We start from the raw sequence: 55559 nt of genomic DNA on the forward strand, positions 1-55559 counted from the left end.
ACCGCCCGCGCCGCGCCGTCCCACGCCACCAGCACGGCCGTGCGGCCCTGCGCCTCGGCGTCCCGCCCGGCCCGCGCCAGGTCCTCGCCCGGGTGCACGCCCCACTCGGCGAGCAGGCGTTCCCGGCCGACGACCACCGCGTGCCCGTCGACCACGCCCTGCACGCCCAGCCCGGCGACGTTCCGGAAGTCCTCGACGGCGGGCAGCTCGCCGACCCGCTCCCGCGCGCCGACCGCGACCGCCTTCGCGATCGGGTGCTCCGAGGCGTTCTCCAGCGCTCCCGCCAGCCTCAGCACCTCCTCCTCGCCGACCGCGCCGGCCTCCGGCAGGTGGATCGCGAGCAGGCTCATCCGACCGGTGGTGACGGTGCCGGTCTTGTCCAGCACGACGGTGTCCACCCGGCGGGTCGACTCCAGCACCTCCGGCCCCTTGATCAGGATGCCGAGCTGCGCGCCCCGGCCCGTGCCGACCAGCAGCGCGGTCGGCGTGGCCAGGCCCAGCGCGCACGGGCAGGCGATGATCAGCACCGCGACCCCGGCGGTGAACGCCGCCGCGACCCCTTCGCCGGTGCCCAGCCAGAACGCGAGCGTCCCGAGCGCCAGCGCGATCACGATCGGCACGAACACCGCCGACACCCGGTCGGCCAGCCGCTGCGCCCGCGCCTTGCCGTTCTGCGCGTCCTCCACCAGCTTCGCCATCCGCGCGAGCTGGGTGTCCCCGCCGACCCGGGTGGCCCGCACCACGAGCCGGCCGCCGACGTTGACCGTCGCACCGATGACCGCGTCGCCGGGGCCGACCTCGACCGGCACCGACTCGCCGGTCACCGTGCTCGCGTCGACCGCCGAGCCGCCGTCCTCGACCACGCCGTCCGTCGCGACCTTCTCCCCCGGCCGCACCACGAACCGGTCGCCCACCACGAGGTCCGCGATCGGGACGCGGACCTCCCGGCCGTCCCGCAGCACCGCCACGTCCTTCGCGCCCAGCTCCAGCAGCGCCGTGAGCGCCGCGCCGGCCCGGCGCTTGGACCGCGCCTCGAAGTACCGGCCCGCCAGGATGAACGTGGTCACCCCGGCCGCGACCTCCAGGTAGATCGAGCCCGCGCCGTCCGTCGGCGAGACGGTCAGCTCGAACGGGTGCGTCATCCCGGGCTCGCCCGCCGTGCCGAACAGCAGCGCGTAGAGCGACCACGCGAACGCGGCCAGCGTGCCCATCGAGACGAGCGTGTCCATGGTGGCCGCGCCGTGCCGGAGGTTCGCCCACGCCGCCCGGTGGAAGGGCAGCGCGCCCCACACCAGCACCGGGGCGGCGAGCGCCAGCGAGATCCACTGCCAGTAGGTGAACTGGAGCGCGGGCACCATCGCCAGGGCGATCACCGGCACCGACAGCACCGCCGACACGACCAGCCGCTGCCGCAGCGCCGCCGTCGGGTCCTCCGTCGCGGTGGTGGTCCGCGCACCGGGCAGCGTCGCCCCGTACCCGGCGGCCTCCACCCGACCGACCAGCTCGGCCGGGTCGAGCCCCTCGGGGAAGGTGACCTTCGCCTTCTCGGTGGCGTAGTTGACCGTCGCGGTCACGCCGTCGAGCCCGTTGAGCTTGCGCTCGACCCGCGCCGCGCACGACGCGCAGGTCATGCCCGTGATCGTCAGTTCGAGGTCAGTGGCCACGACCCGCCTCCACGGTGAACTCGGCGGTGCGCACCGCGCCCGCGTGCCGGAAGTCCAGGAACAGCCGGTAGGTCCCGGCGGTGGGCACCTCGGCGACGAACGCGATGCCCGGTCCCGGCGCGGTCTTCCCGTCGTCGGGCGACCCCTCCGGGTGCACGTGCAGGTAGGCGAGATCACCGGAGCGCAACGCCACCAGGTGGCCGTAGGCCGCGAGGTGGGGCTGGAGGTCGGTGACCGGCGAGCCGTCCCGGGTCACGGTCAGCGTGAGCGGCGAGGCCCGGCCGGGCACCAGGTCGCCGTCCAGGCGGACCCGGTAGCCGTCGACCTCGGCGACCCGCGACGGCGCGTACGCGCGGGGGTCGAACGACCCGGCCACGAACACGTCCGCGCCGAGCGTGACGGCCTCGCCGCCGGTCGGGGTGAAGTCGGCGAACACCCGGTAGGTGCCCGCCTCGGGCAGGTCGAGCGGCACCGACCAGGTGCCGTCCGCCGCCATCTCCGGGTGCACGTGCCGGAAGCCGGCGGTGTCCCGGCGGACCGTGATCAGGTGCATCCGCCGGTCGTGCCGCACGTCGTACGCGGTGACCGCGCGGCCCTCCCGATCGGTGACGCGGAAGGTGAAGGGGGTTCCCGCGGCGGGCGTCGCATCGGTGGGCGTGAGGGTGTAGCCGCCCCTGGACGACGCCAACCCGGCGGGCTGGTCCTGCTCGGCTTCCGCGACGGTGTCGCCGTGGTCGTCCCCGCGCCCGGCGTCCTCGCCGCCGTGCGCGTCGCCGTGGCCGCTCTCGGCGGAATCGGCGCGAAGGGGACCGACAGCGCTCCCGACCGCCCAGGCCGCACCCGCGACCAGGACGAGCGCCACACCGTAGGCGGAGAGCTTCGCTGCTGTGCTCATGGTTGGTGTTCCTCGGTGAAACCGGGGAGCCCGCCCCGCACGGGCGGGCTCCGGTGGGTCCTGCGCTCCGCCGGATCTGCGCCCGGCGGATTCCGTACTCCGGTCGACCCCGGTCAGGGGGCGAGCGCGTAGCCCGCTTCTTCGACCGCCACGCGCACGTCCGCCTCGGCGACCGGCTCGGCGCTGGTCACCTTGACCGCGCCCGTGGGGACGTCGACGGCCACGGCCGTGACGCCGGCGATCCGGGTGACCTCCTCGGTCACCGACGCCGCGCAGTGCCCGCAGGTCATGCCGGTGACGGTGAAAGTGTTCTCTGCCATGGGAAGGTTCCTCCTCGTGGGTGACCGGACCGTTCAGGAGCGGACCAGGCGGGCAATCGCTTCGCTGGCCTCGCGGACCTTCTCCTCCGCACCGTCGCCGCCCCGCGCGAGCGCGTCGGCCACGCAGTGCCCGAGGTGCTGGTCGAGCAGTCCGAGCGAGACCGCCTGGAGCGCCTTGGTCGCGGCGGCGATCTGGGTGAGCACGTCGATGCAGTACTCGTCGTTCTCGACCATCCGCTGCAACCCGCGGACCTGCCCCTCCACCCGGCGCAGCCGGGCCAGGTAGTCGTCCTTGCCGGCGCTGTAGCCCCGCATGTCCCGCTCCTCTCGACCACTCCTTTATACCCCCATGGGGTATCCGGATGTCAACGCGGGTGAGCATACACACACCTATGCGGGGTAGGGGTATGCACAGGAGGTGTGGAGACGCGCCGCCCCGGCCCGGAGTCCGCCCTCGGAGACCCGTCCACCAGGGACTTCCGACTCTGCGACCCGCCGCACCCGTGGTGCGACAGTGGAGCCGAAGCCGCCGCGCCGACCTGGTCGAGCGCCGGCGAGGACCCCGGCTCCGGAGTGGTGCCGCCGCTTCGCCACTCCCACCCCGGCGACCGGAGCGGGGCGACACCCCCGACCCGTGCCCCCCTCCCTGCGCCCCCTCCCCCACCACCGGACCGTGCCGCGAGCCGGAGCGGGGTGTCAGAGTGGGTGCATGACCTACGACGTCGAGGCCGTCCGCGCCTGTTTCCCGTCCCTGTCGTCCGGAACCGCGCACTTCGACGGACCGGGCGGGTCCCAGGTGCCCGCCGTGGTCGCGGACGCCGTGCGGGACGTGATGACGTCCTCGATCTCCAACCGGGGCACGGTCACCGCCGCCGAGCGCGTCGCCGACGACGTGGTGGTCGGCGCGCGGCGGGCGATGGCCGACCTGCTGGCCGCCGACCCGGCCGGGATCGTGTTCGGGCGCAGCGCGACCCAGTTGACCTACGAGTTCGCCCGCACGCTGGCCAAGACGTGGCGGCCGGGCGACGAGGTCGTGGTGAGCAGGCTGGACCACGACGCCAACATCCGCCCGTGGGTGCAGGTCGCGGCGCAGGTGGGCGCGGAGGTGCGGTGGGCCGGGTTCGACCGGGCGACCGGGGAGCTGACGCCCGACGACGTGGCCGCCGTGCTGTCCCCGCGCACCCGGCTGGTGGCGGTGACCGGGGCGTCCAACCTGATCGGCACCCGGCCGCCGCTGGCCGAGATCGCCCGTGCGGTGCACGAGCGCGGCGCGCTGTTCTTCGTCGACGGCGTGCACCTGACCGCGCACCACGCGGTCGACGTGACGGCGTTCGGCGCGGACTTCTTCGCGTGCTCGCCGTACAAGTTCTTCGGGCCGCACTGCGGCGTCCTGGCGGCCGATCCCGACCTGCTGGCCACGCTGGACCCGGACAAGCTGCTGCCGTCCTCCGCAGCGGTGCCGGAGCGCTTCGAGCTCGGCACGCTGCCCTACGAGTTGCTCGCGGGCACCACGGCGGCCGTCGACTTCATCGCCGGGATCGCACCGGGCGGGGGCGACCGGCGGACGCGGCTCGTGGCGTCGTGGGACGCCGTGGGAGGGCACGAAGACCGACTGCGGGGCGTGGTGGAGGCGGGGTTGCGGGAACTGCCGGGCGTGACCGTGTGGTCGAGGGCGGGCTCGCGGACCCCGACGTTGCTGGCGACGTTCGCCGACCGCGACCCGGTCGAGGCGTACCGGTACCTGGCCGAACTGGACGTGAACGCGCCGGCGAGCTCGTTCTACGCGCTCGAAGCCTCGCGGTGGCTGGGCCTGGGCGACGCCGGCGGTCTCCGGGTCGGGCTGGCCCCGTACTCGACGGACGCCGAAGTCGACCGCCTGCTCACCGGCTTGCGGCGCTTCCTGAAGTCCTGACCACGCGCCCGACTGCCACGGGGGCACCCTGCCCGGCGGGATCTCCCGCCCACCGATCGAGCCGACGTCCTCCAGCGGCCGGGCAGGGGTCCTCCATCGGCCGGACAGGGTCCTCCGGCGGCCGGGCAGGGTGCGGCGACCGCGTGAAACTCGGATTGTCGGTGGTCGGTGGGATGATGGTGTCGGGGGCCGGAGGCCACGCCGGTCAGCGGCGGTCGCGAAAGGTTCGGCGCAGGTCGTCCACCCACAGGTCCGGGATCTCCCACGGGATGAAGTGGCCGCCGCGCTCGTGCACGGTGAGGTTGACGTGGTTGTACCAACCGGCCCGTTCACCGTCGAGGAAGCTCCGCACCCGCTGGTCGGTGGTGACACCGGGCGGGTTCTCGTAGGCCACGAACGTGATGCCGGTCGGCGCTTCGACCACCGGCCGCCGGTCGTGCGACGGCTGCCACGGGTACCGGTTGTTGTTGGCGTAGGTCCGGATCGACGTGGCGATCGCGCTGTTCACCCAGTAGATCATCGCGTGGGTGAGCAGGTCGTCCTTCGAGAAGACCGACTCCACGTCACCGCCGTTGTCGCTCCAGGTGATCCACCGTTCGAGAATCCACGCCAGCATGCCCGCCGGCGAGTCCGACAGCCCGAAGGCGAGCGTGCTGGGCGCGAGCACGTGCGCCGCGAGGTGCCCGGCGAAACGGCGCTCCAGCGTGATCAGCCGCTCCCGGGCCTCCGGGGACAGGCCGTCCGGGATGGGCCGCCCGCCGGTCAGGTCCCACGCGCGCTCCCCGGTGAACAGGGTCAGCGCCAGGCCGGACCCGATGTGGATCGCGTGCAGCGAGTCGGCGTACTTGTGCCCGAGCTGGCCGGTGATCAGCGCACCGACGTCGCAGCCGGCGGCGGCGTAGCGGGCGTGGCCGAGGGTGTCGGTCATCAGCCGGTGCCAGACGTCCGCGATCTTCCAGAAGTTCATGTCCGGGTGGTCCGGCAGCGGCGTGGAGAACCCGAAACCCGGGAGCGAGGGCACGATCACGTCGAACGCCTCGGCCGGGTCGCCGCCGTGCGCACCGGGGTCGGCGAGCGGGTCCACCACCTTCGCCCAGTGCCAGAACGTCCACGGCCAGCCGTGCGTGAGGATCAGCGGAACCGGCGCGGGTCCCACGCCGGGCTTGCGCATGAAGTGCACGGGCACGCCGTCCACGGTCACCTGGTAGTGCTCGTAGGCGTTGATCGCGGTCTCGGCGGCGCGCCAGTCGTACTCGGTGAGCCAGTAGTCGACCAGCTCGCGCAGGTATTCCCGGTTCACCCCGTAGTACGAATCTTCGTTGCCCACGTCGTCGGGCCACCGGGTCAGTTCGAGCCGTGTCCTCAGGTCGGCCAACACGTCGTCGGACACGTGGATCGGCGTTGGTGTCAGCGGAAACGTGCCGCGCGGGGTGTGCGGGGATTCGGTAACCACGCGGACAGTCTTCCACCGCCGCCGTGGGCGTCTTACGTCACCGAAGAGGGGGACGTGCGTACGCAACGGTTGAGCGTTGCGTACGCGCAACTAGTATGTCGGTGTGAGCGCAGAGCAGAACCTCCCGCCGTCGCCCCTGTGGACCTACATCGAGACCAACCTGGAGAACCGTGGCCTGCACACGGGTGATCTGGCGCGCGCCACCGGCGTGCACCGCAGCCGGTTCACCGACTGGCGGCGCGGCAAGTCGATCAGCATCGAGACCTCGCGGGCCATCGCGAAGCTGTTCGAGGTGAGCCCGCTGGAGGTGCTGGTCGCCGCCGAGCTGCTGACCCCTGAGGAGGCGCAGTTGCGGCACACCCGGCCCAACCCGGCCGAGTTGAGCGATGAGGAGCTGGTCGCCGAGCTCAAGCGCCGGCTCAAGCGCTCGTAGCGCGTCCGGGCGTCTCCCGGGGTCCCGATCAGGGGCGTTCGACGGCCCGCGCGCGGCGGACCGGTGTGACTTCCACGTCGCGCCGGCCCTCCCGCGCCGGTCGCGGACGCCCACAGTCGGGAGCCCACGGTCGGGAGCCCGTGGCCGGCAGTCCGTGGCTGGGAGCCCGTGGACCAGCGGCGCGCCCCAGGTCCACCGACAGGTGAGGACCACCACCGGCCCCACCCGGGCCCGTGGGGTTGACCGACCCGGCCTGCCCTCGTATGTTCGTATGGAGAACTTTTGTTCGGCATACGAACACGTGAGGGTGCCCGTGGCGGAGATCGGAACGTTGGCGGACGCGATCGGCGAGCTCGTCGCCGACGGGGACGTGGTGGCCCTGGAGGGCTTCACCCACCTGATCCCCACGGCGGCGGGGCAGGAGATCATCCGGCAGGGACGGCGCGAGCTGACCCTGGTGCGGATGACCCCCGACATCGTCTACGACCAGCTCATCGGCGCGGGCTGCGCGCGCAAGCTGGTGTTCTCGTGGGGCGGCAACCCCGGGGTCGGGTCACTGCACCGGTTCCGGGACGCGGTCCAGAACTCGTGGCCGGTGCCGCTGGAGATCGAGGAGCACAGCCACGCCGGCATGGCCAACCGGTACGTCGCCGGCGCGTCCGGCCTGCCGTTCGCGGTGCTGCGCGGGTACGTCGGCACCGACCTGCCGGCCGTTACCACCAGCATCAAGTCCATCACCTGCCCGTTCACCGGGGAGGAGCTGACCGCCGTGCCCGCGTTGAACCCGGACGTCACGGTCGTGCACGCCCAGCGCGCAGACCGGAACGGCAACGTGCAGCTCTGGGGCCTGCTCGGGGTGCAGAAGGAAGCGGTGCTGGCGGCGCGGCGGAGCCTCGTGACCGTCGAAGAGGTCGTGGACGAGCTCACCCCCGTGCCGGGGGCGATCGTGCTGCCGTCCTGGGCGGTCACCCGGGTCGCGGTGGTGCCCGGCGGCGCGCACCCCTCCTACGCGCAGGGGTACTCCGAGCGGGACAACGCCTACTACGCGGCGTGGGACCCGATCAGCCGGGACCGCGACGAGTTCGGCCGGTGGCTGGAACAGATCAGGGAGGCGGCATGAGCACCACGTCGGACGCGGTCACGAGCCACACCTCGGACGAGATGATGGCGGTCGCCGCCGCCCGCGCGCTGTCCGGGCGGCAGCGGGTGTTCGTCGGCATCGGCCTGCCCTCCACCGCCGCCAACCTGGCCCGGCGCACGCACGCGCCCGACCTGGTGCTGATCTACGAGTCCGGTGCGCTCGGCTCCAAACCGGACCGGCTGCCCGCGTCCATCGGCGACGGCGTGCTCGCCGAGACCGCCGACGCGGTGATCAGCGTCCCGGAGGTCTTCAACTACTGGTTGCAGCCCGGCCGGATCGACGTGGGCTTCCTGGGCGCGGCCCAGCTCGACCGGTTCGGCAACATCAACACCACCGTCATCGGCGGCGACTACCACCACCCGAAGGTGCGGCTGCCCGGCGCGGGCGGCGCGCCGGAGATCGCGGCGTCGTGCCGGGAGGTGTACGTCGTGGTGCGGCAGAGCAGCCGGTCGTTCGTGGAGCGGGTGGACTTCGTCACCTCGTTCGGGCACGGCCGGGGCAAGGGCGACCGCGAACGCCTGGGCCTGCGCGGCGCGGGCCCGACCCTGGTGATCACCGACCTCGGCGTGTTCCGCCCCGACCCGGAGACCTCGGAGCTGGTGCTCACCGACGTGCACGAGGGCGTGGCGGTGGACGACGTCCGCGCCGCGACCGGGTGGGACCTGGCGGTCGCGCCCGACCTGGGCCGCACTCCCCCGCCCACCGACCAGGAGCTGACCGCGCTGCGGGCGCTCAAGGAGGCTTCGAAGTGACCGACGTGTTCGTGCTCGACGGCGTCCGCACCCCGTTCGGCCGCTACGGCGGCGCGCTCTCCGGCGTGCGCCCGGACAACCTCGCCGCGCACGTCGTGCGGACCCTCGGCGAGCGCACCGGGATCGACCCGGCGACCGTGGGCGAGGTGGTGCTCGGCGACGCCAACCAGGCGGGCGAGGACAACCGCAACGTGGCCCGGATGGCGACGCTGCTCGCGGGCTGGCCCACGTCCGTGCCGGGCACCACGGTCAACCGCCTGTGCGGCTCCGGGATGGACGCCGTCATGCAGGCGTCGCGGACCATCGCGGTCGGTGACGCCTCCCTCGTCGTGGCGGGCGGCGTGGAGTCGATGAGCCGCGCCCCGTGGGTGCTGCTCAAGCCCGGCAGGGGTTTCCCGACGGGGCACGAGACGCTGCACTCCACCACGATCGGGTGGCGGATGATCAACCCCGACATGCCGGGGCAGTGGACCGCGTCGCTCGGCGAGGCCACCGAGCAGCTCGCCGAGCGGTACGGCGTCCCGCGCGAGCGGCAGGACGAGTTCGCCCTGCGCAGCCACCGGCTCGCCGCGCGGGCGTGGGACAACGGCTTCTACGACAACCACGTCGTGCCCCTGCCCGGCGTGGAGTCGGTGCGCGACGAGGGCATCCGGGCGGACACGAGCCTGGAGAAGCTCGGCGGGCTCAAGCCGGCGTTCCGCCCGGACGGGACGGTCACCGCGGGCAACGCCTCGCCGCTCAACGACGGCGCGGCGGCCCTGCTGCTCGGCTCGACGCGGGCGGCCGGCGACCTGGGCCGCACCCCGCTGGCCCGCATCGCCGGCCGGGGCGCGGCGGGCGTCGACCCCCGGGCGTTCGGGCTCGGACCGGTGCAGGCGGCGGAGATCGCGTTGCGGCGGGCCGGGATCGGGTGGGGCGACCTGGCGGCGGTCGAGCTGAACGAGGCGTTCGCCGCGCAGTCGCTGGCGTGCCTGACGGACTGGCCGGAACTGGACCCGGAGATCGTCAACGTCAACGGCGGTGCCATCGCCATCGGCCACCCGCTGGGCGCGTCCGGCGCGCGGGTGGTGCTGCAACTGGCGCACGAGCTGAGGCGGCGCGGCGGCGGCTGGGGCCTGGCCGCGCTGTGCATCGGCGTGGGGCAGGGGTTGGCGGTCGTGCTGGAGGCGTAGCGGCGGTCGTCGCGGGCGGGGTGGGGACGGACCGGCGGATAGGGTGGACGCCACCATGACCGAGCAGGGGACAGCGCCGGAGCGCGGGGCGCACTACGTGCAGTCGCTGGAACGCGGCTTGGCGGTGATCCGCGCGTTCACCGCCGACAGCCCCGCGCTGACGCTGACGGAGGTCGCCAAGCGGACCGGCCTGACCCGGGCCGGTGCGCGGCGGTTCCTGCTGACGTTGGTCGACCTGGGGTACGTGCGGGCGCACGGCAAGCTCTTCTCGCTGACGGCCCGGGTGCTGGACCTCGGGTACGCGTTCCTGTCCGGTGCGGCGTTGCCGGAGGTGGCGCGGCCCCACCTGGAACGGCTGTCGGCGGCGGTGCGGGAGTCCACCTCGGCCTCGGTGCTGGACGGCGCGGACGTGGTCTACGTGGCCAGGTTCGCGGTGTCCCGGATCATGGCGGTGTCGATCACCGTCGGCACCCGGTTCCCGGCCTACGCCACGTCCATGGGGCACGTGCTGCTGGCCGGGCTGCCGGCGGGCGAGTTGACGGCGTACCTGGGCGGTGTGCGGTTGGCGGCGTTCACCTCGCACACCACCACCTCGCCGGACCGGCTGCGGACCGAGCTGGAGCAGGTGCGCGACCGGGGGTGGGCGCTGGTCGACCAGGAGCTGGAGGAGGGCCTCCGCTCGATCGCCGCCCCGGTGCGGGACCGGGCGGGGCGGGTGGTGGCGGCGGTGAACGTGTCCACCCACGCCAGCCGGACGACGGTGGAGCGCCTGCGGCACGAGATGCTGCCGCCCCTGCTGGCCGCGTGCACGGCGATCGAGGAGGACTTGGCGGGCTGAGTCCCCCGGCCGGCGGGTCAGGGACGGGCGGTGGACCGGCGGGCGGCGAGCATCCGGGCCAGCCGGACGCCCTGGCGGATGTTCATCCCGGGCAGGTAGGCGCGGCCCACCGCGTTCGCGATCCGGGGCAGGGCGGCCGGGTCCGGGTAGGCCATGAACATCGGCCGGTAGACCGGCTGGAACTTCGCCTTGAACGCGAACAGCGACCGGAAGCCGTAGACCGGTTCCAGCACCTGCCCGGCGAAGTCCAGCACCCGCTGCACCCCGCACGCCCGCACGCCCCGGTCCAGGCGGGCCAGGGGCGCGCCGGACAGGCTGAGGAACCCCGCGCCCTCCTCCTTCAACGCCATGGCCGCCGACGCGATCAGGAACTCCATGGAGCCGGTGAACGCGGTGGTCCGCCGCCGCATGAAGTCCAGCGTCCAGCCCACGACCCGCCCGTCCACGTACACCGGCAGCCAGCTCGTCACCCCGTGCACAGTCCGGTCGGCGTCGACCGCGATCAGGCACCGCACGCCGTCGCCGGACAGCTCCTCCAGCCCGCCCAGCGTGAAACCCATCTCCGGCAGCCCCTTGTCGGCCACCCACTCGGCCGAGATGGACCGGATCTGGTCGGTCAGCGCGGGCGGCGCGTCGGCGTAGCGCACCCACTCGGCGGTCACGCCCTGCTTCGCCGCCTTGTTCAGCGCCGTGCGCACGTCCTGCCACTTCTTGCCGGTGAACCTGAGTTCGGGCAACGGGATGACGGTGTCCTCGGCGACCTGCACGGCGTGCCAGCCCAACGGGGCGACTTCGTCGCGCAGCTCCTCGCTGATGCTGTACAGGCACGGCGTCCAGCCCTCGTGCGCGCAGAACGTCGCGAACCCGCGCACGGCTTCACGGCACGCGTCCGGCGGTCCGATGGGGTCACCGACCGTGAGGGCGATCGTGGCGACCACGCGGTACGCGACGACCGCGCGCCCGTCAGGGGTGAACCAGTACCGGTTGCCGCGCCACGTGGTCATGTAGGACAGCGACGTCCCGCCGTGCGCCACCATCAACTCCCGCGCACGCGCGGCGGCGTCCGCGTCCTCCACGCGGCGCGCGTTCCACGAGGCCCGGAGCAGGGCACCGAGCACGATCAGCCAGAACACCGCGCCGGTGTACTCGAACAGCACGGCGGCGAGGAAGTCCTCCGGCCGGAACGGCGTGGACACCAGCCCGAGGTAGCCCGGCGGCAGGAACCGCGCGGGCAGGTCGGCGAGCAGGTCGAGGAAGTCGGGGCGCGGCGTGAACTGCTCGCGCGCCAGCCACCCGCCGAGCAGGTAGGCGGCGCTGAGCCCGGCGAGCCCGCCGCCGGTGATCTTCCAGAACCGCCGCACGGGCGTGGCCAACGGGAAGTGCGGTCGGGTCAGCAGCAGCACGACCACGATCCCCAGCGGCAGCAGGAACGGGATGCAGTACTCCACCAGCACGCTCGGCGTCACGGTGGTGCCCGTGAGCAGCACGGCTTCCCACAGGTACCACCCGATCAGCCCGGTCATCGCCACGTTCACCACGAGTGCGGCCCACCACGCGAACCGCCGGCCGCGCCGCAGTCCCTCGGCGAGCGCGAGCAGCAGCAACGCGGGCATCACGGACATGAGCAACGCGGGCAGCCTGTCGTACACGGCCTGCGTGGACAGCGTGTGGCACAGGTCGACCAGGTCGGGTTCGGCGCAGTAGGACGCCAGCGTCTCCGCGTCGGGCTGCGGCACGGCGAGCACGTCCGCGAACCACGACAACGGCCCGTTGGAGTACGGCGACAGCAGCACCACCACGGGTCCCAACGCCGACGCGGCGATCACCAGCGCGACCAGCAACCGGGTCTCTTCCCGCGACGGCGGCGCGGGCGCGGGACGTCCGCGCACGGCGAGCGCGCCGAACACCAGGCCGGTGATCCCGCCGCACAGCCGCAACACGTCCTGGAGGTACCCCGAGTACAGGGCCAGCACCAGCGACGCGAGCACGAGCAGCAGCCGCACCCGCCGACGCCACAGCGGCGGCAGCCGGAAGCTCAGCGCGAGCGCCAGGCCGACGACGCCGGGCGACGGGCCGACCGCGAGGTCGTAGCCCAGGTAGTCCAGCCAGCTCCAGCCGGCCGCCGCGCCGACCCGCACCAGGCCGCTGCCGGCGAGCACACCGACCACGTGGGTCGACACGAGGAGCCCGGCCGCGCGCGGCGACCCGAACTCGCGTTCGGCGGCGGGTCCGAACACCAGCAGCAACGCGGTGGTCGCCAGGTAGCAGGCGAGGTTCGCGCACCACAGCGCCGCCGTGAGGGAGGTCCACAGCGGGGAGGTCGCCCCGAACCCGATGTGCTCCACCAGGTCGTCGGACGGTCCGGACCACAGGCTGCCCGTGGCCGCGCCGACCGCCCACAGCACCGCCAGGGCGATCGCGGTGACCGGCGCGCGGCGGGCGAACGAGCCGAGCCCGGCGGCCAGGCGGGCCACGGCGGCCAACCGCACCGCCCCGGCCGCCACCCGTTCCAGCCGGGTCCACCGGGCGAACCCGCCCGGCGCACGTCCACCCACGCCCGTCACCACCCCTCGAACACCTTCCCGTACTCGTCGCGGTGCTCCGCGATCGGTGCGAGGTCGTGCGGTCCGGTCATCTGCTCCCCGTCACGTGGCCGCGATGTGACAAGTTGACCGCGTCGGGGCGGTCCGGCACATCGGTCCAACGGATGCGGGCGGTCCGCCCGAGGTGTGAACGGGTATCAGACCGAGGTAGTACGACCCGGGGTCACCGCCGCCCCCGGCGGGGCACGTTCCCGCCTCCTCGGGGTGGTGCCCGCCGGGCGGGGCGGCCGGGTTACCGACCCCTCCGACCCCTCCGGGCCGTCCAGCCGGTCGAGCGGGCCCCGGGTCTTGAAGGCTTCCTCACGACCAGTCCCAGCCGATGCCGACCACGCCCGGCTGCACGTCTTTCGCCAGCACGTGCAGCACCCGGCCCGGAGTGAGCGCCAATTCGTCGTCGTGCACGAGCGCCGCGTCCACGCCGGGTTGGGCAAGCGCGTAGCAGCGGACCGGCAGGAGCGGTTCGGTGAACTGCACGCTCAGCACGTACGTGCCCACGGGATAGCGGAACGCACGGCGGTAATCGCGGGCCTGTGCGCCCTTGTCCCCGATGGTGAAGCGGTACTCCAGCAGGTGCGTCCGGCCCGCCCGCAGGGCGTGGTCGAACAGCAGCTCTGCCGCGATCACCGGCGCGCCGGGGTGCCGCCGCACGCGCCCCAGTCGGCAGTTCCCCCTCGCCTCCACGTCCAGCGCACCCGGTGGCGTGCCGGGGTCCGCGCAGTACACCGCCAGGTAGCGGTCGGGGTGGCCGGCGACCGCGCGCAACACCTGCCTGGTGTGGACCGAGCGGATCACCCCGTCCGCGTCCACCGTGGCCGCGTCGTCCTGCGACCACAGGCGCAGGTCGCCGTCGGACGGCCCGACCAGCGCCGCCACGGTTTCCGCCAACGACTGGGCGGGCTCCAGCATCCGCCCGTAGTGCCGGGGCGGCTGTGGGCGGGACACCCACCGGCCACGCGGGCGCGGTGGGCCGAGCAGCGCCTCCAGCGAGTGCCGGGGCAGGCCGAGGATGGTCTCGATGGCCTGCACGGCGCGCAGCGAGTCCGCGCGTTCGGGGCGGCTGCGGCCGAGCCGCCAGTAACTCAGCGTGGACAGGCTGACGTGGATGCCGCGCCGGTCCAACCGGTCGCGCAGGCGTTCCAGCGTGAGGCCGCTGCGCTCGACGGCGGCCCGGAGGGCGGCGTGGAACGGGCCGGTGCGCAACAGCACCTCGACCTCCAGCCCGGCATCGGGCGGAACGGCCACCGCGCACCCCCTCCACTGTGGAAGAAAACAGTTTAGAAGCCGGACAACGCCCGATATGACCGACGAAGGTGGGTATCCCTCCACAGTTTTGCAGCCCGGCTCCACAGTCGTGGGTCACCCGGCGCGGACGACCTTGACCACGTCCGGCCCCCGGTATGTCATCGGCGCGGCGGCCCCTGCGAGAGCCGCCGGAATCCCTGCCCTGTGCCGATTTCCCCCTGGAGGGCACATGTCCCGTCCGTTGTCCGCGCGGCGGTTCGCCGCGCTGTTCTCCGCGCTCGCGGCCGGTGTCGTCGTGCTGGTCGCGCCGTCCGCCACGGCCGCCGCACCCGGGCCCGACCTCGCCACGACCGTCCGCGCCACCATGCTCCAGCAACACGGCGAGGCGCTGAAGCGGCAGTGGGACACGCAGACGTTGCGCGAACCGCTGTTCGAGCCGACCCGCACGTCCGGTGCGTGGGTGTTCGGCAGCACCACCATCCCGATGGCCTACGGCCAGGAGCACGGCGCGCCGCACATGGCGTTGTTCCTGGCCCGCAAGGAGCGGTCCGCGTGGCGGGTCGAGCTCGACGGCACCGCCGGGTTCGCCGCCCTCGCCGCGCAGGCACCGTCCGCCGTGCTCGGCGACGGCGAGAAGCGGACGTTCGCGGCGAACCAGAACAGCCGTGCGCAAGCGCTCGCGCCCACCGGCCTGGGCCTGCCGTGGCCGGTGAACGTGGCGTGGTGGATGGGCGGCGGTCCGCACGGCAACAGCGGCACCAGCCGGCCGTTCAGCTCGATCGACTTCAACGGCGGTGACGGCCGGGTCCTGTCGGCCGGCAACGGGCGCGTCTACAAGAGTTGCGTCGTGGGCCGCAGCGCGCTGGTGAAGGTCGTGCACGACAACGGTTACAGCACCACCTACTACCACATGTACAACCTGACGACGCTCGCCGACGGCAGCGCCGTGCGCACGGGCACCTACCTCGGCAACATCGGCAACGAACTGCCGTGCGGCGGCTCCAGCACCGGTGCGCACGTGCACTTCTCGTTGCTGCGCGGCAACTCCCACATCAGCGTCAACGGGATGACCATCGGCGGCTGGACGTTCTACGAGGGCTCGCAGGCGTACGGCGGTTACGCGCAGCGCGGCAGCACGCGCGTGTCCGTCGGCGGTCGGGTCACGAACTACGGCGGTGGCGGCACGACGCTGCCCACCGGCACGGTCGACGCGGGGGCGAACAGCACGGTGAACCTGCGTTCCGGCCCCGGCCTGACCCACTCCGCCGTGGGCACGGTCGCGGACGGCGCGGTGGTGTCCATCGCGTGCACCAGCCGCGGCGAGGCCGTCGACGGTGTCTGGGGCCGGACGGACCTGTGGAACCGGCTCGACGACGGCAAGTGGATCAGCGACGGCTTCGTGGACACCGGCTCGGACGGACCGGTGGCGGCGGCCTGCTGAACCGGATGACGCCGATCCCGCCCGCCGCCGGGGCGGGATCGGTACCGTCCGTGCGATGACGTTCTGGAAGTCCCGTCGGACCCCGGAGCCACTCGGCGATCCGGGCCAGGCACGGCTCGCCTTCCTGCTGACCGAGTACACCGCGATCCGCGCCGAGCTGGTCGCGGCCGTCGCCACCCAGCAGACGGTGATGAACTACGGGCTGGCCGCGATCGCGGTCATCTACACCGGGGTCCTGGCGACCTGGGCGAACGTGCCGCTGCGCACCGGGATTCTGGCCCTGGCCCCGGCGTTGCTGATGTTCGTGTGGTTCGTCTGGTACGGCGAGGTGAAGCGACTGGGCCGGACCCGCTGGTTCCTGTGGGAGCTGGAGAAGAAGGTCAACGCCCTGCTGCGCTCCCCCGCGCCCGCCGGGACCGGGTCCGACCTGCCCCCGGGCGACGTGCTGCACTGGGAGAGCTGGGTCCGGGGCCGCAACCGGTGGCGGGTGAACCTGCACTCGCGGCCCGCCTACCACCTGTCCACGGGGTTGTTGTGCGGCACCGGGTTGGGCACCACGGCGTTGTCGGTCGCGCTCGGTGTGACCGGCGGGCTGCCCATGCCGTGGCCGGTGCTGGTCTACGGCGGCGCGGCGGCGTTCCTGGCGTTATTGGGATACGCGGTGCGCGTGGTGCGGGGCAACCCCCTGCTGGCGGGCGCGGGCAAGCCGATCACCTGACCGGCCTGGGGAAGCCCCGGCTGGTCAGCACCACGGCGAGCACCGGCACCAGCAGCACGAGCATGGCCCACGGGAACGACCTGGCCCCCGCCGCGTCGAGCAGCAGCCCGCCGAGGGCACCGCCGCCGGCCATCGCCACGTTCCACAGGGTCACCAGCATGGCCTGCGCGCTGTCCGCCTCGTCGCCGGCCGCGTCCGCGACGGCCGTCTGGAGCAGGGCCGGGATACCACCCCACCCCAGGCCCCACAACGTGATCGCGGCGTAGACCAGGACGTGGCTGTCGGTGGGCACGGCCAGCGCCGCCGCCGCGACGGCGACCAGGACGGTCCCCGCGACGGTGAGCCCCCGCAGCCGGCGGTCGACGTGCGCGCCGACGTACCAGATGCCGACGAGGGACGCGACGCCGTAGACCAGCAGCACGACGTCGACGGAATCGCCGAGGCCGACCTCCCCGAGGTACGTGGCCACGTAGGTGTAGAAGACGGTCTGCGCCAGCACGAACACCAGCGTCGTGACCAGCACCGCCGGCACCCCGGGACGGCGCAGCGCGGCGCGGGGCTCCAGCCGTCCGGCGGGCGCGCCGGGCTGATCGGGCACGAACACCACGATCGCCGCGACCAGGAGCACGGCCAGCGCGGTCACCGCCCAGAACGCCGCCCGCCACCCGGCCAGGTGACCGAGGAACGTGCCCGCCGGGATGCCCGTCGACAGCGCGACCGGCAGGCCGGCCATCACGACCGCGACGGCCCGGCCGGCCAGGTGCGCGGGCACCAGGCGGCGCGCGTAGCCCGCCAGCAGCGCCCACACCACGCCCGCCGCGATGCCGGCGACGAACCGGGCCACGAGGGTCAGCGGGTAGGCGGCGGACACGGCGGTGATCGTGTTGGCCACCGCGAAGCCCGCCATCGACGTGAGCAGCAGGCGTTTGCGCCGCCACGCGGCGGTGGCCGTGACGAGCGGGATCGCCGACACGGCCGTGCCGACGGCGTAGACGGTGACGAGCTGCCCGGTGGCGGACTCGCCCACGCCGAGACCGGCGCTCATCGCGGGCAGCACGCCGGCCGGCAGCGCTTCGGTCAGGACGGTGACGAACGCGGCCAGGGCGAGCGGCAGCAGGGCGCGCAGCGGGAGCCGGGGAGGAGCGGCAGTGCGGTTCGACATGCCCGTATGCTCGAACCCTCACACAGGTGTGAAGGTCCACTCCCGCGACCGTGAGGTGGAGCACATGCGCATCGGGGAATTGGCCGAGCGGACCGGCACGTCCCGCCGGCTGCTGCGCTACTACGAGGAACGCGGGCTGGTCGTGTCCACCCGTTCCGCCAACGGCTACCGCGACTACGACGCGAACCTGGTGGACCGGGTGGTCCAGATCCGCGGGCTGCTCGACGCCGGGCTGCCGACCCGCATCATCAAGCAGATCCTGCCCTGCCTGGACAAGCCCCGCGCGATCCACTTCCCGGACGCCACCCCGGAGATGCTCGCGACCTTGGAGCGGGAGCGCGACCGGATGACCGAACGGGTCCGGTTCCTGACCCGGAACCGGGACGCCATCTCCGAGTACCTGGACGCGGTCCGCACCTACGTGCCCTGAGCCGGGTTCCCCGGAAGCGAGCCCGGAAGCGAGTCCGGAGCGCGGACGCGGGCCGAGTCGGCGCGCCACCGGAACTGGATGTCGGGCTCGTCCCGGCGTTCCAGCACGCCGGCATCGACCAACCGCATCAGCACGTCATGCAGCGCCACGCCCAGCGCGTTGTCCGACCAGAAGAGGTGCTTGACCCGGTGGAACTCCCCGGTCGGCGGGAAGATCCCCAGCGCCAGGCCCAGCCCGTACGCCGCGAAGTCCCAGTCGGTCCAGTCCGCCAGGTCTTCACGAAGCTCCACCCCCCGATCGCCCCGGTGACCGGGTGCACCGGGCGAGCGGGACAACCCGGTCCCCACAGCGCCTTCACCCACTTCGTCCGGGGCGCGGACCGGCAGCGGGTGCGGTCACCGCTCGCCGTCAACGTCGTGTCGCGTAGTGCTCGGCGATCACCGCGAACGCCTCCTTCGGTTCGCGCGTCCCGTCCGGGTGCAGCCGGACGACGCCGAAGCTCGCCAGGTCGAGATCCGGGTCACCGCCGTGCGGCAGGTGGAAGCTCGCGTAGGTGTTGACGAACGCGGTGTCGACGCCGGTCTTCTCGAAGACCCGCAACAACTCCCGCACGTACCCGGCCTGCCCCGCCTCGTCGCGCACGAGGCCGCCGGCCAGGCCCGACGGCCGACCGCCCTCGTACTCGACGACCAGCATCCCGCGCGCGCCCAGGTCCGCCGCGCCCCGGTAGGTGGCCGCGCCGAACTCCGTGATCGCGACGGGCTTCCCCTGCGCCACGAGCGCGCGGATCGAGTCCTCGTAGTGGTCGGCGATCTCGACGGACCGGTAGGCGTCGACCGACACGATGTCGAACGGCGTCCAGTCCACCCCTTCGAACGGGATGGCCGCGTAGGTCACCGGCCCGCCGAACCGCTCGCGCACCACGCGCACCGCCTCGGCCAGGAACTCGTTGATCCGCCGGGGCACGTCCGCCAGCAACGCGGCGGTTTGGTCGCGCGTGCCGTTCAGCAACGCGGCCGTGCGCTCCAGACCACCGTCGCCGGGCAGGAAACCCCGGGTGAACAAGCTCAACTCGGCCCCGGTCACCACGACCACGCGCGCCCCGGCCAGCCGCAGGCGCTCGGCGCGGTGCGCGCAGTCGGCCAGGACGGCCGTCAGCTCCCCGGTGGTGAGCTCGCAGGTGAAGGGGGAGAGCCACACCTCCAGCCCGAGTTCGGCGGCGAGCCGGCCGGCGGTTTCCAGCCGCTCCGGGTCGCCGCCGGTCAGCCGGACCGCCGTGCAGCCCAGGTCGTCGCGGATGGACCGCAGATCGCGCGCCACGGCTTCCGGATTCCACCGCTCGTGCGTGCTGACGCCGAGGTCGTTGATGAACCCGGTGTCGTACCCGATACCTCTGCCGCGCATGTCGACCCCTCACATTTACGGTACTCGATGTACCCTAACCGGGAAGTTAGCACAGCTCTGAGGCCCGGTGTTAAGGTACGCCGCGTACCAGGAGGTGAGCGCGTGACGGAGACCCGGCGACGTGGGGCGGAGCTGGAGCGGGCGATCCTGAGCGCCGCCGCCGAGGAGTTGGCCGAGTCCGGCTACGAGGGCCTGACCATGGACCGGGTCGCGAAACGGGCCGGCACCAACAAGAACGCCATCTACCGCCGCTGGCCCAACCGCGCCGCGCTCGGCGTCGCCGCGTACCGCTACCTGGTCACGGCGGCGGCCGACCTGCCCGACACCGGAGACCTCCGCGCCGACGTCCTGGAACTGCTGCGCCGCGCGAACCGGCACTGGTCCTCGCCGCAGGGCGCGATCCTGCGCGGTCTGCTGGCCGGGATCGGCGTGCCCGAGCTGCTCGCGCAGATGCGGGACGAGGTGAGCGACGCGGGCAGCGCGCTCTGGCTGACCGTGCTGGGTCGCGCGGTGGCTCGCGGCGAGGCACGTCCGGAAGCGCTGCACCCCAGGGTCGCCACGGTCGCGGTCGCCTTGCTGCGCAACGAGTTCCTCACCAGCGGGGTGCCGAACGTGCCGGACGCCGTGCTGGTCGAGATCGTGGACGAGATCTACCTGCCGCTGGTGCGCGCGCGGTGAGCTAGCTCGCCGGGCGCAGTTCGCGCCCGGACGCGGCGAGGTGCTCCCACGTGCGTCCGCGCTGGCTGGGCGGTTCGGAACCGTCCGCCGCGCGCAACGGGTACACCAGGCCGAACGGAACGGGCTGGTCGAACTCGTCACCGCTGCGGACGTCGACCAGGTCTCGTACGTGCGCCATGACGTCCTCCTCGCCGGAGAGGCGGAACGGCTCTTCGCCACGAGGCCGTTCCGGTTGTGCGAGCTGGATACCCTTTACCGCACAACGACACGCTGCGACATCAGGGTGAAATCGCTCCGCCGTGATCTCCGGTCCCGCGACCGGCGCACGGTGCCGTCGACGACAGTCCACAGTGGACCGAACCGTGCGGGGCGACGTCAGGGTCGGACGTCCACCCGCAGGATGCCGCACACCTCGGTCAGCGCCCGGCCGAGCGGCAGGTCGACCCGTGCGGTGGCGTGCTGGTCGCCCCTGGTCTCGCCCTGGTTCACGATCACCACCGGCTTGCCCGCGCCGGCCGCCCGCCGGACGAACCGCAGCCCCGACATGACCGTCAGCGAGGAGCCCAGGACCAGCACCGACCGGGCTTCGTCCACCATCCGCGCGCACTGGTCGACCCGGGTGCGAGGCACGTTCTCCCCGAAGAAGACCACGTCCGGCTTGAGCACGCCCGCGCAGTCCGCGCAGGGCACCACCCGGAAGCCGCGCACGTCCTCGTCCGCCAGGTCCGCGTCGCCGTCCGGGTTGATCCGCGCGACGTCGGCGGTGAAGTCCGGGTTCGCCGCGCGCAACCGCCGGTCCAGCTCCTCGCGCGGGCTCGACCGGCGGCAGTCCAGGCACACCACCCGGTCGAGGTTGCCGTGCAGCTCCACGGCGTCCGCCGTGCCCGCCGCGTGGTGCAGGCCGTCCACGTTCTGGGTGATCACGCCGGACACGAGGCCGGCGGTGCGCAGCGCCGCCACCGCGCGGTGGCCCGCGTTCGGGTCGGCGCGGGCGATCGTGCGCCACCCGAGGTGGCTGCGCGCCCAGTAGCGGCGGCGGCCGGCCTCGCCGCCGGTGAACTCGTCGAAGGTCATCGGGGTGTGCCGGCGCAGGCTGCCCGCGACGCCCCGGTAGTCCGGGATGCCCGACTCGGTGGACAGGCCCGCACCGCTCAGCACGAGCACGCCGCGCGCGGAGACGGCGCGCACCACCTCGTCCAGGCTGCCGGTGCGCGGGAGCGGCGCACCCGTGGCGGTCCAGCTCAGCGTCGGGCGTGTGCGCATAACACCAGCTTACGTGCGGTCCCCGGGGCGGGCCGCCGTGCTGACCCGGACCAGGTGGCCGGCTCGCGGAAGAGGACCGCGCACTCGACGCGGCAATTGGTTCCACGAGAGCGCGAATACCGTGAATGAGAGAATTCTTCACGACTGGTCGGCGTCCTGCGGTCGGCGTCATGTCGGCATGACGGGCGGGGCCGGCTGCCCCGCCCGTCCGCGAGGTCAGAACTTGACGGTCGCGCAGCCCAGGCGCGGCCCCGCCGTGCCCGCCTTGCCGGGTTCGGTGGCGGTCTTCTCGGCGTGGATCACGACCGAGCCGGCCCGCCGGTCGTCGAACCGCCACGGCACGACGGACGTCACCACGGCCCGACCGCGCGAGTCCGTGGTGAAGTCGAGCCAGATCTCGTTCTTCGGGTTGGCGTACTCGGGGTCGACCGACGGCTGGGCCGGGTCGACTTCGTGCTGGTGGTGCGCGCCCGAGTCGGCCGGCAAGAGGCCGCAGGGCTTCTGGTGGGCGTGCGAGCCGTACGTGCGGTTGGGGATCAGGCCCCACACGCTGAGCTGCACCTTGGTCGAACGCCGCGTCGGCGTGGCCACGACCATCACCTTCGAACCCGGCTCGATGAGCGCGGAGTCGTAGGTGAAGGCGTTGGTGGCCTTGTCGGGCGGGGCGAACCGCCCGACCGTCACCGCGTTGCCGCCGTGCCCGTGCCCGTGGCCGTGGCCGTCAGGGGTGTGCGCGGAAGCTACGCCGGCGGCGGCCACGAGAGCCGTGGCAGCGCCGAGCAGGGGGAGAAGACGTTTCACACCGCGTGCCTTTCCGAATAGTCGGCGGCCGTTTTGTCCGTACTTCCCGAACGCTAGCACAATGATCATGAACGGATTGGACGGCGGAATCCGGGGTGCGACTCCCTCGAACCCCGGTCGAACACCCGGAACCTGCGAATTCACCACTCACTCAGGAGTGCTGATACCACCATCGGGTGGTGTCGGGAATGTCCCCGGTGTGCCGGCCCGGCCGATCCGGTCCGAGCGGTGCCTCCCCGGGTCGGAGTACCGGCCGAGGTGGCGCAGAGGGCAGGTCCGACCGGCGGCGCGGTCGGTGGTGATCAATCGGAGTGGAGGAACCGGCGGGCCGCCGCCACCGTCGCCGCGCGGTGCTCCGGGTCGTGCCGGGGGCCGTCCTCGTCGCAGAACCCGGGCCCCGCGTCGACCACGTCCACCGCCACGGTGGGCCCGGTGATCCGCCCGGCCACCGCGCGGACGTCGAAGCCCGACCGGCGCTCGGCGAAGATCGCCAGGCACGGGATGCGCGGCAGGTGCCCGGTGTGGTCGCGAATCCGCGCGCCGTGCACGCACACGATCGAGTCGAACGCGTCGGAGGCCAGCCACGCGGCCGTCGCGCCGACGCCGAGTCCCAGGCAGACCACGCGTTCGTGCGCCGCGCGCAGTTCCGCCGCGTGCGCGGCCAGCGCCCGCGCCATCGCGACCGGGCCGAGCTCCTCGGCGAACCGCCGGCCGGCCAGGTCCTCCTGCCCGTCCGGGCGGACCACGCCGGCCGGGCGGAAGTCCGGCGTGACGACCGTCCACCCCGGACGGCGCACGGCCTCCGCCATCGCCCGCACGTGCCGGTCGGGACCGTCGGTGCCGTGCGCCACGACCAGTGCCGTGCTCATGCGGGGTACGTCCGGATCTCGGTGGCCTTGAGCGCCGCCCACAGCGCGTCGCCGGGGTGCACCCGCAGGTCGGCCAGCGTCGCTGTGGTGATGTCGGCCAGCACCGGCGGCGCGCCGTCCAGCCGGACGCGGGTGGTGTGGGCGTGCTGCTCGACGCCGGTGACGATCACCCGCCAGGTGTTGCGCGGGCTGCCCCCCGGCGGCTCGGGGTGCAGGCTGACCGCGCTGGGCGGGAACGCCACGTGCACCGCCCCGGAGGCCGGTTCCGCGATGGTGAGGGTGCTCCCGTCGGCCAGCGTCACGGCGGTGCCCGCAGCCCGTCCCCGGTACAGGTTGAGGCCGACCAGGTCGGCCACGTAGGCGGTGCGCGGGCGGCGGGCCACCTCGGCGGGCGTCCCCTCCTGCACGGCCCGGCCGTCCTCCACGACGACCAGGCGGTCGGCCAGCACCATCGCGTCCAGCGGGTCGTGGGTGACCAGCAGGGTGTGGCCGGGGAAGTCGGCCAGGTGCCGGCCGAGCCCGGCGCGCACGGTCAGCCGGGTGCTCGCGTCCAGGGCGGCCAGCGGTTCGTCCAGCAGCAGCAGGCGCGGGTCGGTGACGAGGGCGCGGGCCAGCGCGACGCGCTGCGCCTGGCCGCCGGACAGCGCGCGCGGCTTGCTCCGGGCGAGGCCGGCGAGGCCGACGCGGTCGAGCCACTCGTGGGCACGGGCCCGCGCGTCGGCCCGGGGCGTGCCACGGGCGCGCAGCCCGAACGCCACGTTCTCCAGCGCGGTCAGGTGACCGAACAGCAGGTAGTCCTGGAACACCACGCCGACGGGGCGGCGCTCGGCGGGCACGAACACCTCCGGCGGCACGTCCCACGGCTCGGCGTCGAGCCGCACGTGCCCGCCGGTGAGCGGCAGCAGACCGGCCAGCGCGCGCAGCGCCGTCGTCTTGCCCGCCCCGTTGGGCCCGAGCAGGGCCACCACCTCGCCGGGCGCGACGGTCAGCGGCAGCTCCAGCCGGAACCGGTCGCGGGTGACCCGCAGGTCCGCGTGCACGGTCACGTCGCGCCCCTGATCCACCGGTCGCGCAGACCCGCCAGCACGCCCACCGACACCACCAGCAGGACGATGCTGAGCACGACGGCGGCCTCCGGTTCGGTCTCCAGGGCGAGGTAGACGGCCAGCGGCATGGTGGTGGTCTCGCCCGGGAAGTTGCCCGCGAAGGTGATGGTGGCCCCGAACTCGCCGAGCGCCCGCGCCCAGCACAGCACCGCGCCCGCCACCACGCCCGGCGTGATCGACGGCAGCGTCACCCGCCGGAACGCGAACCACCGGGACGCGCCCAGCGTCGCCGCCGCCTCCTCGAACCGGGGGTCGGCGGCCCGCAACGCGCCCTCGACCGAGATCACCAGGAACGGCATCGCGACGAACGCCTCCGCCACCACGACCCCGGCGGTGGTGAACGGCAGCGAGATCCCGAACCACGCGTCGAGATACTGCCCGATCACCCCGCGCCGGCCCAGCACCGACAGCAGCGCCACGCCGCCGACCACCGGGGGCAGCACCAGCGGCACGGTGACCAGCGCGCGCAGGAACCCGCGTCCCGGCAGGTCGGCGCGGGCCAGCAGCCACGCCAGCGGGACGCCGAGCACCAGGCAGACCAGGGTGGCCAGGCTCGCGCACACCAGGGACAGCCGCAGCGCCTCCCCCACCTCGGCGCGGACCAGCGCGTCGGGCAGGGTCCGCCACGGCGCGCGGATCAGCAGGCCCGCCGGCGGGACGAGCAGGAACACCAGCCCCAGCAGGGCGGGCAGCACGAGGGCGGCGGGCAGCCGTCCCCGGCCCCGGCGGGGCGTCACGACCCGTCGAACCCGGCGGCGGCGAGCACCGCGCGGCCCCGGTCGGACAGCACGTGGGCCACGAACGCCCGCGCCCCGGCCGCGTTCGGGGCCGTCGCCAGCGGGGCGATCGGGTAGTCGTTGACCGCCTCGTCGGCCTCGGGGAACGAGATCCCCTCCACCTCGGCGGTGGCCGCCACGTCGGTCCGGTAGACCAGCGCGGCGTCGACCTCGCCGAGCCGGACCTTGGTGAGCACCGCCTTGACGTCCTGTTCCAGCGTGTCGGGGCGCGGCGTCACGCCGGCCGCCTCGAACGCCCTCTTCGCCGCCGCGCCGCACGGCACCTGCTCCGCGCACAGCGCGATCCCGAGCTCGGCCCTGCCGAAGTCGGCGAGTCCGGTGATCCGGCCGGGGTTGCCCGCCGGCACGGCGATCCGGAGCCTGTTGCGGGCGAACACGACCGGGGTCGCGGTGATGCCGCCCGCGTCGACCACCCGCGCCACGGCCTCCGGCGCGGCGGCGGCGAACACGTCGGCCGGCGCGCCCTGGTCGATCTGCCGGGCGAGCGCGGAGCTGCCGGCGAAGTTGAACCGGACCCGCACGCCGGGGTGGGCGTCCTCGAACTCCGCGCCCAGTTCGGTGAACGTCCCGGTGAGCGACGCGGCGGCGAACACCGTGACGGTGCCGGTGACCGGGGCGGCACCGTCCGGGCCGGCGGGCGGGTCCGGTGCGCCGCACCCGACCAGGGAGCCGACGACGGCGGCGACGACGAGCGCGGTGCGCACCGCGCTCACCCCTCCGGGATCTCGACGACGACGTGCGTGGACTTGATGGAGGCGACCGCGACGCTGCCGACCTCCAGGCCGAGTTCGTCGGCGGCTTCGCGGCTCATCAGGGACACCACCCGGAACGGGCCGGCCTGCATCTCCACCTGGGCCATCACCACGTCCTTCACCACCCGCGTGACGATGCCCCTCATCCGGTTGCGGGCCGAGGCGGCGATCGTCGCGCCGGGTTCGGCGGCGTCGGCCGACCGCCGCGCGAACTCGGCGAGCTCCCGCCCGTCGATCCCCTTGCGCCCGCTGTCGAGCCGCACGGCGGGCAGCCTGCCCTGGTCGACCCACCGCCGCACGGTGTCGTCGCTGACCCCGAGCAGGGAGGCGGCCTCGCTTATCCGCAGATTCGGCACCACGGCATCGTAGACGCCGCAGAAGCGGGTTCGACAGGTCCACTCGCCCCGGTGGTCCCCGAACTGCCGCCGCGTCCGCCCCGAAGGCGCGACACCGGGCCGGAGCGGGCGCTGCGGACACCGGAGCGGACCGCCGCGCGCGGGTCGGGGCGGCCTCGCGACCCGGCGCGGCCCGAGCGGTCGGCGGGCGGGGGCCGCGCCGGGCGACGTGAGAACGGGCGAGTCGGGCAGATCGGGCATCGAGAGCCGATATCGGTCGCGGCGGGAGGCCGGGTGCCGCACGGGCTTGGGCCATTCCGCCCCCGTCTTCCGGCTGTGCCGCTGGGGCCGTGCCGGCGCATACCGTCCGCACGAACCTCTTTCACCTATCAGCGAGGGGGACTCGTGCGCAGACTCCTAGCCGGCGCGGCAGCGATCGCGCTGGCCACCGCGGGCATCACGATCATGCCCGTGGCCGCCGCCGCGGCACCCGACACCACCACCGACACCGTCCAGTCCCGGCCCGACGAACTGCCGCACCCGCTTGAGGACAAGCGGCGCGCCCTGCGGCAAGAAGCCCTGGCCAAGGTGCTGACCGGTGAGGCGACCACCGAGAAGCGGGGCGCGAGCACCGTCGTCAAGGTCGGCAGCAAGGACAAGAAGAACGGTCAGAAGGCCGCCAAGGTCGACCAGTACGTCGAGCTGGAGCGGGAGAAGGTCGACAAGATCTTCGTCGTGCTCGCCGAGTTCGGCGACGAGCGCCACCCGCAGTACCCCGACCAGGACACCTCGCCCGGCACCGCCGGTCCGGTGCGCTTCGACGGGCCCGCGCACAACGAGATCCCCCAGCCGAACCGGGGGGTGGACAACACCACGATCTGGCAGGCGGACTTCAGCCGCCAGTACTTCCAGGACCTGTACTTCGCCACCGCACCCGGCGCGAACTCGGTGGCGAACTACTTCGACAAGCAGTCCTCGGGCCGCTACAGCGTCACCGGCTCGGTGACCAACTGGGTCAAGGTCCGCTACAACGAGGCCCGCTACGGCCGTTCCGACGGCTTCCCGTGCGGTTCCAACGTGTGCAACAACAGCTACGAGCTGGTCCGCGACGCGGTCACGCAGTGGGTCGCCGACCAGAAGGCGGCGGGCCGCACCGACGAGCAGATCCGGACCGAGCTCGCCTCGTTCGACGAGTGGGACCGGTACGACTACGACGGCGACGGCGAGTTCAACGAGCCGGACGGCTACCTCGACCACTTCCAGATCGTCCACGCGGGCGGCGACCAGGCCGACCGCGACCCCTGGCAGGGCGAGGACGCCATCTGGAGCCACCGGGGCTACGCGTTCAAGAACTACAACAGCGGGCCGGGCTCCAACAAGCTGGGCGGCGCGCCGATCGGCGACACGGGCCTGTGGGTCGGCGACTACACGATGCAGCCGGAGAACGGCGGCGTCAGCGTGTTCGCCCACGAGTACGGCCACGACCTCGGTCTGCCGGACCACTACGACATCAGCAACGGCGGCACGAACAGCGTCAACTGGTGGTCGCTGATGGGCCAGACGCGGGTCGGCGAGCCGGGCGAGGCCCCGGGCACCCGGGCCAACGAGCTGTCCGCGTGGGACAAGCTCCAGCTCGGCTGGCTGGACTACGAGGTCGCGGTGGCGGGCCAGGAGCGCACCTTCGACCTCGGACCGCACGAGTACAACACCGCCAAGGCCCAGGGCCTGGTGGTCGTGCTGCCCGACGTGTCCAAGACGTTCGACTACGGGGACCCGTTCGCGGGCTCGAAGATGTGGTGGAGCGACAAGGGCAACGACATCGACCACACGATGACCCGGGCGGTCGACCTGACCGGCAGGTCCACCGCGGAGCTCACCCTCAAGGCGCGCTACGACGTCGAAGAGGACTTCGACTACCTCTACGTCGAGGCGCAGAACGCCGACGGTAGCTGGACCCAGTTGGACGGCACGTCCGACGGCAAGCCGTTCGTGCGCGACTCCGGCGACGCCCCCGCGATCAGCGGGACGACGGCGGAGCGCTGGGTGGACGTGAAGGTGCCGCTGAACGCGTACGCGGGCAAGAGCACCAAGATCCGCTTCGCCTACCGGACCGACGGCGGCCTGGCGCTCCAGGGGTTCTTCGCCGACGCGCTCAAGCTGACCGCCGACGGCGCGACGGTGTTCGAGGACGGCGCGGAATCCGGCGCGGACTGGGCGCTCAAGGGCTTCCGGAGCACGGCGGGCACCGAGACGAAGGCGTACGACCAGTTCTACATCGCCTCGAACCGGACCTACGAGTCCTACGGCAAGTACAACAAGACCGGCCCCTACCGGTACAGCTTCCCGAACAAGCCGAAGTGGGTGGAGCACTTCCCCTACCAGGACGGCCTGCTCGTGTCGCTGTGGGACACCAGCTACCTGGACAACAACACCAGCGAGCACCCCGGTGAGGGCCTGATCCTGCCGATCGACGCGAACCCCGCGCCGATCTACAACCTCGAAGGCGGGGTGTGGGCACCCACGGTCTCGGGTTACGACGCGCCGTTCGGGTTGCAGAAGTCGGACTCGTTCACCCTGCACGTCAACGGCAAGGCGTCCTACGTGCGCGGCCAGCCGGCCAAGCCGGTGTTCGACGACACCAGGCAGTTCTGGTTCCCGCAGACCCCGACCGCCGGTGTGAAGACGCCGGGGGTGGGCGTCGGCCTGAAGGTGCTCACGCAGACGGGCACCTCGATGAAGGTCAAGTTGTACCGCACCAAGTGACGGATCGGTGCTCGGTCATCGGGCGCGACCGCCCGATGACCGACCGGTAGGCCGTTCGGCGTCGGACGTGATCCATTCAGTGTCACGTCCGACGTCCGGCCGGCGATGTAGTCGGACATGGTGACATCACGTGGTGCCCTGACCGCCGCCGTCCTGGTCGTCTCGCTCGGGGCGTGCGGTCAGCAGGTGTCCCCGGCGGCCTCGGTCGGCTCGGCCACGCGGCCGAGCGAGCCCTTGCGCACGAGCCTCTGCGACGCCGAGGGCGACCTGACGTCGTGGATGCGCGCGGACGGCCTGCCGGTGGACGACGCGAAGTGCACGGCGGAGTCGACCGACGCCCGCAAGCTGCGCGCGTTCGGCAAGTGGACCTTCCCGTCGGGCAGTCGCGCCCAGTCGCACGTCGAGTCCGTGGAGATCGCGGTGTTCGCGGACCGGGGCACGGACGGCGGGAGCGCGTTCGACGACCTCAAGGGCTCCTACCCGCCGCACGAGCAGCGCACGATCGCGGGCCACTACTCGCGGGTCACCACCACCCGGGGCAAGACGATCGTCAACCTGCCCGAGCTGGCCGATCCGCTCGACATCACCATCACCACGACGGTCGCCACCTCGTCGGACGCCCAGTACGCCGACATCCGCGCCGCCCACCTGCGCGCGCTGGAGCAGCTCGTGCCCGTCCTCACCGGGGCCTGACCGGTTTGGGCCTGACCGGGCCGGGCCAGGCCGGCGGGGGCTCAGCGCCGGAACCGCGCCCGCCGGGACGGTTCACCGGCCTCCAGGGCGTCACCGAGCGACCGCCCGGCCAGGCCGCGCGCGGCGCAGGCGTGCAGCAGCCGGCGGGTCAGGTCGCCGCGGTCGAGGGTCGGGGCGGGGCCGTCGTCCACGCCGTCGCCCGGACCGGCGAACCCGTCGTGCCCGAGCACGATCGACCCGGCCCGGGCCGATCGGACCGCGCCCGCGAGCCGCTCGGCCTGCGGCAGGTCCGCCCAGTCCCGCAGCTCCGGGCCCCACAGCACCGGCACGAGGCCGCAGCGGGTGACCGCGCGCCAGGTGCCGAACGACTGCGCCCCGTACGGGGGGCGGAACCAGCGCACCCGGCGGCCGGTCAGGTCTTCCAGCTCGGCGCGGGCGTCGCGGGTGCGCCGCGCGACCTCGTCCGGCCGCAGGCGGGTGAGCCGCCGGTGGTCCGGTCCGTGCAACGCGATCTCGTGGCCGGCCGCCGCGACCTCCGCGAGCAGTCCCGGGAAGCGCCGGACCCGGGTGAGCAGCACGAAGAAGGTGGCCGTCGCCCGGGATTCGGCCAGCGCGGCGAGCACCTCGGCGGTGCCGGCCGGGTCGGGGCCGTCGTCGTAGGTGAGCACGACGTAGGGCGCTTCGGTGCGCACCGCGCACACCGATCCGGCGACTCCACCCAAAAGGCGTTCCACCGGTGCGGCCAGTCCGCGCACGCCAAAAAAACGAGTGGTCACGAGTTCCCCCATGAGTAGCTGGTGCCCGTTCAGCACACCACGGAAACCACTCGGCGCAGCCGCACCACCACGGGATCGGCCGAACTGCGGACTTTCCGGCGGCGGAGTGCCCGAAAGGGAATCGGGTCTGCCCGTGTGACTCCGGCCACGATCGAGGTGGAATAAAACGCCGACCCGCCGGAATACGTGACGAATACATTCCCCGAGCACCGGGCAGCGGCCAGTCGAATACGGTATGAGGGCGCACCGGGAGCCGCCTTTTTCACCCGTTCGGCCCCTTCCGGCGCACAAGTGCGGCGCAATACCGTCTGTCGGGCCGCGCTCTTGGGGAAGAACACGGCGCGCTACGGGGGGAACACGGCAGAGATTCGCAGTCGGAGTCGACGTCGACGGTCGCGTGCGAATAGCCGACGACCGGCCAGGACTCCCGGAAGACCATTCCGCGAAATGGTGCAGGCTCCGCGTCAGGCGAGGTCCCCCAGTCCCGCCTGGCGCTCGCGAGGGGTCGGGGGGTCCGTCCACGGGACTCCCCGACCCCGCTTTTCGCGCATTCCCCCCGGTCCGCCCGACAGCGGCGGGTTCAGACCGTCGGCCGGGTCTCCACCCGGGCCCGGCGACGGCGCGTGAACGCCCGGTCGGCGGCACAGCCGACCAGGAGCGCACCCGACAGCAGGACCAGCGATTCCCCTCCGTGGACCGCGCACGCGCAGACCAGGACGGTCCAGAGCAGCAGCCTCATGAACCAAGGCTAGGGACGCAGATCACAGCCGTCCAAGGATTTGAGCATGGCTTAGGGTTGGCTCCGGGCCTGGCCCTGGGGTCGACCTCGCCGCCCGCTCACGTGGCCGGACGGCCGACCCCTCGTCCCGGGGGGAATCGGCCGTCCTCTGTCGCCCGGGGTGGGACTAGGCCACGGCGTGCAGGTTGCCGTCCGCCCCTTCGAGGCACCGCGCGGAGGCCGCGCCGCCGTTCACGAATTCCGTCACGCAGCGGCCCAACTGGGCGTGCGCGGCGGCGTTCGGGTGGAACGACTGCTGGGCCAGGTGGATGCCGATCGCGTCCAGACCGCCGTTGACCAGGGCGTACGGGTCGACGGTGAGCCGTCGTTGCCACTCGCCCGTGGAGCTGCCGCCCTTGCTGCACGCCTCGCGGCCCTCGGTGGCGCGGGAGAAGTCGAGGAACTTCACGCCCGAACGGGACGCGACACCGCGCAGCGCCTCGGCGAACTGCGGCACGGCCACCGTCCGCCCGTAGGCGGCGTCGGGCAGCCGCAGCGGGCAGCCCTGCGGGCCGTGCAGCAGCTTGTCCATCTTCTCGGTCACCGGGGACGCGTACGAGGTGAGCACCAGCGAGTAGGACGAGTCCGCGTAGCCGGCCTGCGCCATCGCCGAGCGCACGTCCCGCAGCGCCGTCTCGACCTTGGGTGCCATCGCGGTCAGCCGGGCGGGCCACTGGGTGGCCAGCTTCGACCGGCAGCTCGCGCCGAAGGGGTTCACCCACGCGGCCACGCAGTCGACCATGGTGTCGGCGAACCGGGGGTCGTCGTTCGCGCCGACCTGCACCAGCACGGTGGTCACCCGGTACTGGCGGGCGACCTCGACCAGCCGCCGCGCCTGGGAACCCTCGGTGTAGTGGGTGGTGTCGGCCAGCGAGACGTTCGAGGAGTCCGCGCCCGAGCAGGCCAGGTTGACGGTGCGCTCGGCGAGCGCGGTCCGGTGGATCATGGACTGGGTGGACCGGTGGCACCAGTTGCCGTTCTGGCCCTCGGTGCCCGGCTCGTACGAGCCCGCGCCCTCACCGGACATGGCGCTGTCGCCCAACGACACGACCGCGGTCTGGCGGGTGTCCGCCGCGCCGGCCGAGGCCGGCAGCACCACGAGTGAAGCTCCCACGAGCGCCACCGCGCCCAAGACCCGACTCCACGTCACCGCGCGACCTCCACCGCTCGTGGCGTCCGCAGTCGGACGCCAACTCACGGTAAACGCCTTGTCACACTGCGACAATGGGCCGATTCGGCTATCCGCAGGCGGGTCGGGCGGTCAGCCCAGCGCGGCGGTGACCTCGTCGGCGGTGGCGGTCACCGAGAACATGGGGTAGTCGAAGCGGAGGGCGTTGTCGTGCTCCTCCCGCGAGGTCGCCGCGACGCAGTCGGTCACCGTGATCACCCGGTAGCCGTTCTCGTAGCCGCTGCGCATGGTCGACTCCACGCAGCAGTTGGTGAGGAAGCCGCCCAGCACGATGGTGCCGATGCCCTTGCTGCGCAGGATGAAGTCGAGGTTGGTGCTGGCGAAGGTGTCCAGCCCGCGCTTGCCCTCGATGACGATGTCGCCCTCGCGCGGCGCGAGGTCGTCGACGATGGCCGCGCCCCAGGAGCCCTTCACGAACGCCTTGCCGTCGACCACGCCCTTGAGGATGCCGTACGGGTGCCGCGAGATCTCGTGGTAGCCCTCGGCGAACGCGATGGGCGCGTGCATCACCACCACCCCGGCCGCGCGGGCCGCGTCGACCAGCGCCACCGTCCTGGGCAGCATCCCGTTCCCCTCCATGACCTCGCTGACCGCGCCGTGCAGCGCGCCGCCCTCGGTGGTGAAGTCGTTCTGGTACTCGATCAGCACCACGGCGGTGGTGGCGGGGTCCAGCGTCAGGTCCGGCATGCGGTGGCCTCCAGCGGCTCGGCGGTCGACCGGGGTCCGACGGTCGACAGCGCCGATTCAACGGCTGCCGGGCGGAACGCGCAATGCGGCGTCCGGGTCATCGGACCGGACGGGCGACCAGCGACCAGAGGTAGCTCAGCGCCTCCCCGTCGGGGTCCTCGCGCGGCAGGAACTCGGCGATCAGCTCGCCCAGGCGGGTCGTGAACTCGGCCTGCGCCTCGGGTCCGAGCCGCAGGACGCCGCGCGCGGTGCCCCGGCCCGCCTCCGGGCCGGCCTCCACGATCTCGGCGCGGTGCGCGGCGAGCACCGCCAGGTCCACCTGCTGCACCAGGCCGACGCCCTCGACGTCGATCAGCCCGAGCTGCCACGTGCGCCCGGTCGCGCGGTAGGGGCGTTCCAGCGCGCCCTTCGCTCCCGTGCGCACGGGTTCCGGGGCCAGGAAGTCCGTCTTGACCAGCGCCCGGACGTGGCGCAGCACGGTCGCGGGCGCGACGTCCAGCCGCGCGGCCAGCTCCTGGTTGGTCCACGCGCGGTCGAAGCACAGGCGGAGGATGCGCCAGCGCAGCGGGTGCGCCAGCGCCTTGAGCTCCTCCACCGTGGCGGTCGGCGCGGGGTCTTCTCCGGACACGGCAGGAGGCTAACCGATCGGACCTTGCCCCGGCACCCGACGATTTGGTTGACTGCCATCGATTGCACAAAGTGAAATCACTGGGGGTGGCGATGGGGTTGGCCGCGCAGGTCCGCGACTGGGTGCGGGACCGGGAGCCGGAATTGCTGGCGGAACTCGGGGCGTGGGTCGCGCAGCCGAGCGTGAGCCGGACCGGCGAGGGCATGGACGAGGCCGCCGCGCACGGCGTGGAGCTGTTGCGGCGCAGCGGGTTGACGCCCGAGGTCGTGCGGACCGGCGGCTGGCCGGCGCTGGTCGGCACCGCGCCCGGCCCGCCCGACGCCCCGCACGTGCTGATCTACGGGCACTACGACGTGCAGCCGGCCGGGCCGCTGCACGAGTGGCTGTCCCCGCCGTTCGAGCCGGACTTCCGCGACGGCCGCGTCTACGGCCGGGGCACCGGCGACAACAAGGGCCAGCACCTGGCGCAGCTACTCGGCCTGCGCGCGCTGCGGGAGATCACCGGCGGGCTGCCGTGCCGGGTCACCGTGCTGCTCGACGGCGAGGAGGAGATCGGCAGCCCCCACCTGGCCGAGGTCGTGCGGCAGGTCGACGGGCCGGACCTCGTGGTGTGGAGCGACGGTCCGGTGCACGAGTCCGGGCGGGCGTCGGTCGTGCTCGGCGTGCGCGGCATCATCACCTTCGAGCTGCGCGTGCGCGGCGCGAACAGCGTGCTGCACTCGGGCAACTGGGGCGGGGTCGCGCCGAACCCGGCGTGGCGGCTGGTGCAGGTGCTGGCCGGGATGCGGGACGTGCGCGGCAACGTCCTGGTCGACGGCTTCGCGGACGACGTGGTGCCGCTGAGCCCCGGCGAGCGGGCCGCGCTGGCGGTGCTGCCGGTGGACGTGCCCGGTGTGCTCGGCGGCCTCGGCCTGTCCGGGATGGAGCCGCCCGCCGACCTCGGCTTCTCCGAGCGGCTCGCCGGCCCCACGTTCTCCATCAACTCGCTGACCTGCGAGGACGACGGTGAGCACCGGACGGTCGTGCCGAACGTGGCGGTCGCCAAGTGCGATGTGCGGTTGGTCGGCGGGCAGCGCGCGGACGCGGTCCTCACCGCGATCCGGGCCCACCTGACCCGGCACGCGCCGGACGTCGAACTCGTGCCGGGCGGCGCGATGAACCCGTCCCGGACGCTGCCGGAGACCCGGTGGACGGGCGCGGTGCTGCGCGGCGCGGCGGACGGGTTGGGCGAGGAGCCGCTGTTGCTGCCCGCGCTGGGCGGCAGCCTGCCGATCGCCGCGTTCACCGACGAGCTGGGCGTGCCGTGCTACGGCGTGCCGTTCGCGAACGTGGACGAGCGGAACCACGCCCCCAACGAGAACCTGGTGCTGGAGTGGTTCCGGCGCGGGATCGTCGCGGCGGCGACCGTGCAGCGGGCGATCGCGGAGGAGGGCCGGTGAGCCTGACCGACTTCGAGCAGGTGTCCGGCGCGGACCCCGGCCCGGACGGCCGGGTCGTCTGGATCTCCGACCGCAGCGGGAAGCCCCAGCCGTGGCTGGACGGCGTGCACCTGCCCGTGCCGGGTGCGGTGCGGCGGTGCGCGTGGCGGCCGGACGGCGCGCGCCTGCTGGTGCTGACCGACCCGGACGGCGGCGAGGACCACTGGCTGGGCGAGCTCGACCCGGTCACCGGGGACGTCGAATGGGTGGTCGCCGAAGAGGGTGTGCGCTGCGAGGTCGGGGTGCCCTACGGCAGCACCGGCCACCCGTACAGCGCGGACGGCGGGCTGCTCGCCTACGCGAGCAACGCGCGGGACCCGGAGGTGTTCGACGTCCTGGTCCGGGAGGGCGGCGAATCCCGGATCGTGCTGCGCGGCGACGACCGGTACCTGCCCATGGGCTTCTCCCCCGACGCGCGCCTGCTGCTGGTGCTGGAGCTGCACCAGAACAGCGACCACGAGCTGTACGTGGTCGACCTGGCCTCGGACACCCCGCGCAGGCTGACCGACCACGGCGGTCCGGCCAAGTACGAGCCGATCGCGTGGCTGCCCGACTCGTCCGGCATCTACCTGGGCACCACCCGGGGTCGCGACTTCCTCGGCCTGGCGACGCTGTCCCTGGCCGGCGAGCTGACCTGGCTGGACACCCCGGAGGCCGACGTCGAGGGCGGCGCGCTGTCCCCCGACGGCACCCGGCTCGCGTGGGGCCGCAACGAGCACGGCTACACCCGGTTGTCCTGGTCGGAGGTCGGCGGCGAGCCCGTCGAGGTGACCTGCCTGCCCACGGGGTGGACCATCGCCGAGCACGGTCTCGACGGCCACGTGCCGCGCTTCACCCACGACAACCGGTTGGTGGTGCAGCTCGCGCGCGGCGACGCGGCGACCGAGCTGTTCGTCGTCGACCTCGACGCGGGCACCGCCGAGCGGATCAGCGACTTCGGTGCGGGACTGCCCGACGACCTCGTCGCGCCCACCGTCGTGCACGCCACCGGCGCGGACGGCGTGCGGGTGCCGTGCCTGCTCTACCGCCCGCCGGGGGCGAGCGCCGACGCGCCCGCGCCCGTGGTGATGACCGTGCACGGCGGGCCGGAGTCGCAGGCGTACCCGGCGTTCTCCCCGCTGGTGCAGGCGCTGCTGGCCGAGGGGATCGGGGTGGTCGCGCCCAACTACCGGGGCTCCTCCGGCTACGGGCTGCGCTACCAGCGGGTGCTCTACCGCGACTGGGGCGGCAGCGACCTCGTGGACTACGCGGCCACCGCCGCGCTGGTGGCCGGGCTCGACTGGGCGGACGGGTCCCGCCTGGGCGTGCACGGCGCGTCCTACGGCGGTTTCGCGGCGTTCTCCTGCGTGGCCCGGCAGCCGGACCTGTGGCGGGCGGCGGTGAGCGAGTGCGGGACGTCGGACCTGCTCACCGACATCCGGAACGCGCCGCCGACGTGGCGCGGGCGCACCGCCGAGTGGATCGGCGACCCCGACGACCCGGCGGACCTCGCGCGGTTGGTGGAGCACAGCCCGCTGACCCACGCCCACCGCGTGCGGGCTCCCGTGCTGATCCTGCACGGGGAGAACGACACCCGCGTCGCCCCCGAGGAGTCCGAGCGGATGTACCGGCGGCTCCGGGAACTGGGCAAGCCCGCCCGGTTGGAGCTGCACCCCGGCGTCGGCCACGAGATCGACCGGGAAGGGCTCCCGCGCACCACGGCGCTGATCGTGGACTGGTTCACGACCCACCTGTGAGCCTCGCGGACCGGTCCGGCGGGTGTTCGTCCCGCTGCCGCCGGGGGCGCTCAGGGGTGCGGAGGTGCTGTCGATCGTCGGCCCTGCGGGGCTGTGCACCGCGCTCGCACCCGCAGAAGTGCGGTTGTTGCGCCAGGACGCAAAAACGGGACGCCGGGCGGTGTCAGCCACCATCGCGGTGTCTCCCCTGGTCGGTGCGCTCTGCTGGGTGAGCGCCTCCCGGCCGGCTGTTCACGGATGTGAACGCCGGCCAAGCAGGGGGTCGCGTGTATCCACCGAATGGCGGTTGCCCCTTGTTGTACGGGGAGGGCGCACCAGGGGGGTGCGCCGCCCCGTCCGATGGGGATCGGACCGGCCACGGGGGAGAAAAGATGAAACACCACGGGAGTACCAGCTTCTTCGTCGTGGGAGAGGGGGTGCTGGAGTTCGACGGCAGCGGGGAGCCGGCGGCCCGGCAACCCCTGGCCGTGGAGGAGCTTCGCCGGTTCCGCTTCTCGCGGATGGGACCGGAAGGGGTGCAGACGCCCGAGGACGCCCGGATCGCGCTCGCGGAGGCCATGACGGCCGCCGGGCCGCAGCCGGACTCCGCGGACCCGGCCGTCCCGGCCGGCTTCACCTACCTCGGCCAGTTCGTGGACCACGACCTGACCATGGACCGCACCGAGTCGCAGCTCGGCGGTGACGTGAACCTGGACGACCTGGTCCAGGGCCGCTCGCCCGCGCTCGACCTGGACTCGGTGTACGGCCGGGGCCCGCTCGACCCGACCGACCGGGTGTTCTACGCCGCCGACCAGGTGAAGCTCAAGGTCGGCCGGACGTCCAAGACGCCCGTCCCGGACAACCGCACGAACGTCGAGCTGGAGGGCTTCGACCTGCCGCGCGCGGGGTCGGGGGTCACCGGCGCGGACCGCCGGCGGGCGCTGATCCCGGACCTGCGCAACGACGAGAACCTCGCCGTCGCCCAGACCCACCTCGCGTTCATCCGGTTCCACAACCGGGTGGTCGACGAGCTGGCCAGGACCGGGCTGTCCGGGCAACGGCTGTTCCAGGCCGCGCGGGCGCAGGTCGTCCGGCACTACCAGTGGATGCTGCGCCACGACCACCTGCCGAGGGTCGTCGACCCGGCGATCGTCGACGACGTGTTCGCCACCGGCAGGCGGTTCTTCGAGGCCGGCGACGGGCACCGGAGCGCCACCCAGCCGGCCACCATGCCGCTGGAGTTCTCGGTGGCGGCGTACCGGTTGGGGCACAGCATGATCCGGGGCGCGTACCAGTGGAACCGGGTGTTCCGGACCCCGGAGAACGAGCAGGACACCGGAGCGCTGGGCGCGGGGACGTTGTTGCAGCTCTTCACCTTCAGCGGCACCAGCGGCAACTTCGTCAACGGCTCGGACCTCGACGACCCGAACACCCCGGGTCCGGACGCGCTGCCCACCAACTGGGTCGCGGACTTCCGCCGGCTGTACGACTTCACCGAGGTCGGCCGGCCGGACCTGGCCCCGGGGCTGGGCGGCGGGAACGTGACCAAGCTGATCGACTCGCTCCTGGTCGACCCGCTGACCCAGTTGCCGGCGGGCACGTTCGAGGGTCGCGGGCAGGTCGTCCCGCCGATCCACCGCAACCTCGCCTTCCGGAACCTGACCCGGGCGAACATGGTGCGGCTGGCCAGTGGGCAGCAGATGGCGTCGTTGTTCGACGTCGAGCCGCTGACCGCCGAGCAGATCCTGGTGGGCAACGGCGGCGCGCGGCTGGACGGGCTGCCCGAGGAGCAGCGGGCCGCGCTCGTCGAGGCCACGCCGCTGTGGTTCTACACCCTGCGCGAGGCCGAGTTCGGCGACGGCCTGCTGGGTCCGGTGGGCGGTCGCATCGTGGCCGAGGTGTTCCACCGGTCGATGGAGTCCTCGCGGTCCTCGATCGTGCGGGAGCCGTACTGGCGGCCCGAGTTCGGGCCGGACCCGACGACGTTCCGGATGACCGACCTGCTGCTGTTCGCCTTCGAGGGCAAGGCCGACCTGCTCAACCCGTTGGGGGACTGACATGTCCACGACGCGGGACTACGAGGTCGAGGAGGTCGTCCCGGACCCGCCGGCCACGTGGTGGGACCGGGCGGAGCACCGGGTCCGGACGGTCGCGCCGACCGCGCTGCGGCTCGTGATCGGCCTGGTGTTCCTCTGGTTCGGGGTGCTCAAGGTGGTCGGCGAGTCGCCGGTGGCCGACCTGGTCCACGCCACCCTGCCCTGGGTGTCGCGCGACCTGCTGCTGCCGGCGCTGGGCGTGGTCGAGGTGGTCATGGGCCTGGCCCTGGTGGTCGGCCGGCCCCGGCGGACGACGCTGGTCGCGGTGGGGCTGCACCTGGCGGGCACCTTCCTGGTGTTCCTCCAGGCCCCGGCCCTGACGTGGGTCGACGGCAACCCGCTGCTGCTCACCGCGAACGGCGAGTTCGTGCTGAAGAACCTGGTGCTCATCGCCGCCGTGCTGGTGCTGCTGGGCCACGGTCGCCGGACCACCCGGTGACCGACGCGGCGGCCCCGTCCCGGACGGGGCCGCCGCTCACACCGACGCGTGCCGCCGGTCGGTCATGGCCCGGCTGGTGACGACCAGTTCGTTGGCCACGCGGTCCACCGCCTCGCCGAACTCCGGGTCGTCGCACTCCCAGTCCACCAGCTTCCCGTGCAGCCAGTGCCGCCACGCGGTGACCAGGCCGGTGAAGGTCTCGGTGCCCTCCGGGGTGAAGCGGTAGCGGTCGTCGGATTCGGCCAGCAGGCCCTTGGTCATCAGTTGCCGGGCCACCGGCTCGAACACGCCGGCGGGCACCCTCGTCTCGACGGACAGGCGGTCCAGGGTGGCCTCGCCGTGGTGGGCCGACTGGCGGAAGACCTTGACCAGCAACCACGCCTGGGCGTGCGTCAGCGGGAGCCCGGACCTGGCCAGGACCTCGGGCGTCGGGTCCCGGTGCTCCTTCCCCACGATCAGCGTCAGCAGCTTCTCCAGCTCTTGGCCGGAGCCCGTGGACTGGGGGTGGGCGAAGCTCTCGCCCACGCCGCTGTTGCCGGTCGCGGCCACGCGCGCCGTGTCGCGCAAGGGGACCTCGCGGAGGAACAGGGCGACGACGAACGCCACCCCGGCCACCGGTGCCGCCCACAGGAAGACGATCTGGAGGGTCTCCGCGTACGCCGCGAGGATGGGGGCCTTCACCTGGTCGGGCAGGGCGTGCAACGCCTGCACGTTCGTCGCCGCGCGCGGGTCCACGCCGGGCGCGACGGCGGCGGCCAGCTTCTCCGGCAGGTTGCCCGCGTAGAGGGTGCCGAAGATCGCCACGCCGAACGAGCTGCCGAGCGTCCGGATGAAGCTCACCCCGGACGTGGCCACGCCCAGGTCTTCGTAGCTGCTGGTGCTCTGCACGACCACCACCGGCACGGGCATGCACATCCCCACGCCCAGGCCGAGCACGAGCATGTAGCCGGAGGCCGCCCAGAAGGACGTGTCCACGTCCAGCAGCGACAGCAGCAGCAACCCCGCGACCATCAGCAGGCTGCCCAGGATCGGGAAGATCCGGTAGCGACCGGTCTTGCCGATCACGTTGCCGGTCACGATCGAGGCCACCAGCAACCCGACCACCAGCGGCAGCATCTCCAGGCCGGACCGCGTCGCCGACGCCCCGTGCACGTACTGCAAGTACGTCGGCAGGAACGTCACCCCGCCGAGCATCGCGAACCCCACCACGAAGCTGAGCACGCAGCACACCGTGAACACCGGGCTGCGGAACAACCTCATCGGCAGCATCGGTTCGGCCGCGCGCAGCTCCACCCGGACGAACAGCGCGAGCGCGACCAGCGACCCGGCCGCCATCAGCAGGATGGTCGGCGACGTCCAGTCGTACTCGACCCCGCCCCAGCTCGTGACCAGCGTCAACCCGGTCGCGGCCAGCGCGATCAGCAGGATGCCGAGGTAGTCGATCCGGGGTTTCCCGCGCGCCCGCACCCCGGGCAGCCGCAGCGCGCCCACCACCAGGACCAGCACGCCCAGCGGCAGGTTGACGTAGAACGCCCACCGCCAGCTCAGGTGGTCCACGAACAGCCCGCCGAGCAGCGGCCCGACGACCGTGGACACGCCGAACAGCGCACCGATCAGCCCCTGGTACTTCCCCCGCTCGGACAGCGGCACGACGTCCGCGATCACCGCCATCGAGGTGACCATCAGGCCGCCCGCGCCGAGTCCCTGGACGGCCCGCGCGACGATCAGCCACGTCATGGAGTCGGCCCAGCCGCACAGGAACGACCCGATCATGAACAGCGCCACGCTGACCAGGAACGCGGGTTTGCGCCCGAACAGGTCGCCGAACTTGCCGATCAGCGCGGTCATGATCGTCTCGGCCAGCAGGTACGAGGTGACCACCCACGACAGGTGCCCCGCACCGCCCAGGTCGCTGACGATCGTGGGCAGCGCGGTGGCCACGATCGTCTGGTCCAGGGCCGCCAGCAGCATCCCGAGCATGATCACGGCGATGATGGCGTTGCGCGCGCCGCGCCCGACCTCGACCTGCCCCGCGCCCTGCTCCGCGCCTCGTCCCGCGCCCCGGTGTGCGACCACGCCGAACCTCCCGTGTGGACGATAGGGCCGCCGGCCGGACTCCGCTCGGGACGCGCACGCGGCCGGTGGTGCGTCGAACCGCGTCGGGACCGCCGAGCGGTCGAATACCGTGGGGATCTCCACCCCGCCCCGACCGGCGCGCTCGGACCACCGGCCCGCCGGCACCCCCGGAAGACGGGAACGCCCACCACGATGTCCACCGCGTCACCTGCCGCACTCGCTGCCGCGACCTCCCTGGCCGGACCCTCGGCGACCCTGGACGCGGTCCGACCGCTGTCCGGCGGCTCGCACGCTGCGACCTCCCTGGTCCGGACCGCCGACCCGCGCCGCGAGATGATCTTGCGCGAGTTCCCCGCCGGCGACCGCGCGGCGGACGACGAGGAGCGGGTCCTCGCCGCGATCGACACCCTGGGCGGCCTCGCCCCACGGCTGTTGGCACGCGGCCACGAGGACGCCGGAGCCCCGCCGTGGGTGCTGATCAGCCGACTGCCGGGCGCGGCGGACATCACCCCGGACGACCCGCACCGCGCGGCGACGCGGCTCGGGCAGGCGCTGGCCGGCATCCACGCCGTCGACGCCGAGGTCGTCGCCGGCCTCGACACCGTCTTCGACCGCCGGGCCCACCGGACCCGGCTGTCCGGCCCCGCCGCGCACGTCGTCGACAGCGCGTGGGAGGACACGATCCTCACCGCCCCCAGGGTGTTGACGCACGGTGACTACCACTCGGGGAACGTGCTGTGGCACGACGGCGCGCTGACCGGGGTCGTCGACTGGGAGGGCGCGGCCGGCGGACCGGCCGGCTACGACGTCGGCTGGTGCCGCTTCGACCTCTACCTGCTCCACGGCGAGCACGTCGCCGACGTGTTCCTCACCGCCTACGAGGAGGCCGGTGGCACCGCGATCGGCGAGCCGCGCCTGTGGGACCTGTGGACCCTCGCCCGGTCGCACCGCGGCGTCGAGACCTGGTTCCCCAACTACCGCGACCTCGGCCGCGGCGACCTGACCGCGACCGAACTGCGCCGCCGCCACACCGCGTGGACGCAGGAGCTCCTGCGACGCCACCCGCACTGACACCCGCACTGACACCCGCACCGACACCGGCGGCGCGCTGACCGTCGAGGTGCTCCCCCGCGCGAACCACCACGTGCGGAAACGGCACCACAGGTGTCACCCCGCCACCTCACCCGCCCTCGGACAACCGCAGTCGACCTCGCCGAAACCGGTCGCGCGGCGATCTCCCACCGGCACCATGTGCGCCCGGTACCCGCGAGATCGGAGTGGTTGTGGCGTTCGAACTCGGCAAGACCCAGGGCTTCACGTTCGAGCACGTCGTGGAGGTCGTCAGCACGCCCGGCGTGGTGGGCTCGAAGAGCCTCGCGCACTCGTTCGACCTCGAACGCCCCGACGTGGGCATCAGCACCGCCCGGCTCGTCTGCCCGACGTGCGGGCAGCACTTCCTGCTCGACATCCGCAGCACCGGGGCGGCCACGCGCCGCCGGCGGAAGTTGCTCGTCGGCGGCATTGCGGTCGCCCTGCTGGTCGTCGGGTGCGACGCAGGCGGACTTCCTGTCGCCGTTCGCCAAGGCGCTGGTCGTGGCGTTGGGCGGCCTGTTCGTCGCGTTGCCGCTGTTGCTCGCCTCGTTCAGCGCCAAGGGGCACGGCGGGTTCCGCAGGCTGTCGCCGGAGGGCAGGGTGCTCGGCGATCTGGGCGGGCACCGCGTGCGGTGACCGCCGCCCCGCGACCGGCGGGTCGACCGGTCGGTGACCCGGGTGCGGCGGCGGGCCGGGGCACCCGCCACCGGGCAGGACGCCGCCTAGGCCAGGTCGAACACGCCGAGCTTCGCGCCCTGCGTGAAGAACTCCCACTCGCCGAGCGTGAACCGCTGAGGAGCCTCCGCCGGCCGGTGGGAGTTGCGCACCAGCACCTCGTCGGCCGTGCGCATCACCTCGACGCAGTTGGAGCCGTTGGCGCTGAACTTCGTCCACTCACCCAACTTCAGGGTCATCTCGTGTCCTTCTCGATCCGGGTCAGGAGTTCGCGGCTTTCCTCCACCCCCAACGCCTTCGCACGGGTGTGGTCGAACCAGCGGCTCGTCCTCTCCACGTGCTCGGGCCGGTCCACGAAGTCGTCACCGAACGGCGTGTCGACGCTGACCAGCGACGGGAGCTTGTCGGGCAACCGGAACAAGGTCAGCGTAGTACCGGTCAGCGCGTGCGCACCCGCCCCTTGCGGCATCACCTGCACGTCCACGTGGGCTAGTTCGGACATCTCCAGGATGTGGCCGAGCTGCTCCCGCATCACCTCCGGACCGCCGATGTTCGCCCGCAGCAGCGGTTCGGCGAGCACCGCCCACAGGCGCAGCGGCGGTTCCCGGTCGGTGAGCAGCGCCCTGCGCCGCCCGCGCAGTTCGAGGTTCTTCTCCAGCGCCTCGCCGACGACCCCGCCGCCGATCATGATCGCGCGGGTGTAGCGCTCGGTCTGGAGTGCGGCCGGCACCAGCTCGAACGAGTAGTAGAGGGCTTCGAGCGCGGTCGCCTCGACGTTGAAGATCCGGCGCAGCCACGGTGCGATCGCCCCGCCGAGCTTGCTGCGCGGACGCCTCCGGTGCGCCTCGGAGTTCAGGCCGAGCAGGTCGTCGCGAACCGCTTCCTCGGCGTCGTAGAGCTCCAGCAGCTTCTCCAGCTCCGCCTGCCGGATGCCGCTGGAGGCGGTCTCGATGTTGCCGATCTTGGTGGTCGTGCAGTTCAGGACCTCCGCCGGCCGCTCGCGCGGCAGGCCGGCGTCCTCGCGCATCCGCCGCAGCGTGGTGGCGATCTGAATGCGCGCGGCACTCCGGTGTGGGCTGCTCATGACGCTCCCGGATCACTCGATCGGTACAGTGCACTCAAGTTGTGCACACATCATACTGGCACTGTATCCGGAGAGTATATGCCTCTAACGGGGAGTGATGATCAGTGGCCCACCGGTTCCAGCAGTTGAGCGTCATCGAGAGCACCGGGCTCAAGTCCGACTACGTCCTGCTCGAACGCCATGACGAGGTGACCGACGAACCCCTGGCGGACTGGGCGGTCGACCGGTTGCGCGCGGGCGGGTACGCCCGGGGCCTCTACGTGGCCGAGCGCGGGCACAAGGCGGACGACTGGCCAGAGGACGAGTACGACTCGGACGTCGAGGTCGTCGCCGACGGCCACGGCACGGTCAAGGTCGTCTGAGCCCTAAGGTTCGGTTAAACCTCGCGCCCGGTCGCGGACCAGCACCGCCAACCGCTTTACCTTGTGGGACAAGGGGTGGTCGCGATGTCCGCAACGATGCGGGACCGATTCGACGAGCCGGCGCGTGCCCGACGGCTGCTCGTGGTGTGCGATTTCGACGAGTCCTTGCCCGGCGACGTCCGGTTCCGGGAGTCGGCGCGGGGGCTCGCCGGCCTGCCGGGGACGACGCTCGTCCTGGTGTCCTGGCGCGGGTGCCGCGAGCTGGCGGCCCTGTCCGGGCTGACCGCCCCGGTGCGGTTGATCGGCGATTTCGACCGGGGCGCGGTGAAGGCGCTGGTGTCGGAGGCCGATACCGCACTGGTGCTGGGTGCCGCCCTCGGCGGGTGGCACGTGGCGGTGGGCCGTGCCCTGGCGATCCTCTTCGAGAAGCGCGCTAGGCGCGGCCCCTCCACAACCGCCACGCCCGAGGACCGGCGGGCTCGTGGTGGCTGTCCGCCTCCCCGAGGCGGAGCCTGATCCGCGCACCGCCGAGGCGACCGCGCTCCACGTGGATGGTGCCACCGGTCGCCTCGGCGGCGGCGCGGGCGATGTCCAGGCCCAACCCGGTCGAGCCCCCGCCGGAGGACCCCCGGTGCAGGGCGCGTTCCGGGTCGGCGATGCCCGGCCCGCCGTCCTCCACCACCAGCGTGATCCAGCCGGCGTGCCCGACCACCGCGACGGTGAGCGCCGACCGCGCCGGGGTGTGGTGGAAGACGTTCTCCAACAGCGCGTCGACCACCGCGCCCAGCTCGTCCGCCGACAGCGGCACCGGCATCGGCCCGCAGGGCAGGTCGACTTCGCACGGCCGGCCCTGGTCCTCGGCGTGGGCGGACCAGAAGCCCATCCGGGCCCGCACCACCTCGACCACGTCGCAGCTACCGCCGCCCACCGCCGTCGCGACCGGGTGCAGGGACTCGATGATCCGGTCCACGTCGTGCCCCAGCGCGGTGACCGCGCTGCGGATGCGGTCCGCCACCGGGCCGCCGCCGATGGCGTCGGCGTCCAGGCGCAGCGCGGTCAACGGGGTGCGCAGGCGGTGCGAGACGTCGGCGATCATCTCCCTCTCCTTGGCCAGCAGGCGTTCCGTGCGATCGGTGGCGGCGTTGATCGCGGTCGCCAGCGCGGCCAGCTCGGGCGGGCCCTTGACCCGGATGCGCCGGTCGCCGTCCCCCCGGGCGATCCGGGTGGCGGTGTCGGCCAGCGCCGCGAGCGCGTCCACCACCGGCGTCGACAGCCGCCGGCCCACCACCACCGCGACCGCCACGGCCAGGGAGGCCGCCGACAGCAGGGTTCCCAGCTCGGCCCACAGCCCGGCGGTGAAGGTCGGCGCGGACCCCGAGACCTCCACCACCGCGCGCCCGCCGTCCACAGTGGACACCTCGGTCAGCTCGGCCACGCCGGTGCCGACGCCGATCGTCGTGCCGTCCGGCAGGTGCACGGCCAGCCTGCCCTCGCGCCCGGCGGCGGTGCGGGTCAGCGCGCCGCGCACGGCGTCCGGGTCGGCGGTCACGGCCAGCACGGCGGCGACCGCCGCGACGTCGTGCCCGTCGTCCGACGCCGCCCGCCCCGCCGCCGCCGTCACCAGCAGGAGCGCCGAGCCCACGAACAGCAGCACGCCCACGAGCACGGCGGGCCACGCGACGGCCCGGGTGAGCAGCCCCCTCATTCCGGGGTCACCAGCTTGAAGCCGACGCCCCGGACGGTGTGCAGGTAACGGGGTTTCGCGGCGGTCTCCCCCAGTTTGCTGCGCAGCCACGAGACGTGGACGTCGATGGTCTTGTCGTCGCCCAGGTACGGCTGCCCCCACACCGCCTGGAACAGCTCGCGGCGCGCGATGACCCGGTTCGGCCGGTGCGCCAGGTAGGCCAGGAGGTCGAACTCGCGGCGGCTGAGCGCGACCGGGCGGCCGTCCCGCAGGACCTGGCGCTGCGCCAGGTCCACCCGCAGGTCGCCGACCACGAGCAGGTCGCGGTCCGGGCGCGGGGTGCCCGACGTGCGGCGCAGCAGGGCGTTGATGCGGGCCGCCAGGTGCTCCGCGGAGAACGGCTTGACGATGTAGTCGTCCGCCCCGGCGTTCAACGACCCGACCACCGAGCTCTCGCCGCCGCGCGCGGTCGCGATGATCACCGGGACGTCGCTGATGCCGCGCAGCATCCGCAGCGCGGCCACGCCGTCCAGGTCCGGCAGGCCCAGGTCGAGGATGACCAGGTCGGGTTCCTCGGTGCTCGCCGCGCGCAGCGCGGCGACCGCCGTGCCGACCGCGCGCACGTCGTGCCCGAGGTCGGTCAGCGCGTGCACCAGCGCCGCCTGGACCACCGGGTCGTCCTCGACCAGCAGCACCTTGGACATGCCAGCAGGGTAGGGCCTGACCGCGCCCCGTCGCGGGTGAGCGCCCGGCTTTTCCGGGCTTAGTGAAACCGTGCCTGGCCCTTAACGGTCTCTTAGGGAAGTGCGCACTACTGTCGGCCCCACCGGAAAACCGGAGTGGCGCGGATCACAGCGCGACTGGAATCGCAATTTTGCGGACGACCGGGGAAACGCACCGGGCGGGGCGAGGAGTGGGCGTGGCGGAAGTCGTGCTGAGCGGTCTCGGCAAAGTGTACGTCGACGGCACCCGCGCGGTCGCCGACCTGGACCTGGCGATCCGGGACGGGGAATTCCTGGTCCTGGTGGGGCCGTCCGGGTGCGGCAAGACCACGGCGCTGCGGATGATCGCGGGGCTGGAGAGCGTCAGTGAGGGTGCCATCCGGATCGGCGAGCAGGTCGTCAACGAAGTGCCGTCGCGGGATCGCGACGTGGCGATGGTGTTCCAGTCCTACGCGCTCTACCCGCACCTGAACGTCTACGACAACATCGCTTTCGGGCTCACCTTGCGGAAACTGCCGAAGAAGGAGATCGACCGGCGGGTGCGCGAAGTGGCCGAAGTCCTCGAATTGCACGAGCACCTGGAGCGCAAACCGCGCAACCTGTCCGGCGGCCAGCGCCAGCGGGTCGCGATGGGGCGGGCGATCGTCCGCGCGCCGCAGGCGTTCCTGATGGACGAGCCGCTGTCGAACCTGGACGCGAAGCTGCGGGTGCAGATGCGCGCGCAGATCGCCCGCATCCAGCGCGACCTCGGCGTCACCACCGTCTACGTCACCCACGACCAGACCGAGGCGATGACCCTCGGCGACCGCGTGGCCGTGATGAAACGCGGTGTGCTGCAACAGGTCGGGCCGCCCCAAGAGCTGTACGACCGGCCCGTCAACCTCTTCGTGGCCGGGTTCATCGGTTCACCGGGCATGAACCTGGTGACCGCCCGGCTCGACCGCGACGACGACGGCCGGCACTGGGTCACCGTGGGCTCGGACGCCTTGCTGCTGCCCGAGTCCGTGCTGCGGTCCCGACCCGCGTTGGAGGGATACGCGGGTCGGGACGTGGTGCTCGGCATCCGCCCCGAGGACATGGAGGACGCGGCGCTGGCCGACGCGCAGGAGGGGTCGATCCTGCACTCGGTGGCCGACCTGGTGGAGGCGATGGGCTCGGACGTGCTGGTGCACTTCCCCGTCGACGCCGCGCCCGTGGTCACCGACGACACCAGGGCGCTGGCCGAGGACGACGGCACCGCCGACCTGCCCCGGCGCGGCGGTGTCGTCCTGGTCGGGCGCTTCTCCCCCCGGACGCACGTCTACGAGGGCCAGCCCCTGGCCGCGTGGGTGGACACGTCCCGCTTGCACTTCTTCGACCCGGCGACCGGGTTGTCCGTGTGGACCGACACGTCAGGAGAGCTGGAATGAGACGCTTGAAGGTGACCGCCGCACTGGCCGCGGCACTCGGCGCGGTGACCGCGTGCGGTGCGGGCACCACGGCCCCCGGTGCGGACTCGCGATCGTTGAGCGGGCAGGTCGTGGAGGTCATCGGTCCGTGGACCGGTGACGAGCAGTTGCGGTTCGAGCAGGTGCTCGACGAGTTCGAGAAGTCGACCGGTGCCGAGGTCCGGTACACGCCGGCGGGCGACGAGCTGCCGACCGTGCTCCAGACCAGGGTGCAGGGCGGCACGCCGCCGAACGTCGCGCTGGTCGCGCAGCCCGGCCTGGTCGAGCAGTTGGCCGGGGCCGGGTCGCTCAAGGTCGTCTCGCCGGAGGTCGAGAAGGCCGTCACCGAGCACAACGCGGGCGTGTGGAAGAGGCTGGGCACGTTCGACGGCAAGCTCTACGGCGTGCACTTCAAGTCCGCCAACAAGTCCACCGTCTGGTACAGCACCGAGGCGTTCGACGCGATCGGCGCGGAACCCCCGCGCACGTGGGAGGACTTCCTCAAGGTCGGCCGCGCGGTGGTCGACACCGGGCAGGCGGCGGTGTCGGTGGGCGGCGCGGACGGGTGGACGTTGACCGACTGGTTCGAGAACGTCTACCTGCGCACCGCCGGGCCGGACAACTACGACAAGCTGGCCAAGCACGAGATCCCGTGGACCGATCCCTCGGTGCGCGAGGCGCTGGAGACGCTGGGCGAGCTGTTCGGCGATCCCCGCCTGGTCGAGGGCGGCGGCGCGGGTGCGCTGCAAACCGAGTTCCCGCAGTCGGTGATCACCGTGTTCGGCGACGAGCCCAAGGCCGCGATGGTGTTCGAGGCCGACTTCGTGGCGTCGGTGATCACCACCAGCACCAAGGCGAAGGTCGGCGAAGACGCGAAGTTCTTCAAGTTCCCGTCCATCGGCGGCAGCCAGGACGCGGTGGTCGCGGGCGGTGACATGGCCGTGCAGCTCAAGGACGACCAGGCGACCACCGAGCTGATGGAGTTCCTGGCGTCGCCGGACAGCGGCCGGGTGTGGGCGAAGCTGGGCGGGTTCCTGTCCCCCAACAAGAGCATCCCGGCCGACGCCTACGCCGACGACGTGACGCGCGAGCTCGTCAAGCAGTTGGTGGACGCCGGCGACAACGTCCGGTTCGACATGTCCGACCTCGCGCCGGCCGCGTTCGGCGGGACCAAGGGCGCGGGCGAGTGGAAGGCGTTGCAGGACTTCCTGGCCAACCCCCGCGACGTCGACGCCGCCGTGCAGCGCCTGGAGTCCGAAGCCGCCAAGGCGTTCGGGAGGTGACGACCACCCGATCCCCCGCCGGCCCGCGTCCCCGGGCCGGCGGGGTGGACCCGACGCCGGGCCGCTCGCCGCGCCAGGCGCTGCCGTTCCTGCTGCCCGCGCTGGTGGTCCTGGCCGCGCTGGTCCTGTACCCGCTGGTGTACTCGCTGATCCGGAGCTTCTTCGACCGGGCCGGGACGGGGTTCGTGGGGATCGGGAACTACGTCGACCTGTTCACCGACCCGCGCACGCTGACGGCGTTCAAGAACAACGTGATCTGGGTCGTCGTCGCGCCGGCGGTGGTGACCGGGCTCGGGCTGATCTTCGCGGTGCTGACCGAGCGGATCCGCTGGGCCACGGCGTTCCGGCTGGTGCTGTTCATGCCGATGGCCATCTCGCTGTTCGCGTCCGGGATCATCTTCCGGTTGGTGTACGAGGAAGATCCCGCGCGGGGCGTGGTCAACGCGGTGAGCGTCGGGGTGCACGACCTGTTCTCGGCACCGTCGCCGTACCCCAAGGCGCAGCCCCGTGACGGGGTGCCGTTCACGGCGGCCGAGGAGGGGTTCACCAGCACGCGGACCTACGCACCGGGGTCCTCGGTCGTGGTGCCGCTGGCCGGGTTCCCGCCGAACCGGCTGCCGGAGGGCGCGTCGCGGGCTTCCGAACCGGCGGTGGACGCGCGGGAGCTGCGCGGCGTGGTGTGGTTGGACGTGTCCGTAGGCGGGGTGGCGGGTGCGCTGGACAACGGGGAGCGCGGGCTGCCCGGGTTGGCCGTGGAAGCGGTGCGGGACGGGCAGGTCGCCGGTCGGGCGACCACCGGCAACGACGGGCGGTTCACCTTCCCGGACCTGGCCGACGGCCAGTACTCGGTGCGGTTGGCGGCGGCGAACTTCACGCTGCCGTTCCGGGGCCTGACGTGGCTGGGGTCGACGTTCATCACGCCGGTGATCATCTCGTCGTGGATCTGGATCATGACCGGGTTCGCCATCACGTTCATCGCGGCCGGTCTCGCCGCGATCCCGCGCGACGCGCTGGAAGCCGCCCGGGTCGACGGGGCCACCGAGGGGCAGGTGTTCCGGCGGGTGACCGTGCCGCTGCTGTCGCCGGTGCTGCTGGTGGTGTTCGTGACGCTGGTGATCAACGTGCTGAAGATCTTCGAGCTGGTGTTCGTCATCGCGCCCGGGTCGGTGCAGGAGGAGGCGAACGTGCTGGCGCTCCAGATGTGGCAGGTGTCCTTCGGCGCGGGCGGTGACCAGGGCGTCGGCAGCGCGCTGGCCGTGGTGCTGTTCCTGCTGGTCGCTCCGGCGATGCTGTTCAACATCAGGCGATTCCGACGGGAGCGGTCGTGACCGTGGTGGAGGTGTCGGTGGCCGGAGCCCCCCGCCGGGGTCCGCTGTCCCGGGTGGTGGCGCGGATCGGCAGCGGCGCGGTGCAGGTCGGGCTGGCGCTGGTGGCGTTGTTCTGGCTGGTGCCGGTGTTCGGGTTGCTGATCGCGTCGCTGCGCGGCGAGGCGGACAACGCGGCGTCCGGGTGGTGGACGATCTTCACCCGGCCGACGGAGCTGACCCTGGCGAACTACGCCGGCCTGGTCGGGAACTCGACGGTGCTGCGGTCGTTCCTGAACACGGTGTACATCGCGGTGCCGGCCACGGTGCTGGTGGTGGTGATCTCGGCGCTGGCGGCGTACGGGCTGGCGTGGATCGAGTTCCCGGGCAGGCTGTGGCTCACCACGCTGGTGGTGGGGCTGCTGGTGATGCCGATCCAGGTGGCCCTGATCCCGGTCGCGAAGCTGTTCGGGGCGCTAGGCCTGTTCGGGACCATCACCGGGGTGGTGCTGTTCCACGTGGCGTTCGGCCTGCCGTTCGCGATCTTCCTGCTGCGCAACTTCTTCGCCGGAATCCCCCGCGACCTCATCGAGGCGGCCCGCATGGACGGGGCGCGCGAGTGGGTGATCTTCCGGCGGGTCGTGCTGCCGATCGCGAAGCCGGCGATCGCGTCGCTGACCATCTTCCAGTTTTTGTGGGTGTGGAACGACCTGCTGGTGGCCCTGGTGTTCGCGGACCAGGACTCCGCGCCGATCACGGTCGCGCTGCGGGCGCAGTTGCGGCAGTTCGGGTCGAACATCGACCTGCTGTCGACCGGGGCCTTCCTGTCGATGATCGTGCCGTTGGCGGTGTTCCTGGCGTTCCAGCGGTACTTCGTGCAGGGCGTGCTGGCGGGCTCGACGAAGTAGCCGGCGCGGGCGTACGGCCACGCCGGTCACCGTCGCCCGCAGGGGTCGGGGGCGGGGGGCGGGTGTCGGGGGGCGGGCGTCGCGGGGGTGGTTCGGGGTGCGGTGGACGCAGGCGGCCGGAGTCGGGGAAGTCCGGCTCCGGCCGACCACGGAGGCTGCCGGCCGCCCGCAGACGGTGAGCTCAGGTGCCTCGTCAACCGATCCGGCCAACTCCACAAGTCGACCAACGTCCCATCACCGACGATTTGGGGCCGGCGGTCGGAGGTCAGGTGCCGGGGCTGAGGCTGGAGGCCGGGGAAGTCCGTTTCGGCCGACCGCGCAGACCGCAGGCTTTGAGCGCAGATGCTCGCTCGACCGGGCCAGGCCAGCCCCCATGTCGATCAACGTCCCGCCATCGGCGATTTGAGGCCGGCGGTCGGGGGAGGTCGTTAGGGGTCGGCCGGGGTCGGGGAAGTCCGGCTCCGGCCGACCACGGAGGCCGCCGACCTCCCGCAGACGGTGAGCTCAGGTGCTCGCTCGACCGGGCCAGGCCACCGCGCGGGATCTTCCGCCCGCGCGGTGGCCCGGCCCGCTCCGGACATCGCCCGCTCCTGCTACCGCCGGATCAGGACCAGCGGGTCAGGACCGGCGGGTCAGCAGTTCCGTCCACGCCTCCACGGTCGGCGTCTCGGCCAGGTCCACGAACGCGACCGACGCGCCGTCCGCTCGCCACGACTCGACCAGCGACATCACCCGCACCGAGTCCAGGCCGTGGTCCAGCAGGTTGTCGTCGTCGGCGATCTCGACGGCCGGGATGTCCAGCACCGCGGCGATCTGGTCGCGCACGTCGTCCTTGGTCATGACGCTCCGTTCAGTTCGGTGATCAGCCGCGTCGTCGTGGTGGTGACGGCGCAGCGGCCGGCGGCGTAGCGCACCGCCATGTGGTGGTCTTCGGAGGAGAAGTCCGCCACGGCGTCCGCCACGAAGAACGCCTGGATGTCCTGCATGAACGCATCCGCCGCCGTCATCAGGCAGCCGATGTGGGCGTAGATCCCCGTCACCACGAGCTGGTCCCGGCCGGTGGTGTCGAGCAGCGAGCGCAGGTCCGTGCGGTGGAAGGCGTTGTAGCGCCACTTCGTCATCCGCACGTCCGACCCGCCCGGCGCGAGGGCGTCGTGGATCTCCGCGTCGACCGGGTCCGGGCCGATGCCCGTGCCCCACATGTCCAGTTGCAGGCCCCGCTGCGCCGAGCTCTGGCCACCGGGCTGCGCGGAGTACACCACCGGCACGCCCAGCGCCCGGCACGTGTCGCGCAGCGCCCGGATGTTCGCCACCAGCTCCACCACCGGCGACGCGTCCGGGCTGAACGCGCGCAGGAAGTAGTTCTGCATGTCGTGGATCAGCAGCACCGCGCGCGCCGGGTCGCTGGTCCACTTGACCCGGTTGACGGGGAGGTCCGCCTCGGTGGGCATCGGGTAGGGCTCGATGGTCGGCAGACCCATCACTGCGCCTTTCTGAACGTGTCGGCGAGGGCCCGGCGCAGGTCGCGCCGGCTGGTCTTGCCGACCCCGGTGTGCGGGAACGCGTCCACCAGTTCGATGCGGTCGGGGATCTTGTAGGCGGCCAGGCCCCGGCCGCGCAGGAACGCGCGCAGCGCCGGGCCCGTCGGCGGCTCGCCGGTGGCGATCACGAACGCGCACGTCCGCTCGCCCAGGTAGTCGTCCGGAATCCCGACCACCGCGGCGTCGTGCACCGCGGGGTGCGCCACCAGGTGGTTCTCGATCTCCTCGGCGGCGATCTTCTCGCCGCCCCGGTTGATCTGGTCCTTGGCCCGGCCCTCGACCACGAGGTGCCCGGTCGGCAGTCGCCGCACCAGGTCGCCGGTGCGGTAGAAGCCGTCCGGGGTGAACGCGACCAGGTTGTGCGCCTCGGCCCGGTAGTAGCCCCGGATCGTGTAGGGGCCGCGGGTCAGCAGTTCGCCGACCTCGCCGGGCGCGACCTCCGCGCCGTCCGCGTCCACGACCCGCACTTCGTCGTCGGGCGAGATCGGGCGGCCCTGGCTGGTCACCACGATCTCGTCGGGGTCGTCGAGCCTGGTGTAGTTCACCAGGCCCTCGGCCATGCCGAACACCTGCTGCAACGCGCAGCCCAGTTCGGCGCGCACCCGCCGCGCCGCCTCGGGCACGAACTTCGCGCCGCCGACCTGGATCACCCGCAGGCTGGACAGGTCGTGGTCGGCGCGGGCCGGAGATCCCATCCACTGCAACGCCAGCGGCGGCACCACGCCGGTCGCCGTGACGCCCTCCGCGGCGATCAGCGGGAAGACCACGTCCGGGCTCGGCGCGGGTGCCATCACGATCCGGCCGCCCGCGTGCAGCACGCCGAGGATGCCCGGTGACGACATCGGGAAGTTGTGCGCGACCGGCAGCGCCACCAGGTAGGCGGTGTCCTCGTCCAGCCCGCAGATCGCGGCGCTCTCCCGGACGCTGTAGAGGTAGTCGTCGTGGGTGCGCGGGATCAGCTTGGGGATTCCCGTGCTGCCGCCGGAGAGCTGGAGGAACGCCACCGCGTCGGCGCGCACGTCGGGCAGCTCGCCGCCGGCCACCGGCACGTCGGCGAGCGCGGTGTGCTCGCCCGGATCACCGAGCACGAACACGTGGTCGAGGGCGGACGTCCGCTTGACCTCCGACGCCAGCGCCCGGAAGTCGAAGCCACCGACCGAATCCGCGATCACGTACGCCACCGCGTCGGTGATCTCGCAGAACGCCGAGACCTCGGCGAGGCGGTGCGGCGGCAGCGCGAACACCGGCAGCGCGCCGGCCCGGAACAACCCGAACACCACGGAGGTGTACTCGGCGACGTTCGGCAACTGCACCACGACCCGGTCCCCCGGTTCGATGCCGCGCGCCACGAACCCGTGCGCCATCAGGGTCGCGCGCTCGTCCAGCTCGCGGTAGGTCCACCGGCGCGCACCGTCGACCACCGCCACCCGGTCGGCGAACCGCTCCGCGCGCGCGGCGAGGAAGTCGCCGAACGTCTCGCCGACCCAGTACCCGGCCTCGCGGTACCGGCGGGCGAACTCCTCGGGCCACGGTGTCCAGTCGTTCACGCCGACTCCTTCAGTCCCAGCGCGCCCAGGAAGGTCCGGAACTTCGCACTGGTCTCGGCCAGCTCGGCCTCCGGCGTGGACCCCGGCACCACGCCCGCGCCCGCGTACAGCCGGAGCCGGCGGTCGGCGACCTCGCCGCACCGCAGGGCCACGACCCACTCGCCGTCGCCGCGATCGTCGGTCCACCCGACCACCCCGGTGTAGAACCCGCGGTCGAACGGCTCCAGCTCGCCGATCAGGGTGCGCGCGGTGTCCGCCGGCACCCCGCACACGGCGGGCGTCGGGTGCAGCGCGGAGGCCAGGTCCAGCGCGGAGGTCGACTCGTCCCGCAGCACGCCGGCCACCCTGGTCGACAGGTGCCACATGGTCCGGGTGGGCAGCAGTTCCGGCGTCGGCGGCACGACCAGCTCGCGGCAGAACGGGGCCAGCGC

At 72.9% G+C, this 55559-nt stretch carries 56 protein-coding genes (2 of these 56 only partly in view); 24 read left to right on the forward strand and 32 right to left on the reverse strand.

Going from position 1 to position 55559, the window contains the following annotated elements:
* From AB0G01_RS20255 to AB0G01_RS20270, 4 genes are all read right to left on the reverse strand, one after another.
* On the reverse strand, positions 1-1631 hold the 5' portion of the coding sequence (locus tag AB0G01_RS20255; protein ID WP_360948136.1) for a heavy metal translocating P-type ATPase. Its footprint begins 610 nt before the window's first position; only the first 1631 of its 2241 coding nucleotides appear in the window; it begins with the start codon at positions 1629-1631; its stop codon lies beyond the left edge, outside the window.
* A 22-nt stretch (positions 1632-1653) separates the two neighbouring features.
* Complete coding sequence (locus AB0G01_RS20260; RefSeq protein ID WP_360947600.1) at positions 1654-2559, reverse strand: hypothetical protein; 906 nt, start codon at positions 2557-2559, stop codon at positions 1654-1656.
* A 113-nt stretch (positions 2560-2672) separates the two neighbouring features.
* Positions 2673-2879, reverse strand: coding sequence for a heavy-metal-associated domain-containing protein (locus AB0G01_RS20265; protein WP_360947602.1), 207 nt, complete (start codon positions 2877-2879; stop codon positions 2673-2675).
* Between the two features lie 33 nt (positions 2880-2912).
* The gene (locus tag AB0G01_RS20270) at positions 2913-3194 is read right to left on the reverse strand and encodes a metal-sensitive transcriptional regulator (protein ID WP_360947604.1); all 282 of its coding nucleotides are present in this window, start codon (positions 3192-3194) and stop codon (positions 2913-2915) included.
* 394 nt (positions 3195-3588) lie between these two features.
* Between AB0G01_RS20270 and AB0G01_RS20275 the strand changes: the two genes are divergently transcribed.
* Complete coding sequence (locus tag AB0G01_RS20275) at positions 3589-4791, forward strand: cysteine desulfurase-like protein (protein ID WP_360947606.1); 1203 nt, start codon at positions 3589-3591, stop codon at positions 4789-4791.
* A 205-nt stretch (positions 4792-4996) separates the two neighbouring features.
* Here AB0G01_RS20275 and AB0G01_RS20280 read toward each other — a convergent pair whose 3' ends face one another.
* On the reverse strand, positions 4997-6244 hold the full coding sequence (locus tag AB0G01_RS20280; RefSeq protein WP_360947608.1) for an epoxide hydrolase: 1248 nt from the start codon (positions 6242-6244) through the stop codon (positions 4997-4999).
* A gap of 103 nt (positions 6245-6347) precedes the next feature.
* Here AB0G01_RS20280 and AB0G01_RS20285 point away from each other — a divergent pair, with 103 nt between their 5' ends.
* The 5 genes from AB0G01_RS20285 to AB0G01_RS20305 all read left to right on the forward strand — a co-directional run bounded on the left by AB0G01_RS20285 (position 6348) and on the right by AB0G01_RS20305 (position 10580).
* The gene (locus AB0G01_RS20285; protein WP_360947610.1) at positions 6348-6677 is read left to right on the forward strand and encodes a helix-turn-helix transcriptional regulator; all 330 of its coding nucleotides are present in this window, start codon (positions 6348-6350) and stop codon (positions 6675-6677) included.
* A gap of 313 nt (positions 6678-6990) precedes the next feature.
* Positions 6991-7797, forward strand: coding sequence for a CoA-transferase (locus AB0G01_RS20290; protein WP_360947612.1), 807 nt, complete (start codon positions 6991-6993; stop codon positions 7795-7797).
* Positions 7794-8570 (forward strand): CoA-transferase subunit beta, encoded by a 777-nt coding sequence (locus AB0G01_RS20295; protein ID WP_360947614.1) that lies wholly within the window; start codon positions 7794-7796, stop codon positions 8568-8570. The genes AB0G01_RS20290 and AB0G01_RS20295 overlap by 4 nt, the downstream gene beginning before the upstream one ends.
* Positions 8567-9742 carry a thiolase family protein gene (locus AB0G01_RS20300; protein WP_360947616.1) on the forward strand — a complete coding sequence of 392 codons (1176 nt, stop codon included), beginning with the start codon at positions 8567-8569 and terminating at the stop codon, positions 9740-9742. Before AB0G01_RS20295 ends, AB0G01_RS20300 begins: the two co-directional genes overlap by 4 nt.
* Positions 9743-9797: 55 nt before the next feature.
* Positions 9798-10580: an IclR family transcriptional regulator C-terminal domain-containing protein gene (locus tag AB0G01_RS20305; RefSeq protein ID WP_360947617.1), complete on the forward strand. Its 783-nt coding sequence runs from the start codon at positions 9798-9800 to the stop codon at positions 10578-10580.
* Positions 10581-10597: 17 nt separating this feature from the next.
* Here the strand turns inward: AB0G01_RS20305 and AB0G01_RS20310 are convergent, their stop codons facing one another.
* Positions 10598-13135: a DUF2156 domain-containing protein gene (locus AB0G01_RS20310; protein WP_360947619.1), complete on the reverse strand. Its 2538-nt coding sequence runs from the start codon at positions 13133-13135 to the stop codon at positions 10598-10600.
* 348 nt (positions 13136-13483) lie between these two features.
* Positions 13484-14425 (reverse strand): hypothetical protein, encoded by a 942-nt coding sequence (locus AB0G01_RS20315; protein WP_360947621.1) that lies wholly within the window; start codon positions 14423-14425, stop codon positions 13484-13486.
* 229 nt (positions 14426-14654) lie between these two features.
* Here AB0G01_RS20315 and AB0G01_RS20320 point away from each other — a divergent pair, with 229 nt between their 5' ends.
* Complete coding sequence (locus AB0G01_RS20320) at positions 14655-15866, forward strand: peptidoglycan DD-metalloendopeptidase family protein (RefSeq protein WP_360947623.1); 1212 nt, start codon at positions 14655-14657, stop codon at positions 15864-15866.
* Between the two features lie 55 nt (positions 15867-15921).
* Positions 15922-16584 (forward strand): hypothetical protein, encoded by a 663-nt coding sequence (locus AB0G01_RS20325; protein ID WP_360947625.1) that lies wholly within the window; start codon positions 15922-15924, stop codon positions 16582-16584.
* Here the strand turns inward: AB0G01_RS20325 and AB0G01_RS20330 are convergent.
* Positions 16577-17746 (reverse strand): MFS transporter, encoded by a 1170-nt coding sequence (locus tag AB0G01_RS20330; protein ID WP_360947627.1) that lies wholly within the window; start codon positions 17744-17746, stop codon positions 16577-16579. The two genes, AB0G01_RS20325 and AB0G01_RS20330, sit on opposite strands and share 8 nt — an antisense overlap.
* A 64-nt stretch (positions 17747-17810) precedes the next feature.
* Between AB0G01_RS20330 and AB0G01_RS20335 the strand changes: the two genes are divergently transcribed.
* Positions 17811-18176: a MerR family transcriptional regulator gene (locus tag AB0G01_RS20335; RefSeq protein WP_360947629.1), complete on the forward strand. Its 366-nt coding sequence runs from the start codon at positions 17811-17813 to the stop codon at positions 18174-18176.
* Here the strand turns inward: AB0G01_RS20335 and AB0G01_RS20340 are convergent.
* Complete coding sequence (locus tag AB0G01_RS20340) at positions 18164-18466, reverse strand: hypothetical protein (protein WP_360947631.1); 303 nt, start codon at positions 18464-18466, stop codon at positions 18164-18166. The genes AB0G01_RS20335 and AB0G01_RS20340 overlap by 13 nt on opposite strands.
* A gap of 118 nt (positions 18467-18584) precedes the next feature.
* Positions 18585-19580, reverse strand: a complete 996-nt coding sequence (locus AB0G01_RS20345) for a hypothetical protein (RefSeq protein WP_360947633.1) — start codon at positions 19578-19580, stop codon at positions 18585-18587.
* A 102-nt stretch (positions 19581-19682) separates the two neighbouring features.
* On the opposite strand from AB0G01_RS20345, the gene AB0G01_RS20350 reads away from it, so the two are divergent.
* Positions 19683-20258 (forward strand): TetR/AcrR family transcriptional regulator, encoded by a 576-nt coding sequence (locus AB0G01_RS20350; RefSeq protein ID WP_360947635.1) that lies wholly within the window; start codon positions 19683-19685, stop codon positions 20256-20258.
* A gap of 1 nt (position 20259) precedes the next feature.
* Here the strand turns inward: AB0G01_RS20350 and AB0G01_RS20355 are convergent, their stop codons facing one another.
* The 8 genes from AB0G01_RS20355 to AB0G01_RS20390 all read right to left on the reverse strand — a co-directional run bounded on the left by AB0G01_RS20355 (position 20260) and on the right by AB0G01_RS20390 (position 26202).
* Positions 20260-20436: a hypothetical protein gene (locus tag AB0G01_RS20355; RefSeq protein WP_360947637.1), complete on the reverse strand. Its 177-nt coding sequence runs from the start codon at positions 20434-20436 to the stop codon at positions 20260-20262.
* Positions 20437-20633: 197 nt separating this feature from the next.
* Positions 20634-21521 carry an NAD-dependent protein deacetylase gene (locus AB0G01_RS20360; protein WP_360947639.1) on the reverse strand — a complete coding sequence of 296 codons (888 nt, stop codon included), beginning with the start codon at positions 21519-21521 and terminating at the stop codon, positions 20634-20636.
* A gap of 216 nt (positions 21522-21737) precedes the next feature.
* Entirely contained in the window at positions 21738-22322 is a 585-nt protein-coding gene (locus AB0G01_RS20365) for a superoxide dismutase (RefSeq protein ID WP_360947641.1), read from the reverse strand.
* Between the two features lie 302 nt (positions 22323-22624).
* Entirely contained in the window at positions 22625-23191 is a 567-nt protein-coding gene (locus AB0G01_RS20370; protein ID WP_360947643.1) for a hypothetical protein, read from the reverse strand.
* Positions 23188-24237, reverse strand: coding sequence for an ABC transporter ATP-binding protein (locus AB0G01_RS20375; protein ID WP_360947651.1), 1050 nt, complete (start codon positions 24235-24237; stop codon positions 23188-23190). The genes AB0G01_RS20370 and AB0G01_RS20375 overlap by 4 nt, the downstream gene beginning before the upstream one ends.
* On the reverse strand, positions 24234-25034 hold the full coding sequence (modB, locus tag AB0G01_RS20380) for a molybdate ABC transporter permease subunit (protein ID WP_360947658.1): 801 nt from the start codon (positions 25032-25034) through the stop codon (positions 24234-24236). Before modB ends, AB0G01_RS20375 begins: the two co-directional genes overlap by 4 nt.
* On the reverse strand, positions 25031-25798 hold the full coding sequence (gene modA, locus AB0G01_RS20385; RefSeq protein WP_360947660.1) for a molybdate ABC transporter substrate-binding protein: 768 nt from the start codon (positions 25796-25798) through the stop codon (positions 25031-25033). The genes modB and modA overlap by 4 nt, the downstream gene beginning before the upstream one ends.
* Positions 25799-25803: 5 nt before the next feature.
* Positions 25804-26202 carry an excisionase family DNA-binding protein gene (locus AB0G01_RS20390; RefSeq protein WP_360947662.1) on the reverse strand — a complete coding sequence of 133 codons (399 nt, stop codon included), beginning with the start codon at positions 26200-26202 and terminating at the stop codon, positions 25804-25806.
* Between the two features lie 384 nt (positions 26203-26586).
* On the opposite strand from AB0G01_RS20390, the gene AB0G01_RS20395 reads away from it, so the two are divergent.
* Positions 26587-28944, forward strand: a complete 2358-nt coding sequence (locus AB0G01_RS20395; protein WP_360947664.1) for an immune inhibitor A domain-containing protein — start codon at positions 26587-26589, stop codon at positions 28942-28944.
* Positions 28945-29061: 117 nt separating this feature from the next.
* On the forward strand, positions 29062-29637 hold the full coding sequence (locus AB0G01_RS20400) for a hypothetical protein (RefSeq protein ID WP_360947666.1): 576 nt from the start codon (positions 29062-29064) through the stop codon (positions 29635-29637).
* A 41-nt stretch (positions 29638-29678) separates the two neighbouring features.
* Here the strand turns inward: AB0G01_RS20400 and AB0G01_RS20405 are convergent, their stop codons facing one another.
* The 5 genes from AB0G01_RS20405 to AB0G01_RS20425 all read right to left on the reverse strand — a co-directional run bounded on the left by AB0G01_RS20405 (position 29679) and on the right by AB0G01_RS20425 (position 33695).
* On the reverse strand, positions 29679-30449 hold the full coding sequence (locus AB0G01_RS20405) for a polysaccharide deacetylase family protein (RefSeq protein WP_360947668.1): 771 nt from the start codon (positions 30447-30449) through the stop codon (positions 29679-29681).
* Positions 30450-30993: 544 nt separating this feature from the next.
* Complete coding sequence (locus AB0G01_RS20410; RefSeq protein ID WP_360947670.1) at positions 30994-31152, reverse strand: hypothetical protein; 159 nt, start codon at positions 31150-31152, stop codon at positions 30994-30996.
* 166 nt (positions 31153-31318) lie between these two features.
* On the reverse strand, positions 31319-32305 hold the full coding sequence (locus tag AB0G01_RS20415) for a GDSL-type esterase/lipase family protein (RefSeq protein WP_360947672.1): 987 nt from the start codon (positions 32303-32305) through the stop codon (positions 31319-31321).
* A gap of 147 nt (positions 32306-32452) precedes the next feature.
* The gene (locus AB0G01_RS20420; RefSeq protein WP_360947674.1) at positions 32453-33067 is read right to left on the reverse strand and encodes a cysteine hydrolase; all 615 of its coding nucleotides are present in this window, start codon (positions 33065-33067) and stop codon (positions 32453-32455) included.
* Positions 33068-33164: 97 nt separating this feature from the next.
* A complete protein-coding gene (locus tag AB0G01_RS20425) occupies positions 33165-33695 on the reverse strand; it encodes a helix-turn-helix domain-containing protein (protein WP_360947676.1) in 531 nt (176 codons plus the stop codon).
* 71 nt (positions 33696-33766) lie between these two features.
* On the opposite strand from AB0G01_RS20425, the gene AB0G01_RS20430 reads away from it, so the two are divergent.
* The 4 genes from AB0G01_RS20430 (at position 33767) to AB0G01_RS20445 (ending at position 39423) form a co-directional block, all read left to right on the forward strand.
* Complete coding sequence (locus tag AB0G01_RS20430) at positions 33767-35134, forward strand: M20/M25/M40 family metallo-hydrolase (RefSeq protein ID WP_360947678.1); 1368 nt, start codon at positions 33767-33769, stop codon at positions 35132-35134.
* Complete coding sequence (locus tag AB0G01_RS20435) at positions 35131-36909, forward strand: alpha/beta fold hydrolase (RefSeq protein ID WP_360947680.1); 1779 nt, start codon at positions 35131-35133, stop codon at positions 36907-36909. The genes AB0G01_RS20430 and AB0G01_RS20435 overlap by 4 nt, the downstream gene beginning before the upstream one ends.
* 371 nt (positions 36910-37280) lie before the next feature.
* Positions 37281-38945, forward strand: a complete 1665-nt coding sequence (locus AB0G01_RS20440) for a heme peroxidase family protein (RefSeq protein ID WP_360947682.1) — start codon at positions 37281-37283, stop codon at positions 38943-38945.
* A 1-nt stretch (position 38946) separates the two neighbouring features.
* Positions 38947-39423 (forward strand): DoxX family protein, encoded by a 477-nt coding sequence (locus AB0G01_RS20445; RefSeq protein ID WP_360947684.1) that lies wholly within the window; start codon positions 38947-38949, stop codon positions 39421-39423.
* Between the two features lie 36 nt (positions 39424-39459).
* Here AB0G01_RS20445 and AB0G01_RS20450 read toward each other — a convergent pair whose 3' ends face one another.
* Positions 39460-41499: an MDR family MFS transporter gene (locus AB0G01_RS20450; RefSeq protein WP_360947686.1), complete on the reverse strand. Its 2040-nt coding sequence runs from the start codon at positions 41497-41499 to the stop codon at positions 39460-39462.
* A 192-nt stretch (positions 41500-41691) separates the two neighbouring features.
* Here AB0G01_RS20450 and AB0G01_RS20455 point away from each other — a divergent pair, with 192 nt between their 5' ends.
* On the forward strand, positions 41692-42570 hold the full coding sequence (locus AB0G01_RS20455) for an aminoglycoside phosphotransferase family protein (protein ID WP_360947688.1): 879 nt from the start codon (positions 41692-41694) through the stop codon (positions 42568-42570).
* Between the two features lie 450 nt (positions 42571-43020).
* Positions 43021-43227, forward strand: coding sequence for a hypothetical protein (locus tag AB0G01_RS20460; RefSeq protein ID WP_360947690.1), 207 nt, complete (start codon positions 43021-43023; stop codon positions 43225-43227).
* Between the two features lie 86 nt (positions 43228-43313).
* On the opposite strand, the gene AB0G01_RS20465 is transcribed toward AB0G01_RS20460, so the two are convergent.
* Both AB0G01_RS20465 and AB0G01_RS20470 read right to left on the reverse strand, forming a co-directional pair.
* Entirely contained in the window at positions 43314-43505 is a 192-nt protein-coding gene (locus AB0G01_RS20465) for a DUF397 domain-containing protein (RefSeq protein ID WP_360947692.1), read from the reverse strand.
* Positions 43502-44350, reverse strand: coding sequence for a helix-turn-helix transcriptional regulator (locus tag AB0G01_RS20470; RefSeq protein WP_360947694.1), 849 nt, complete (start codon positions 44348-44350; stop codon positions 43502-43504). Before AB0G01_RS20470 ends, AB0G01_RS20465 begins: the two co-directional genes overlap by 4 nt.
* Before the next feature lie 104 nt (positions 44351-44454).
* Here AB0G01_RS20470 and AB0G01_RS20475 point away from each other — a divergent pair, with 104 nt between their 5' ends.
* Together AB0G01_RS20475 and AB0G01_RS20480 are read left to right on the forward strand one after the other, a co-directional pair.
* Positions 44455-44712: a hypothetical protein gene (locus tag AB0G01_RS20475; RefSeq protein ID WP_360947696.1), complete on the forward strand. Its 258-nt coding sequence runs from the start codon at positions 44455-44457 to the stop codon at positions 44710-44712.
* Between the two features lie 84 nt (positions 44713-44796).
* Positions 44797-45228 carry a hypothetical protein gene (locus tag AB0G01_RS20480; protein WP_360947698.1) on the forward strand — a complete coding sequence of 144 codons (432 nt, stop codon included), beginning with the start codon at positions 44797-44799 and terminating at the stop codon, positions 45226-45228.
* On the opposite strand, the gene AB0G01_RS20485 is transcribed toward AB0G01_RS20480, so the two are convergent.
* Positions 45146-46417 carry a HAMP domain-containing sensor histidine kinase gene (locus tag AB0G01_RS20485; protein WP_360947700.1) on the reverse strand — a complete coding sequence of 424 codons (1272 nt, stop codon included), beginning with the start codon at positions 46415-46417 and terminating at the stop codon, positions 45146-45148. The genes AB0G01_RS20480 and AB0G01_RS20485 overlap by 83 nt on opposite strands.
* A complete protein-coding gene (locus AB0G01_RS20490; RefSeq protein WP_360947702.1) occupies positions 46414-47100 on the reverse strand; it encodes a response regulator transcription factor in 687 nt (228 codons plus the stop codon). Before AB0G01_RS20490 ends, AB0G01_RS20485 begins: the two co-directional genes overlap by 4 nt.
* 215 nt (positions 47101-47315) lie before the next feature.
* Between AB0G01_RS20490 and ugpC the strand changes: the two genes are divergently transcribed.
* Genes ugpC through AB0G01_RS20510 form a run of 4 tightly spaced genes read left to right on the forward strand, consistent with a single transcriptional unit; the run spans position 47316 to position 52040 of the window.
* Positions 47316-48527 carry a sn-glycerol-3-phosphate ABC transporter ATP-binding protein UgpC gene (gene ugpC / locus AB0G01_RS20495; protein WP_360947704.1) on the forward strand — a complete coding sequence of 404 codons (1212 nt, stop codon included), beginning with the start codon at positions 47316-47318 and terminating at the stop codon, positions 48525-48527.
* A complete protein-coding gene (locus AB0G01_RS20500; RefSeq protein WP_360947706.1) occupies positions 48524-49828 on the forward strand; it encodes an ABC transporter substrate-binding protein in 1305 nt (434 codons plus the stop codon). Before ugpC ends, AB0G01_RS20500 begins: the two co-directional genes overlap by 4 nt.
* Positions 49825-51156: an ABC transporter permease subunit gene (locus tag AB0G01_RS20505; protein WP_360947708.1), complete on the forward strand. Its 1332-nt coding sequence runs from the start codon at positions 49825-49827 to the stop codon at positions 51154-51156. Before AB0G01_RS20500 ends, AB0G01_RS20505 begins: the two co-directional genes overlap by 4 nt.
* Positions 51153-52040 carry a carbohydrate ABC transporter permease gene (locus AB0G01_RS20510; protein ID WP_360947710.1) on the forward strand — a complete coding sequence of 296 codons (888 nt, stop codon included), beginning with the start codon at positions 51153-51155 and terminating at the stop codon, positions 52038-52040. The genes AB0G01_RS20505 and AB0G01_RS20510 overlap by 4 nt, the downstream gene beginning before the upstream one ends.
* A gap of 618 nt (positions 52041-52658) precedes the next feature.
* Here AB0G01_RS20510 and AB0G01_RS20515 read toward each other — a convergent pair.
* The 4 genes in view from AB0G01_RS20515 to AB0G01_RS20530 are tightly spaced (each overlapping or abutting the next) and all read right to left on the reverse strand, a layout consistent with a single transcriptional unit that may run on beyond the window.
* Positions 52659-52880 (reverse strand): phosphopantetheine-binding protein, encoded by a 222-nt coding sequence (locus tag AB0G01_RS20515; RefSeq protein WP_360947712.1) that lies wholly within the window; start codon positions 52878-52880, stop codon positions 52659-52661.
* The gene (locus AB0G01_RS20520; protein ID WP_360947714.1) at positions 52877-53521 is read right to left on the reverse strand and encodes an isochorismatase family protein; all 645 of its coding nucleotides are present in this window, start codon (positions 53519-53521) and stop codon (positions 52877-52879) included. Before AB0G01_RS20520 ends, AB0G01_RS20515 begins: the two co-directional genes overlap by 4 nt.
* A complete protein-coding gene (locus tag AB0G01_RS20525) occupies positions 53521-55128 on the reverse strand; it encodes a (2,3-dihydroxybenzoyl)adenylate synthase (protein WP_360947716.1) in 1608 nt (535 codons plus the stop codon). Before AB0G01_RS20525 ends, AB0G01_RS20520 begins: the two co-directional genes overlap by 1 nt.
* Positions 55125-55559, reverse strand: partial view of an isochorismate synthase gene (locus AB0G01_RS20530; protein WP_360947718.1) — the 3' portion only. The gene runs 663 nt beyond the window's last position; the window shows 435 of its 1098 coding nt (coding positions 664-1098); the start codon falls outside the window, past its right edge; its stop codon occupies positions 55125-55127. Before AB0G01_RS20530 ends, AB0G01_RS20525 begins: the two co-directional genes overlap by 4 nt.

The sequence above is a fragment of the Actinosynnema sp. NPDC023587 genome, from assembly GCF_040640215.1.
GTDB lineage: Bacteria > Actinomycetota > Actinomycetes > Mycobacteriales > Pseudonocardiaceae > Actinosynnema.

What these genes read in the sequence shown, in the direction of transcription:
- AB0G01_RS20260 (WP_360947600.1), bottom strand. Translation starts at nt 2,559, where the DNA reads ATGAGCACAGCAGCGAAGCTCTCCGCCTACGGTGTGGCGCTCGTCCTG.
- AB0G01_RS20265 (WP_360947602.1), bottom strand. Translation starts at nt 2,879, where the DNA reads ATGGCAGAGAACACTTTCACCGTCACCGGCATGACCTGCGGGCACTGC.
- AB0G01_RS20270 (WP_360947604.1), bottom strand. Translation starts at nt 3,194, where the DNA reads ATGCGGGGCTACAGCGCCGGCAAGGACGACTACCTGGCCCGGCTGCGC.
- AB0G01_RS20275 (WP_360947606.1), top strand. Translation starts at nt 3,589, where the DNA reads ATGACCTACGACGTCGAGGCCGTCCGCGCCTGTTTCCCGTCCCTGTCG.
- AB0G01_RS20295 (WP_360947614.1), top strand. Translation starts at nt 7,794, where the DNA reads ATGAGCACCACGTCGGACGCGGTCACGAGCCACACCTCGGACGAGATG.
- AB0G01_RS20305 (WP_360947617.1), top strand. Translation starts at nt 9,798, where the DNA reads ATGACCGAGCAGGGGACAGCGCCGGAGCGCGGGGCGCACTACGTGCAG.
- AB0G01_RS20320 (WP_360947623.1), top strand. Translation starts at nt 14,655, where the DNA reads ATGTCCCGTCCGTTGTCCGCGCGGCGGTTCGCCGCGCTGTTCTCCGCG.
- AB0G01_RS20325 (WP_360947625.1), top strand. Translation starts at nt 15,922, where the DNA reads ATGACGTTCTGGAAGTCCCGTCGGACCCCGGAGCCACTCGGCGATCCG.
- AB0G01_RS20330 (WP_360947627.1), bottom strand. Translation starts at nt 17,746, where the DNA reads ATGTCGAACCGCACTGCCGCTCCTCCCCGGCTCCCGCTGCGCGCCCTG.
- AB0G01_RS20335 (WP_360947629.1), top strand. Translation starts at nt 17,811, where the DNA reads ATGCGCATCGGGGAATTGGCCGAGCGGACCGGCACGTCCCGCCGGCTG.
- AB0G01_RS20345 (WP_360947633.1), bottom strand. Translation starts at nt 19,580, where the DNA reads ATGCGCGGCAGAGGTATCGGGTACGACACCGGGTTCATCAACGACCTC.
- AB0G01_RS20355 (WP_360947637.1), bottom strand. Translation starts at nt 20,436, where the DNA reads ATGGCGCACGTACGAGACCTGGTCGACGTCCGCAGCGGTGACGAGTTC.
- AB0G01_RS20360 (WP_360947639.1), bottom strand. Translation starts at nt 21,521, where the DNA reads ATGCGCACACGCCCGACGCTGAGCTGGACCGCCACGGGTGCGCCGCTC.
- AB0G01_RS20370 (WP_360947643.1), bottom strand. Translation starts at nt 23,191, where the DNA reads ATGAGCACGGCACTGGTCGTGGCGCACGGCACCGACGGTCCCGACCGG.
- AB0G01_RS20400 (WP_360947666.1), top strand. Translation starts at nt 29,062, where the DNA reads ATGGTGACATCACGTGGTGCCCTGACCGCCGCCGTCCTGGTCGTCTCG.
- AB0G01_RS20410 (WP_360947670.1), bottom strand. Translation starts at nt 31,152, where the DNA reads ATGAGGCTGCTGCTCTGGACCGTCCTGGTCTGCGCGTGCGCGGTCCAC.
- AB0G01_RS20420 (WP_360947674.1), bottom strand. Translation starts at nt 33,067, where the DNA reads ATGCCGGACCTGACGCTGGACCCCGCCACCACCGCCGTGGTGCTGATC.
- AB0G01_RS20440 (WP_360947682.1), top strand. Translation starts at nt 37,281, where the DNA reads ATGAAACACCACGGGAGTACCAGCTTCTTCGTCGTGGGAGAGGGGGTG.
- AB0G01_RS20445 (WP_360947684.1), top strand. Translation starts at nt 38,947, where the DNA reads ATGTCCACGACGCGGGACTACGAGGTCGAGGAGGTCGTCCCGGACCCG.
- AB0G01_RS20455 (WP_360947688.1), top strand. Translation starts at nt 41,692, where the DNA reads ATGTCCACCGCGTCACCTGCCGCACTCGCTGCCGCGACCTCCCTGGCC.
- AB0G01_RS20465 (WP_360947692.1), bottom strand. Translation starts at nt 43,505, where the DNA reads ATGACCCTGAAGTTGGGTGAGTGGACGAAGTTCAGCGCCAACGGCTCC.
- AB0G01_RS20470 (WP_360947694.1), bottom strand. Translation starts at nt 44,350, where the DNA reads ATGAGCAGCCCACACCGGAGTGCCGCGCGCATTCAGATCGCCACCACG.
- AB0G01_RS20480 (WP_360947698.1), top strand. Translation starts at nt 44,797, where the DNA reads ATGTCCGCAACGATGCGGGACCGATTCGACGAGCCGGCGCGTGCCCGA.
- AB0G01_RS20485 (WP_360947700.1), bottom strand. Translation starts at nt 46,417, where the DNA reads ATGAGGGGGCTGCTCACCCGGGCCGTCGCGTGGCCCGCCGTGCTCGTG.
- AB0G01_RS20490 (WP_360947702.1), bottom strand. Translation starts at nt 47,100, where the DNA reads ATGTCCAAGGTGCTGCTGGTCGAGGACGACCCGGTGGTCCAGGCGGCG.
- AB0G01_RS20500 (WP_360947706.1), top strand. Translation starts at nt 48,524, where the DNA reads ATGAGACGCTTGAAGGTGACCGCCGCACTGGCCGCGGCACTCGGCGCG.
- AB0G01_RS20515 (WP_360947712.1), bottom strand. Translation starts at nt 52,880, where the DNA reads ATGACCAAGGACGACGTGCGCGACCAGATCGCCGCGGTGCTGGACATC.
- AB0G01_RS20520 (WP_360947714.1), bottom strand. Translation starts at nt 53,521, where the DNA reads ATGGGTCTGCCGACCATCGAGCCCTACCCGATGCCCACCGAGGCGGAC.